This window comes from Mesorhizobium sp. M0410 (genome assembly GCF_040321435.1).
In the GTDB taxonomy this organism is placed as follows: Bacteria; Pseudomonadota; Alphaproteobacteria; order Rhizobiales; family Rhizobiaceae; genus Mesorhizobium.
This window is the reverse complement of sequence record NZ_JAMYRN010000023.1, coordinates 1-54332: the sequence shown is the minus strand read 5'-3', so window position 1 is coordinate 54332 and position 54332 is coordinate 1. Positions and strand designations below refer to the sequence as shown.

At 63.3% G+C, this 54332-nt stretch carries 60 protein-coding genes and 1 pseudogene (1 of these 61 running past the window's edge); 30 read left to right on the top strand and 31 right to left on the bottom strand.

The window, feature by feature from the left end; genetic code table 11:
* Positions 1-253: the 5' portion of a tRNA epoxyqueuosine(34) reductase QueG gene (gene queG / locus NKI63_RS25550; RefSeq protein WP_352509717.1), read on the bottom strand. 908 nt of this gene lie to the left of the window's left edge; 253 of the gene's 1161 nt are visible here — the first part of the coding sequence; its start codon is at positions 251-253; the stop codon falls past the left edge of the window.
* Positions 234-926 carry a glutathione S-transferase family protein gene (locus NKI63_RS25545; protein ID WP_352509716.1) on the bottom strand — a complete coding sequence of 231 codons (693 nt, stop codon included), beginning with the start codon at positions 924-926 and terminating at the stop codon, positions 234-236. Before NKI63_RS25545 ends, queG begins: the two co-directional genes overlap by 20 nt.
* 161 nt (positions 927-1087) lie before the next feature.
* On the opposite strand from NKI63_RS25545, the gene NKI63_RS25540 reads away from it, so the two are divergent.
* A complete protein-coding gene (locus tag NKI63_RS25540) occupies positions 1088-1894 on the top strand; it encodes an undecaprenyl-diphosphate phosphatase (RefSeq protein ID WP_352509715.1) in 807 nt (268 codons plus the stop codon).
* A 95-nt stretch (positions 1895-1989) separates the two neighbouring features.
* Positions 1990-2595, top strand: a complete 606-nt coding sequence (locus tag NKI63_RS25535; protein WP_352509714.1) for an NAD(P)/FAD-dependent oxidoreductase — start codon at positions 1990-1992, stop codon at positions 2593-2595.
* Positions 2596-2733: 138 nt separating this feature from the next.
* On the opposite strand, the gene NKI63_RS25530 is transcribed toward NKI63_RS25535, so the two are convergent.
* The 4 genes from NKI63_RS25530 to rsmI form a co-directional block, all read right to left on the bottom strand.
* Positions 2734-2970 (bottom strand): metallothionein, encoded by a 237-nt coding sequence (locus NKI63_RS25530; RefSeq protein WP_254817997.1) that lies wholly within the window; start codon positions 2968-2970, stop codon positions 2734-2736.
* Between the two features lie 83 nt (positions 2971-3053).
* The gene (locus NKI63_RS25525) at positions 3054-4025 is read right to left on the bottom strand and encodes a complex I NDUFA9 subunit family protein (RefSeq protein WP_352509713.1); all 972 of its coding nucleotides are present in this window, start codon (positions 4023-4025) and stop codon (positions 3054-3056) included.
* 192 nt (positions 4026-4217) lie between these two features.
* A complete protein-coding gene (locus NKI63_RS25520; protein ID WP_352509712.1) occupies positions 4218-4595 on the bottom strand; it encodes a YraN family protein in 378 nt (125 codons plus the stop codon).
* The gene (rsmI, locus tag NKI63_RS25515) at positions 4588-5514 is read right to left on the bottom strand and encodes a 16S rRNA (cytidine(1402)-2'-O)-methyltransferase (RefSeq protein WP_352823839.1); all 927 of its coding nucleotides are present in this window, start codon (positions 5512-5514) and stop codon (positions 4588-4590) included. Before rsmI ends, NKI63_RS25520 begins: the two co-directional genes overlap by 8 nt.
* 176 nt (positions 5515-5690) lie before the next feature.
* Here rsmI and NKI63_RS25510 point away from each other — a divergent pair, with 176 nt between their 5' ends.
* Both NKI63_RS25510 and NKI63_RS25505 read left to right on the top strand, forming a co-directional pair.
* Entirely contained in the window at positions 5691-5876 is a 186-nt protein-coding gene (locus tag NKI63_RS25510; RefSeq protein WP_352509495.1) for a hypothetical protein, read from the top strand.
* A 7-nt stretch (positions 5877-5883) separates the two neighbouring features.
* Complete coding sequence (locus tag NKI63_RS25505) at positions 5884-6069, top strand: hypothetical protein (protein ID WP_023678976.1); 186 nt, start codon at positions 5884-5886, stop codon at positions 6067-6069.
* Positions 6070-6139: 70 nt separating this feature from the next.
* Here the strand turns inward: NKI63_RS25505 and NKI63_RS25500 are convergent, their stop codons facing one another.
* The 5 genes from NKI63_RS25500 to rph are packed head-to-tail and all read right to left on the bottom strand — an operon-like array spanning position 6140 to position 9464.
* Entirely contained in the window at positions 6140-6463 is a 324-nt protein-coding gene (locus NKI63_RS25500; protein WP_023678977.1) for a low molecular weight protein tyrosine phosphatase family protein, read from the bottom strand.
* A gap of 4 nt (positions 6464-6467) precedes the next feature.
* The gene (gene hemW, locus NKI63_RS25495; RefSeq protein ID WP_352509494.1) at positions 6468-7631 is read right to left on the bottom strand and encodes a radical SAM family heme chaperone HemW; all 1164 of its coding nucleotides are present in this window, start codon (positions 7629-7631) and stop codon (positions 6468-6470) included.
* Positions 7628-8275, bottom strand: a complete 648-nt coding sequence (gene rdgB, locus NKI63_RS25490) for an RdgB/HAM1 family non-canonical purine NTP pyrophosphatase (RefSeq protein WP_352509499.1) — start codon at positions 8273-8275, stop codon at positions 7628-7630. Before rdgB ends, hemW begins: the two co-directional genes overlap by 4 nt.
* Before the next feature lie 29 nt (positions 8276-8304).
* A complete protein-coding gene (locus tag NKI63_RS25485) occupies positions 8305-8715 on the bottom strand; it encodes a VOC family protein (protein WP_254818002.1) in 411 nt (136 codons plus the stop codon).
* Between the two features lie 32 nt (positions 8716-8747).
* Positions 8748-9464 (bottom strand): ribonuclease PH, encoded by a 717-nt coding sequence (gene rph / locus NKI63_RS25480; protein ID WP_352491199.1) that lies wholly within the window; start codon positions 9462-9464, stop codon positions 8748-8750.
* Between the two features lie 145 nt (positions 9465-9609).
* Here rph and hrcA point away from each other — a divergent pair, with 145 nt between their 5' ends.
* The 6 genes from hrcA (at position 9610) to NKI63_RS25450 (ending at position 15040) form a co-directional block, all read left to right on the top strand.
* Positions 9610-10722: a heat-inducible transcriptional repressor HrcA gene (hrcA, locus tag NKI63_RS25475; RefSeq protein ID WP_352648474.1), complete on the top strand. Its 1113-nt coding sequence runs from the start codon at positions 9610-9612 to the stop codon at positions 10720-10722.
* 33 nt (positions 10723-10755) lie between these two features.
* Complete coding sequence (locus NKI63_RS25470; RefSeq protein ID WP_352648472.1) at positions 10756-10953, top strand: hypothetical protein; 198 nt, start codon at positions 10756-10758, stop codon at positions 10951-10953.
* A gap of 100 nt (positions 10954-11053) precedes the next feature.
* Entirely contained in the window at positions 11054-12409 is a 1356-nt protein-coding gene (locus tag NKI63_RS25465) for a PQQ-dependent sugar dehydrogenase (protein ID WP_352689796.1), read from the top strand.
* 87 nt (positions 12410-12496) lie between these two features.
* On the top strand, positions 12497-13114 hold the full coding sequence (locus tag NKI63_RS25460; RefSeq protein ID WP_352689795.1) for a LysE family translocator: 618 nt from the start codon (positions 12497-12499) through the stop codon (positions 13112-13114).
* Between the two features lie 153 nt (positions 13115-13267).
* Positions 13268-14248 (top strand): cysteine synthase A, encoded by a 981-nt coding sequence (gene cysK / locus NKI63_RS25455; RefSeq protein WP_352689794.1) that lies wholly within the window; start codon positions 13268-13270, stop codon positions 14246-14248.
* Between the two features lie 168 nt (positions 14249-14416).
* Positions 14417-15040, top strand: coding sequence for a glutathione S-transferase family protein (locus NKI63_RS25450; RefSeq protein WP_352689793.1), 624 nt, complete (start codon positions 14417-14419; stop codon positions 15038-15040).
* 15 nt (positions 15041-15055) lie between these two features.
* Here the strand turns inward: NKI63_RS25450 and NKI63_RS25445 are convergent, their stop codons facing one another.
* Entirely contained in the window at positions 15056-16312 is a 1257-nt protein-coding gene (locus NKI63_RS25445; RefSeq protein ID WP_352689792.1) for an RNA polymerase sigma factor, read from the bottom strand.
* A 7-nt stretch (positions 16313-16319) separates the two neighbouring features.
* Positions 16320-16688 (bottom strand): YciI family protein, encoded by a 369-nt coding sequence (locus tag NKI63_RS25440; RefSeq protein WP_352689791.1) that lies wholly within the window; start codon positions 16686-16688, stop codon positions 16320-16322.
* A gap of 237 nt (positions 16689-16925) precedes the next feature.
* On the opposite strand from NKI63_RS25440, the gene NKI63_RS25435 reads away from it, so the two are divergent.
* From NKI63_RS25435 to NKI63_RS25425, 3 genes are all read left to right on the top strand, one after another.
* Positions 16926-17885, top strand: a complete 960-nt coding sequence (locus tag NKI63_RS25435; RefSeq protein WP_352823832.1) for a TAXI family TRAP transporter solute-binding subunit — start codon at positions 16926-16928, stop codon at positions 17883-17885.
* Positions 17886-17948: 63 nt separating this feature from the next.
* Entirely contained in the window at positions 17949-20045 is a 2097-nt protein-coding gene (locus tag NKI63_RS25430) for a TRAP transporter permease (protein ID WP_352509487.1), read from the top strand.
* Entirely contained in the window at positions 20042-20425 is a 384-nt protein-coding gene (locus NKI63_RS25425) for a DUF1850 domain-containing protein (protein WP_352689790.1), read from the top strand. Before NKI63_RS25430 ends, NKI63_RS25425 begins: the two co-directional genes overlap by 4 nt.
* Here NKI63_RS25425 and NKI63_RS25420 read toward each other — a convergent pair.
* From NKI63_RS25420 to NKI63_RS25410, 3 genes are all read right to left on the bottom strand, one after another.
* On the bottom strand, positions 20314-22065 hold the full coding sequence (locus NKI63_RS25420) for a saccharopine dehydrogenase family protein (protein ID WP_352689789.1): 1752 nt from the start codon (positions 22063-22065) through the stop codon (positions 20314-20316). The genes NKI63_RS25425 and NKI63_RS25420 overlap by 112 nt on opposite strands.
* A gap of 50 nt (positions 22066-22115) precedes the next feature.
* Positions 22116-22496, bottom strand: a complete 381-nt coding sequence (locus NKI63_RS25415) for a thiol-disulfide oxidoreductase DCC family protein (protein WP_352751389.1) — start codon at positions 22494-22496, stop codon at positions 22116-22118.
* Positions 22497-22753: 257 nt separating this feature from the next.
* Positions 22754-22900, bottom strand: coding sequence for a hypothetical protein (locus NKI63_RS25410; RefSeq protein WP_254818015.1), 147 nt, complete (start codon positions 22898-22900; stop codon positions 22754-22756).
* A 408-nt stretch (positions 22901-23308) separates the two neighbouring features.
* Here NKI63_RS25410 and NKI63_RS25405 point away from each other — a divergent pair, with 408 nt between their 5' ends.
* The 3 genes from NKI63_RS25405 to ligD all read left to right on the top strand — a co-directional run bounded on the left by NKI63_RS25405 (position 23309) and on the right by ligD (position 27322).
* Positions 23309-23815 carry a YciE/YciF ferroxidase family protein gene (locus NKI63_RS25405; protein WP_254818016.1) on the top strand — a complete coding sequence of 169 codons (507 nt, stop codon included), beginning with the start codon at positions 23309-23311 and terminating at the stop codon, positions 23813-23815.
* Positions 23816-23959: 144 nt separating this feature from the next.
* Entirely contained in the window at positions 23960-24811 is an 852-nt protein-coding gene (gene ku, locus NKI63_RS25400; RefSeq protein WP_352751388.1) for a non-homologous end joining protein Ku, read from the top strand.
* A gap of 9 nt (positions 24812-24820) precedes the next feature.
* The gene (gene ligD, locus NKI63_RS25395) at positions 24821-27322 is read left to right on the top strand and encodes a DNA ligase D (RefSeq protein WP_352751387.1); all 2502 of its coding nucleotides are present in this window, start codon (positions 24821-24823) and stop codon (positions 27320-27322) included.
* Between the two features lie 123 nt (positions 27323-27445).
* Here ligD and NKI63_RS25390 read toward each other — a convergent pair whose 3' ends face one another.
* Complete coding sequence (locus NKI63_RS25390; RefSeq protein ID WP_254818019.1) at positions 27446-28120, bottom strand: ArsR/SmtB family transcription factor; 675 nt, start codon at positions 28118-28120, stop codon at positions 27446-27448.
* Positions 28121-28188: 68 nt separating this feature from the next.
* Here NKI63_RS25390 and NKI63_RS25385 point away from each other — a divergent pair, with 68 nt between their 5' ends.
* The 3 genes from NKI63_RS25385 to NKI63_RS25375 all read left to right on the top strand — a co-directional run bounded on the left by NKI63_RS25385 (position 28189) and on the right by NKI63_RS25375 (position 29175).
* A complete protein-coding gene (locus tag NKI63_RS25385) occupies positions 28189-28404 on the top strand; it encodes a DUF1127 domain-containing protein (protein ID WP_254818020.1) in 216 nt (71 codons plus the stop codon).
* A gap of 97 nt (positions 28405-28501) precedes the next feature.
* Positions 28502-28834: an NIPSNAP family protein gene (locus NKI63_RS25380; RefSeq protein WP_352509481.1), complete on the top strand. Its 333-nt coding sequence runs from the start codon at positions 28502-28504 to the stop codon at positions 28832-28834.
* Entirely contained in the window at positions 28831-29175 is a 345-nt protein-coding gene (locus NKI63_RS25375) for an antibiotic biosynthesis monooxygenase family protein (RefSeq protein ID WP_254818022.1), read from the top strand. The genes NKI63_RS25380 and NKI63_RS25375 overlap by 4 nt, the downstream gene beginning before the upstream one ends.
* Positions 29176-29181: 6 nt before the next feature.
* On the opposite strand, the gene mbfA is transcribed toward NKI63_RS25375, so the two are convergent.
* Positions 29182-30165 (bottom strand): iron exporter MbfA, encoded by a 984-nt coding sequence (gene mbfA / locus NKI63_RS25370; RefSeq protein WP_254818023.1) that lies wholly within the window; start codon positions 30163-30165, stop codon positions 29182-29184.
* A gap of 179 nt (positions 30166-30344) precedes the next feature.
* Between mbfA and NKI63_RS25365 the strand changes: the two genes are divergently transcribed.
* From NKI63_RS25365 to NKI63_RS25355, 3 genes are all read left to right on the top strand, one after another.
* Entirely contained in the window at positions 30345-30662 is a 318-nt protein-coding gene (locus tag NKI63_RS25365; protein ID WP_352509480.1) for a hypothetical protein, read from the top strand.
* A 200-nt stretch (positions 30663-30862) separates the two neighbouring features.
* A complete protein-coding gene (locus NKI63_RS25360; protein WP_352509479.1) occupies positions 30863-31840 on the top strand; it encodes a threonine/serine dehydratase family protein in 978 nt (325 codons plus the stop codon).
* Positions 31841-31932: 92 nt separating this feature from the next.
* A complete protein-coding gene (locus NKI63_RS25355) occupies positions 31933-32586 on the top strand; it encodes a glutathione S-transferase family protein (protein ID WP_352509478.1) in 654 nt (217 codons plus the stop codon).
* A gap of 35 nt (positions 32587-32621) precedes the next feature.
* Here NKI63_RS25355 and NKI63_RS25350 read toward each other — a convergent pair whose 3' ends face one another.
* Genes NKI63_RS25350 through NKI63_RS25335 form a run of 4 tightly spaced genes read right to left on the bottom strand, consistent with a single transcriptional unit; the run spans position 32622 to position 36350 of the window.
* Entirely contained in the window at positions 32622-33758 is a 1137-nt protein-coding gene (locus tag NKI63_RS25350; protein ID WP_352823865.1) for an ABC transporter permease, read from the bottom strand.
* A gap of 8 nt (positions 33759-33766) precedes the next feature.
* Complete coding sequence (locus NKI63_RS25345; RefSeq protein WP_352509476.1) at positions 33767-34687, bottom strand: ABC transporter ATP-binding protein; 921 nt, start codon at positions 34685-34687, stop codon at positions 33767-33769.
* Entirely contained in the window at positions 34684-35637 is a 954-nt protein-coding gene (locus tag NKI63_RS25340) for an HlyD family secretion protein (protein WP_254818028.1), read from the bottom strand. The genes NKI63_RS25345 and NKI63_RS25340 overlap by 4 nt, the downstream gene beginning before the upstream one ends.
* The gene (locus tag NKI63_RS25335) at positions 35634-36350 is read right to left on the bottom strand and encodes a CerR family C-terminal domain-containing protein (protein WP_352509412.1); all 717 of its coding nucleotides are present in this window, start codon (positions 36348-36350) and stop codon (positions 35634-35636) included. The genes NKI63_RS25340 and NKI63_RS25335 overlap by 4 nt, the downstream gene beginning before the upstream one ends.
* Before the next feature lie 88 nt (positions 36351-36438).
* On the opposite strand from NKI63_RS25335, the gene NKI63_RS25330 reads away from it, so the two are divergent.
* From NKI63_RS25330 to NKI63_RS25320, 3 genes and pseudogenes are all read left to right on the top strand, one after another.
* Positions 36439-36912 carry a CYTH domain-containing protein gene (locus NKI63_RS25330; protein ID WP_352509406.1) on the top strand — a complete coding sequence of 158 codons (474 nt, stop codon included), beginning with the start codon at positions 36439-36441 and terminating at the stop codon, positions 36910-36912.
* Positions 36909-37853 carry a CHAD domain-containing protein gene (locus NKI63_RS25325; protein WP_352509405.1) on the top strand — a complete coding sequence of 315 codons (945 nt, stop codon included), beginning with the start codon at positions 36909-36911 and terminating at the stop codon, positions 37851-37853. The genes NKI63_RS25330 and NKI63_RS25325 overlap by 4 nt, the downstream gene beginning before the upstream one ends.
* Positions 37854-37986: 133 nt before the next feature.
* Positions 37987-38184 (top strand): annotated as a pseudogene (locus tag NKI63_RS25320) (hypothetical protein); the annotation flags it as partial.
* Here the strand turns inward: NKI63_RS25320 and NKI63_RS25315 are convergent.
* A complete protein-coding gene (locus NKI63_RS25315) occupies positions 38181-38981 on the bottom strand; it encodes a helix-turn-helix domain-containing protein (RefSeq protein WP_352509404.1) in 801 nt (266 codons plus the stop codon). The pseudogene NKI63_RS25320 and the gene NKI63_RS25315 sit on opposite strands and share 4 nt — an antisense overlap.
* 115 nt (positions 38982-39096) lie before the next feature.
* Here NKI63_RS25315 and NKI63_RS25310 point away from each other — a divergent pair, with 115 nt between their 5' ends.
* A complete protein-coding gene (locus tag NKI63_RS25310; RefSeq protein WP_352509402.1) occupies positions 39097-39957 on the top strand; it encodes an SMP-30/gluconolactonase/LRE family protein in 861 nt (286 codons plus the stop codon).
* Positions 39958-39973: 16 nt separating this feature from the next.
* On the opposite strand, the gene NKI63_RS25305 is transcribed toward NKI63_RS25310, so the two are convergent.
* The 4 genes from NKI63_RS25305 to NKI63_RS25290 form a co-directional block, all read right to left on the bottom strand.
* The gene (locus NKI63_RS25305) at positions 39974-41686 is read right to left on the bottom strand and encodes a SulP family inorganic anion transporter (protein ID WP_352509400.1); all 1713 of its coding nucleotides are present in this window, start codon (positions 41684-41686) and stop codon (positions 39974-39976) included.
* 180 nt (positions 41687-41866) lie between these two features.
* A complete protein-coding gene (locus NKI63_RS25300) occupies positions 41867-42136 on the bottom strand; it encodes a helix-turn-helix domain-containing protein (protein ID WP_352509399.1) in 270 nt (89 codons plus the stop codon).
* A gap of 314 nt (positions 42137-42450) precedes the next feature.
* Positions 42451-43152, bottom strand: coding sequence for a phosphatase PAP2 family protein (locus NKI63_RS25295; RefSeq protein ID WP_352509397.1), 702 nt, complete (start codon positions 43150-43152; stop codon positions 42451-42453).
* A gap of 14 nt (positions 43153-43166) precedes the next feature.
* Entirely contained in the window at positions 43167-43505 is a 339-nt protein-coding gene (locus NKI63_RS25290; RefSeq protein WP_023679017.1) for a hypothetical protein, read from the bottom strand.
* Positions 43506-43707: 202 nt separating this feature from the next.
* Between NKI63_RS25290 and NKI63_RS25285 the strand changes: the two genes are divergently transcribed.
* Positions 43708-45714, top strand: a complete 2007-nt coding sequence (locus NKI63_RS25285; protein ID WP_254818037.1) for a PhoX family protein — start codon at positions 43708-43710, stop codon at positions 45712-45714.
* A 104-nt stretch (positions 45715-45818) separates the two neighbouring features.
* On the opposite strand, the gene NKI63_RS25280 is transcribed toward NKI63_RS25285, so the two are convergent.
* From NKI63_RS25280 to NKI63_RS25265, 4 genes are all read right to left on the bottom strand, one after another.
* Positions 45819-46499, bottom strand: coding sequence for a GNAT family N-acetyltransferase (locus NKI63_RS25280; protein ID WP_352509395.1), 681 nt, complete (start codon positions 46497-46499; stop codon positions 45819-45821).
* The gene (locus tag NKI63_RS25275) at positions 46499-46987 is read right to left on the bottom strand and encodes a MarR family winged helix-turn-helix transcriptional regulator (RefSeq protein WP_352509394.1); all 489 of its coding nucleotides are present in this window, start codon (positions 46985-46987) and stop codon (positions 46499-46501) included. Before NKI63_RS25275 ends, NKI63_RS25280 begins: the two co-directional genes overlap by 1 nt.
* 134 nt (positions 46988-47121) lie before the next feature.
* Positions 47122-47883 carry an ABC transporter permease gene (locus NKI63_RS25270; RefSeq protein WP_352509411.1) on the bottom strand — a complete coding sequence of 254 codons (762 nt, stop codon included), beginning with the start codon at positions 47881-47883 and terminating at the stop codon, positions 47122-47124.
* 14 nt (positions 47884-47897) lie between these two features.
* Complete coding sequence (locus tag NKI63_RS25265; protein WP_352509392.1) at positions 47898-48824, bottom strand: ABC transporter ATP-binding protein; 927 nt, start codon at positions 48822-48824, stop codon at positions 47898-47900.
* 263 nt (positions 48825-49087) lie between these two features.
* On the opposite strand from NKI63_RS25265, the gene NKI63_RS25260 reads away from it, so the two are divergent.
* The 3 genes from NKI63_RS25260 (at position 49088) to NKI63_RS25250 (ending at position 54114) form a co-directional block, all read left to right on the top strand.
* Entirely contained in the window at positions 49088-50461 is a 1374-nt protein-coding gene (locus tag NKI63_RS25260) for a cytochrome ubiquinol oxidase subunit I (protein WP_352689784.1), read from the top strand.
* Positions 50458-51462 carry a cytochrome d ubiquinol oxidase subunit II gene (locus NKI63_RS25255; RefSeq protein WP_352689783.1) on the top strand — a complete coding sequence of 335 codons (1005 nt, stop codon included), beginning with the start codon at positions 50458-50460 and terminating at the stop codon, positions 51460-51462. Before NKI63_RS25260 ends, NKI63_RS25255 begins: the two co-directional genes overlap by 4 nt.
* Positions 51463-51564: 102 nt before the next feature.
* Positions 51565-54114, top strand: coding sequence for a mechanosensitive ion channel family protein (locus NKI63_RS25250; protein ID WP_352823814.1), 2550 nt, complete (start codon positions 51565-51567; stop codon positions 54112-54114).
* Positions 54115-54332 lie beyond the last annotated feature (218 nt).

Here is a 54332-nt window from a genome sequence, read left to right as displayed (position 1 = left end):
CGTAATTCATCGCCAGCACGACGATCGAGCGGACCTCTGGCCAAAGCGTCGTCGGTTTGCCTCGCCGCTCGAGCGTTTCGGCAATCCAGCCCATCGAGCCGTGAAAGCCGTCGGCAACGAACTCGGCCAGCCGTTCCGGCGCCTGCGGGATCGCATCGGGCGTGGTGACGGCAACGGCGTCGAAGCCGGCGTTCCGCGCCTCGCGGTCGATGAGCGCGCGCAGCTTTGCCGTATCAGAAATCGAGATCCGCATAATGTGACACCGGCGACAGGCCGCGCACCCGGTCGGACAGAAGCGGCCGGAACGAAGGCCGTGATTTCACCCTTGTATACCATTCGCGCGCGGCGCTGTGTTCGCGCCAGTCGATCTCGCCGAGATAGTCGAGCACCGACAGTGCCGCCGCCGCCGCAAGATCGGCATAGGTGACCTTGTTGCCGGCCAGCCAATGACGGGTGCCGGCCAGCCAGTTGGTGTATTTCATGTGCTGGCGGATATTGGCGCGGGCGGCGCGGATCGCCGCCGAATCGGGCGACCCGCCGCCTGCCGTTTCCGGCATGACCGGCTTCAGGACGCGCTCGCGCACCAGATGCCGGGTAACCTCGCTTTCCGCCTTGTTGAGGTACCAGTCGGTCAGCCGGCGGATTTCGGCGCGCTCCATCGGATCCTCGGCGAACAGCCGCTTGTCGCGCTTGAGTACGCCGCGCGTCTCGTCGAGATATTCGGCGATGACCATCGCGCCGACGATCGGCACGTCGCCCTCGGCAAGCAGGATCGGCAGCGTGCCGGCCCGGTTCAGTGCCAGGAACTCCTTGCGCCGCGTCCACGGCTTTTCTTCGATCAGCGCCAGTTCCTCGGCATACTCGCCAAAGGCGAGGCGGACGAAGCGGCAGCTGGCGAACATCGGATGGTGGAAAAGCGTCAGCATGGTCCCGCGATAATAGAGCGCACTGGCAAATCGCCGGCTGCGCCGGTAAGTCTTGGCCGCCCGATTCAGGGGCTGTCAGGGTGCTGCGACCTATAGGGGGAGTTCCGCGCCGTGACAAGCAAACCGTTTTCTCAAGCCCGCCCTCCAACGCCGAGGTTGCCATGGAAAGCCAAACCGTAGTCGAAGCGCTGCTGCTCGGCATGCTCGAGGGCCTGACCGAGTTTATTCCGGTGTCTTCGACCGGTCATATCCTGCTCGCCGGCCATTTTCTCGGCTTTCATTCGACCGGCAAAGCCTTCGAGATCCTGATCCAGCTCGGCGCCATATTGGCGATCCTCAGCGTCTATTTCCGCCGTCTCTGGAAGATGCTGCTCGAGCTGCCCTACGATCGGCTGACGCGGCATTTCGTCCTTGGCATTCTCATCGCATTCCTGCCGGCGGCCATTATCGGCGCACTGGCGCATGACTTCATCAAGACGGTGCTGTTCGAATCGCCGCGGCTGATCTGCATCATGCTGATCATCGGCGGTGTCATCCTGCTGCTGGTCGATCGCGTGACGCCGAAGCCGTATTACCACGATGTCGAGCGGTTTCCGACCAGGCTTTATCTGCAGATCGGGCTGTTCCAGTGCTTGTCGCTAATCCCCGGCACGTCGCGCTCGGGCTCGACCATCGTCGGCGCGCTGCTGCTCGGCGTCGACAAGCGGGCGGCGGCGGAATTCTCTTTCTTCCTTGCCATCCCGACGATGGTCGGCGCCTTCGCCTTCGACCTGTTCAAGAACCGCAATGTACTAAGCAGCGCCGACTTGCCCATCATCGCGGTCGGCTTCGTTGCCGCCTTCGTCACCGCGCTAATCGTCGTGCGCTTCCTGCTCGACTACGTCTCGCGCCATGGCTACGCGCTGTTCGGCTGGTGGCGGCTGGTCATCGGCATCGTCGGGCTGACGGGGCTGGCAATCTGGGGGTGAGCCGGCGCGGATAGCGCAAATCCCAGCCGGAACTCTATTCTTGCCTGAAGCCGAGCCATACGATCTTGTGGACGTATGGTTGGCAGGGGGAATGCGTGAGCGAAGTTCTTGACGCCCTCGTTATTGGCGCCGGTCCGGCGGGACTCGGCGTCAGCTACTTCTTGAAACGGCGGGCCCGCGACCACCGTGTACTCGATCGAGGCCGGATTGGCGAAACGTGGCGAACGCAGCGATGGAACTCGTTTCGACTGAACTCGCCGACCATTCGCTCCATCTTACCCGGTGATTCCTACGACGGCCCCGAGCCCTGGGGCGCGAAGCGCCTGGTTGACGAGTACATCGAGCGCGCCGGCCTCGATGCGCAACTGGCCGAGGATGATCCGGCCGAGACGATTGAACCGCGCTTGCCCGATCCTCCGATCCGCTCCCTCGACTGGACGGCGAGCGGCATCAGATCAGTGATCTGGTGCACGGGCTTCACCGGCGATTTCTCATGGGTTCGGCTTCCCGGCGCGCTCGATGCAGCCGGCCAGCCCGTCCACGAGGATGGCGTCGGCGCTGTTCCAGGTCTGTTTTTCGCCGGCCTCGATTTCGGATCGACGCGGAAGTCGGGCACCATACCGGCCATTCCAGAGGAGGCGGCCGCCGTCGTGGAGCGACTTGTCCAAGCGCGAGCCGACTTGCCACGGAACGGCGTCTAAACGAGCCGTCGAACGCGGTTCTTGAACGTGCAAGAACATGACAGCTCTGGCGCGATCAAGACGACGTACGCTGCCTAGCGGACCGAGCCGGCACAGCCGTTCGGAATGGTCGACCTGGAGACGCCAAAAGGAGGTGCGTCAAGGCGCACGATCGGTCAGCGCGCTCGCGCCTTCTTCCGCGGCGCAATGTGCGCAGCAGTAGATGATGTCATCCTGTTCGACGCCATGTCCGATGATCCGGCATCCGCAATGCGGACACGTCGGAGCAAGTTTCTGGACCGCGCATTCGAAGCTGTCGAATGTGTAGGTCTCGTCGGCCATCGTCACGTTGAAAGCCTTATCGTAGTCATTCCCGCATTGATCGCATCTGGCCATAGTTCTTTTCCTTCTTTCACTGGCTTCAAGCTCGACCAACCTGTCGCGCGGCGATAGGTTCCCGCCAGGATCAGGGGGTCGTCCTAAGGCGGAGACGACCGCGAGCCTGTGCCACGACGCTGTTCGATCGCACGGATCACCTCGTCGATACCCCGCGGCTCGATGTCGAGTTCCTTCAGGCCAGGCACGTCGATTGCTGCCACATTGTCCTGACGCATGAGATCGACCTGGTTGCGCGTTATGGGGGCAGCCGGGAGGAGTTCCGCGACGCCAGCCAAGGCGTTCCATACCGCAAACGGCACCGGCATCAGCTGGACGTGCGTACCGAGCTGTCGGGCGATCTCCCGAAGCAGTTCCTTATAGGTGTAGATGCGCGGGCCACCGAATTCGAATATGGATGAACCCTTGTGGGTTCGCCCGTCGATCAGCCGGCTCACTGCTTCTGCGACGTCTGCCACATGGACCGGCTGAAGCCGTGTGCCTCCATCGCCGAACAGCGGATAGACCGGCAGGAGGCGTATCAGCCTCACAATGGTTGTCAGGAAAGCGTCGTCAGGTCCTGTCATGACGGCGGGACGCACAATGAAAGCGCCGGGAAATGCGCTTTCCACGGCACCTTCTCCGCGCCCACGCGCCCTTATGTAATTCGAATCCGATTGAGGATCGGAGCCGATCCCCGAAATCTGGACGAACTGGTCGATCGCGCGGTCGCGCGACGCGGCAGCGAGATCGACCGCGGCCTTTACATGCACGCGTTCAAAGGTCTGGACGCCCTGCTCGACGTAAAGACTGACGGCATTCACGACCGCCCGCGATCCGGTAATGGCCGACCCGATCGAGGACGCATCCGTTATATCCGCCTCGACTGCTTCGGGCATCCTCGTAATCGAGGAGAAGACCAGGGCCACGCGAGCCGGATGGCGAGATGCGGCGCGCACCGTGAAACCTCTTTCGAGGAGTCGCTTCACGATCCTGCGCCCGAGAAAGCCAGTTCCGCCGAACACGGTGACGATCCGTTCCGGGTTGAGATCGTCGGGATCCATTTGCCTCGCCATCCCTTTGTCCTCGCCTAGCTGTCACGAGGACTGCCCTGGCCGGCATTTGAACCAGCCCGTCGAACATCAGGACGATTGAGGAACAACGCAGGAACGCTTTTGTTCCGGTCAGCGCTGGGCGGATGCTTGACAGATCGGCAAACCATGATCTGAACCGCAGGCGCAGCAAAACGGCCCCACTTCGAGAATGGCCTAGTTTCGCCCGTAAAACACATTCTCGACATGCACCGGCCAACGCCACGGCAGCACCGCCACCATGTCGAAGCGCACCGATAATTTTCCGTAGTCGGATTGGCGCGACAGCCAGAAATCGGCGGCGCCTTCGATGCGGTGCTCCGATTCGCGACCGACGGCTTCCATTGCCTCCATCAGCGTGCGGCGCGCCTTGACCTCGACGATCAGCACCAGATCGCCACGCCGCGCGATCAGGTCGATCTCGCCGAACCTGGTGCGGTGGCGGCGGGCAAGAATTCGGTAGCCTTTCAGCATCAGCGCCGCCGCCGCCAGCCATTCGCCGTGATAGCCGCGCCGGTAGGCCTTTTGCCGGCTGGCGCTTGGCCGTTCAGCCATCGCCGTCTCCGCCGGCCCCGTCTCTTCCAGCATTCTTGAGGTCGAGCAGCCGACGATAGAGCGTCTGCTTCTGGCCACCCGTCATCTTGGCGGCTTCCGCCGCTGCCTTGGAGGCCGGCATTTCGGCGGCGAGCGAAAGCAGCAGCCGGTCGATGTCTTCTGGCTCATCAGCGACCGCATCGGCCGGGCCGACGCAGATGACGATTTCACCCTTGGGCGTATCGGCTCCCGCATAATGGCCGGCGAGCGATTGCAGGGTGCCGGTCCGCATCTCCTCGAAAGTCTTGGTCAGCTCGCGGCCGATCGCCGCCTTGCGGGCACCGCCCAGCACCTCGACCATGGCACTGAGCGTCTCGGCCAGCCGGCGCGGCGATTCGAAGAAGATCAACGTTGCCGGCACCGCCTTCAGCGCTTCCAGCCGCGTCAGCCGCTGCCCGGTCTTCACCGGCAGGAAGCCGGCAAACAGAAACGCGTCCGAGGGCAGGCCGGATGCCGTCAAAGCGGCAAGTGCTGCTGACGGGCCGGGGATCGGCACGACACGAATGCCGCGTTCCAGCGCCTCACCGACCAGCCGGTAGCCGGGGTCGGAGATGAGCGGCGTGCCGGCATCCGCGATCAGCGCTACGCTTTGGCCGGCCAGCAGCGCCGCGATCAGCTTCGGTCCGGCCTCGCCGGCATTGTGCTCGTGGTAGGCGGTGGTGCGGCGGCGGATGCCGTAGCGGTCGAGCAGCACGCGGCTGACACGTGTGTCCTCGCAAGCGACGATATCGGCGGCGGCGAGCGTTTCCAGCGCGCGCAGCGTGATGTCGGCGAGATTGCCGATAGGCGTCGCCACCAGGTAGAGCGCCGGCTCGAGCGGCCGGGCGGCGATTTCGGTCTGCCCGACCACATAACTGCGTTTGGCCGATTCGCCGGTCACCTGCACAACTCCGTTCGACCCTGTTTGGCACGGCTCACGCTTGGTTGCAAAAGCCTGGGTTGCAAAGGCCCGGGTTCCAAAAGGGATGCCGACGTGAACCAGCCGCCATGCCTTCGCCATAGTAGGGAACGAAACCGTTGCCGGCGAATTTTACACCTGATCTCGGGAGGAGCAGGATGAACAGCCTGACCATACAGGACGTTTTCGAACCCTACTATGCCGGCCGCAAACGCTTCGCCGCGCCATGCGACAAGAGCCTGCCTGCCGAAGCCGCAGATGGCAGAGCCAAGAAGCCGCTTGCGCGTCAGAGATCGGCAGAGAGCAAGCCCGCAACCGAAACCGACAGCACGACGGAGCACTGACCGGACGATGCCCAATCGCTTCGACATTTTCATCACCCGCCTCGAAACAAAAAGCGCCCGCGATGGCGCAGCGTCACATTCCACAGACGACCAGCACCATGCCTCACGCGACAAAAGCGAGATCAAGCCGGCCCGTTCCGGAGAGACCAGCGAAAAAGATCGCGCCAAACACCGCCACAAGCACGAGGCTTGACCCCGCAAACCTTAGCGATCGGTCGAGACAGTTCTCGAAGCGCGGTTGCGAATGCTCCGCGATCTATCATTCAACCCAGATACTTCGAGACACGCGCCTCCAGCAGGCCCACCAGAGCCGGGTCCATGAATGCATAGTCGTCGGGAATATCGAGGCAGATTACTCGAGCCTTTTTCAGGCTTGTCTTGAATTTCTGCTGCAGTTTGGCGCGGTGCGTTTTTTCCATCACGAAGATGATGTCGGCCCAGGCGACGAGTTCATGCGTCAACGGAATGTCGGCATCGTGATTAGTGCCGGCCGAAGCGACCTCGATGTCCCGCCGCTTGGAAAACACCTGCTCCGCCGTCGGGCTGCGCAAGCGATTCTGGCTGCAGATGAAGAGAACGTTCTTCAACGTGCTATCTGGCCAAATCCGCCACGACCGCATCGAGCACGATCATGCCGGCCGGCGTGGCGCGCAGGCGGGCATTGCCGATCGGTGCCACCAGGCCTTCGTCCTGCAGCACCGACAGCCGTGCCGTCGACAGGCCGCGCCCTGAAAATGCCTCGTAGCGGGAAAGGTCGATGCCTTCCGCCAGCCTCAGCCCCATCAGCAGGAACTCGTCGGCCTCTTCCGAGCGCGTCAGGATTTCGCCGCCGGTAACGCCATGGCCCTTGGCCTCGACCAGATTGGCCCAGGTCTCCGGCATTTTCTCGGCGATCGTCACCACGCGGCGGCCATTTTCGACGAACCGGCCATGCGCGCCGGGACCGACGCCGACATATTCGCCATAACGCCAGTAGGTGAGATTGTGCCGGCTTTCGGCGCCGGGCCTGGCGTGGTTGGAAATCTCGTAGGCCGGCAGTCCGTGCGCGGCGGTGATCTCCTGTGTCAACGCGTAGAGATCGGCGGCAAGCTCATTGTCTGGAATGATGAATTTCCTTGCCGCATGCAGTGCATGGAACGGCGTGCCTTCCTCGATGGTCAGCTGATAGAGCGACAGATGGTCTGCGGCGTGGCCGATCGCCTGCTCGAGCTCCGCCTGCCACGCTTCCGGCGTCTGACCAGGTCGCGCGTAGATCAGGTCGAACGACAGCCGTGGGAATATCTCGCGCGCCAGGCTGATCGCATGCAGAGCCTCATCGACATTGTGCAAACGGCCGAGGAAGCGCAGATCCTTGTCGTTCAGCGCCTGCACGCCAAGCGACACCCGGTTGACGCCGGCCGCGCGATAGCCGCGAAAGCGCTCGGCCTCGACCGAGGAGGGATTGGCCTCCAGCGTCACCTCGATGCCACCGGGCACCGTCCAGTTCTTCGCCACTGCATCCAGCACCGCCGCCACGGTCTGCGGCTTCATCAGCGATGGCGTGCCGCCGCCAAGAAAGATACTGGTCACCTCGCGCGGCCCGGTGCGGCCGCGCATCGTCGCCAGCTCGGTCTCGAAGGCGCGGGCAAAACGCTCCTGGTCGACTGGCTGGTGGCGGACATGGCTGTTGAAGTCGCAATAGGGGCATTTGGCCGCGCAGAATGGCCAGTGGACGTAGACGCCGAAACCGGGGCTGCGGTCGAGCAGCATGGTCATGCGCCGGCCAATCGGGCTTGGGCGAATTTCTGGAAGGCACGGGCACGGTGCGACAATGCGGTTGGCTGGCCGGGCTTCCAGCCATGCTTTTCCTCCGCGCTCATCTCGCCGAAGGTCTTTTCGAACCCATCGGGCAAGAACACCGGATCGTAGCCGAAGCCGAGCTCGCCGCGCGGCGGCCATACCAGCGTGCCCTCGACCTCACCGCGAAAATATTCCGCCTGGCCATCAGGGAAGGCAAGGCAGATGACCGCGACAAAGCGGCCCTTGCGCTGGGCAGGCGTGATCGCGCCAACTTCTTGCAAGGCCACTTCCGTGCGCTGCATGGCCATGCCGAAGTCGCGGGAGCCGTCCGGCGTCTCGGCCCAGTTGGCGGTGTAGACGCCGGGTGCGCCGTCGAGCGCATCGACACACAGGCCGGAATCGTCCGACAGCGCCGGCAATCCAGTTGCCTTGGCGGCGGCCAAGGCCTTTATGAAGGCGTTCTGCTCGAAAGTGGTGCCAGTCTCGTCCGGCTCCGGCAAGCCGTATTCCTTTGCGGACTTCGCTTCTATGCCGAATGGCGCCATCAGATCGGTGAATTCGCGCAATTTGCCGGCATTGTGGCTTGCGACGACGATCTTATGCCCATCAAGCGAATGAATAGTTGGTGAATGAACAGGCGGCGAATGCATCAGATGCCCCAAATTCTTGGCTCGGCGAATTCGATCGAATTGCCCGAGGGGTCGCGAATATAGATCGAGCGACCGCCCTGAGGCCATTCGAACTCACTTTCGATGGCGATTTTCTTCGCCTCAAGATGCGCTTTCCAGCGTGGGATTTCATCCGCGCTTGCGGCGAAGCAAAGATGGCCCTCGCCGACCGTGCCATGCGGCGGCACGGGCAGCTTGGCGTCGGCCCGCGGCGGCACTTTGGTCGCCTCGGCATTGAAGATAAGCAGCACGCCGTCGCCGCAGCGGAAGAAGAGATGCCTGCCATCGACCTTACCGAGCAGATCGAGCCCGAGGACGCCCGAATAGAACCGTTCCGCGGCAGCAAGGTCCGTCACGTAGAGTGCTGATTCCAGGATTGCGGAAGGAGTCACAGGATCGCCAATCTCTCCAATATTGACCGCAGCTAAGCCACCGCCATCTGCTGCAAGCTGACCAGGCGCTGAATGCCTTTCTTGGCGAGCTCCATCAGCGCCGCGAACTGCTCTTCCGAGAACGGCTCGCCCTCGGCTGTGCCCTGGATCTCGACGATGCCGCCCTTGCCGGTCATGACGAAATTGGCGTCGGTGCCGGCCGAGGAATCCTCGATATAGTCGAGATCGATGACCGGCTGGCCATCATGGATGCCGCAGGAGATCGCCGCGACGTGATCCTTAAGCACCTTGCCCAGGCTCGCCATCTGGCGGGCTTCCATCCAGCGCAGGCAGTCGTAGAGCGCCACCCAGCCGCCGGTGATCGAAGCGGTGCGCGTGCCGCCGTCGGCCTGGATCACGTCGCAGTCGACGGTGATCTGCTGCTCACCGAGCGCCTGCAGATCGACCACGGCGCGCAGGGAGCGGCCGATCAGCCGCTGGATCTCCAGCGTGCGGCCGCCTTGTTTGCCGGCCGAAGCCTCGCGGCGCATGCGCTCGCCGGTCGAACGCGGCAGCATGCCGTATTCCGCCGTCACCCAGCCCTTGCCGGAGTTGCGCATCCAGCCCGGCACCTTTTCCTCCAGGCTGGCCGTACACAGCACATGCGTGTCGCCGAACTTCACCAGGCACGAGCCTTCCGCATGCTTGGAGACGCCGCGCTCGAAGGAGATGGGGCGCATTTCGTCGAATTGGCGTTTGGAAGGGCGCATTCAGGCTTCTTTCTTTCTTCGGAATCTTGGCCGGGGAATCTTGGCCGGCTTGTAGCCGCACGGGGCGTGAGGCGCAAAGGAAAATGGACCGGTTGCGCCGACGCCGCGGAAGTCTATATCTTCGGACCGGAGGTTTCTGGCTCGAATGACCAAGGTAGTCGATCCCGGTTCGCAGTCGCCATTGCTCTCGTCGCCGGCACTTCAACCGCCCGCGCTTCAATCGCTCGATATGCGTTCGCGCGACATCTTCCGGCGCATCGTCGATTCCTATTTGAAGGATGGCGAGCCGGTCGGTTCGCGCAGCCTGTCGCGCATCCTGCCGTCATCGCTGTCGCCGGCCACCATCCGCAACGTGATGAGCGACCTCGAGCATCTCGGCCTGATCTACGCGCCGCACATCTCGGCTGGCCGGCTGCCGACCCAGGCCGGCTTGCGCTTCTTCGTCGATGCATTCATGGAACTCGGCGACCTCTCCGACGAGGAGCGCCGCACCATCGAGGCGCAGGTGCGCGCCTCCGGCTCGGGCGCGACGCTGGAGCATATGCTGACCGAGGCCAGCCAGATGCTGTCCGGCATGTCGCGCGGCGCCGGCCTCGTGCTCGCCGCCAAAAATGAGGCGGCGCTGAAGCACATCGAATTCATCCAGCTCGAGCCGACCAAGGCGCTGGCCGTGCTGGTCTCGCAGAACGGCGACGTCGAAAATCGCGTCATCGATCTGCCCGCCGGCATCACCGTCTCGCAATTGCACGAAGCCTCCAACTTCCTCAACGCCCATATCCGCGGCCGCACCCTGGCCGAGGCCCGGGTCGAGATCGCCCGCATCAAGGAAGAGACCAGGGCAGCCCTCGACACGCTGTCGCAGGATCTGGTCGAGAAGGGCCTGGCGGTCTGGGCAGGCGCCGAAAGCGGGGTGCCTGGGCGGCTTATCGTGCGCGGCCGCGCCAATCTCCTGGAAAACGTCACCGCCCAGGCCGACATAGAATTGCTGCGGCATCTGTTCGAGGATCTGGAGACGCAGGATGGACTGATCCAGCTCCTCGACCTCGCCGAGGAAGGCCCGGGGGTGCGCATATTCATCGGTTCGGAAAACAAGCTGTTTTCGCTGTCGGGCTCCTCGCTGGTGGTGGCACCCTATCGCGACAAGGACGCGCGCGTCGTCGGTGCGCTCGGCGTCATCGGGCCGACGCGGCTGAATTATGCGCGCATAGTACCGATGGTCGACTATACCGCGCAGCTGATTTCGCGCATGCTGCGCTAGGAGCCGCCGCGGCCTGCCGCAAGGAGAAAAAGAATGGCGCTGGAATCGTTCAAGGCCCAGATCAGCCTGCTGCTCGAGGAAATGGTCAATCAGCCTGAGGATCACCACGAGGTGCAAGAGCAGTTGCGTGAGAAGCTGCAAGAGATGCGGGCCATGGGCCTGCCGCTGCCGGCCGATCTGGTCGCGCTGGAAAAGCGACTCGACGACGACTTCTACGCCTCTGGCAACTGAACGGGGTTCGGCTTCAAATCCTCGTGTGCTGGACCACCGCTTGGAACGACCAATGCCTGATCCCGTTTGCCCTCTTCGAGGCAAACCTCGGAGGACGTTAATGATCCGATCTGGCGGCTTTGCGGCCGTTGCCGCTGCCCTCCTTGTCGCGACACCGGCAGCCGCCCAGCAGGCGGATCAAAAGGTGCTCAAAGGCGAAGCCGCTTTTGGCGATTGGCACGCCGACAGGCCTGGCGTCCGCCGCCTGATCGGGCCGCAAGACATGCCGGCAGCCGACCCCGCTCAATCCGCTTCGAACGGCGGCGGCGTGGCGGAACGGCCCGAAAGCGCCGAGCCAGAATTGCCGCCGGGCTTTTCGGCCGAAATGATCGCCTCCGGACTCTATAATCCGCGCGTCGTTCGCATCGCTCCGAACGGCGACCTGTTCATCGCAAACGGCCATGCCGACCAAATACGCGTCTACCGTCTGGCCGAGGGCCGCGCCAAACCCATCGAGAAAGCGATTTTCGCCCAAGGCCTCAACTATCCATACGGCATCGCCTTCTATCCGCCAGGCGGCAAGCCGCAATGGGTCTATGTCGCAAACAGCGACAGCATCGTCCGCTTCCCCTATCGCGACGGTGACCTGAAGGCGTCCGGTAAACCAGAAACCATTGTCGCCAAAATCCCGTCGGGCGGTCACTCGACCCGCGACATCGCCTTCTCGCTTGACGGCAAGACGCTTTTTTTATCGGTTGGCTCGGACTCGAATGTCGCCGAGGACATGGACAAGCAGCCGGATGGCGGCCTCGACGCCTGGGCGAAATCAAAGCCGCTCGGGGCGGCCTGGGGCCCCGAGGACGGCCGTGCCGATGTGCTCGCCTTTGACCCGGACGGGAAAAATCCCCGAACTGTCGCCACCGGCCTGCGCAACTGTACGGGCATGACGGTGCAGCCCGCCAGCGGCGCGTTGTGGTGCGTCGTCAACGAGCGCGACGAGCTCGGCGACAATGTGCCGTTCGAGTTTGCAACTGAAGTCAAGGACGGTGCGTTCTATGGTTGGCCTTGGTACTACATCGGCAACCACGAGGATCCGCGCCATCAGGGCGAGCGGCCAGACCTCGCCGGCAAGGCCACTGTCCCCGATGTATTGATGCAGGCGCATTCGGCGCCGATGAACATAGCCTTCTACGACGGCAAGAACTTTCCGGCGGATTACCGGGGGGATGCTTTCGTCACCATGCATGGTTCGTGGAACCGTGGCGCCAGGACCGGCTACAAGGTGGTGAGGCTCAAATTCAGGGATGGCAAGCCGACCGGCGAGTATGAGGACTTCATGACCGGCTTCGTCATCTCGAACGACGCCGTCTGGGGCCGCCCGGTCGGTGTCGCCATGGCCAAGGACGGTTCCCTGATCGTCACCGAGGACGGTAACGGCACCATCTGGCGCGTTACCTACGAAGACGGCCGCTCCTGAACGGCGGCGTCGCCTGCTGCGCTGGCGCAATCGAATTCGGCCCGAGGGAATTCACCCAACTTCAACATTGTGCGACAAGCGCGAACCATGACGCTCACCGGGTTCCTCGCCTATAGCGCCGCCCTCGGCATCGCCGCAGCCATCCCCGGCCCAGGCGTCACCGCGCTTGTTGCGCGTGCGCTGGGTTCCGGCTTCCGCTCGTCGCTGGCCATGTCGTTCGGGCTGATGCTCGGCGACCTGACCTATTTGACTGCCGTGGTGCTCGGCCTGGCTTTCGTCGCACAGACGTTCGGCATGGTCTTCCTGGCCATCAAATGGCTGGGCGTCGCCTACCTCGCTTTTCTTGGCTGGCGTTTCTGGACGAGCGGCATCACGCCCGAAACGGTAGAGGCGAAGAAAGGCAAAGGCGGCTTGGCATCCAGCTTTGTAGCCGGTCTCGCCGTCACACTCGGCAATCCGAAGACGATGATCTTCTATCTCGCCATCACCCCGACCATCGTCGATCTGAAGACGATCACACTGGCCGATTACGGCATCCTGGTCGCGCTCACTATCATCGTTCTGCTCGTGGTGCTGGTGCCCTATCTGGCGCTGGCGGCCAAGGCGCGCTGGTTCCTGAAGTCGCCGCGGGCGCTGAGGGCACTCAACCGCACCGCCGCCGGCTTCATGGTCGGTGCGGCGGCGGCAATTGCCGCCCGCCAGTAGATCTCTTCGCCAATCCGCCCAACGCCCTGCAAGGCGCCGGTATTCAGCACGACCGTCACCCGGATATTTTTCGAACGTGCCTATCTTGCGCGGTGGATGGCTCTATCCTATGCCCGCCCGGCTCTTGCCGCTTGACCTCTGGGAGGAAAACCAATGAACAAGCCCGCCACCCACACACACGTGCCCGGCCGCGGCCGCATCTACAATTCGATCACCGAGACGATCGGCGACACGCCGCTGGTGCGACTGGATAAATTCGCCAGGGAGAAGGGTGTCGTCGCCAATCTGCTGGCCAAGCTCGAATTCTTCAACCCGATCGCCTCCGTCAAGGACCGCATCGGCGTGTCGATGATCGAGGCATTGGAGGCTTCGGGCAGGATTACGCCCGGCAAGACCACGCTGATCGAGCCGACCTCGGGCAATACCGGCATCGCGCTCGCCTTTGCCGCCGCCGCCAAGGGCTATAAGCTGATTCTGACCATGCCGGAAACCATGTCCGTCGAACGCCGCAAGATGCTGGCGCTGCTCGGTGCCGAGCTGGTGCTGACCGAAGGGCCGAAAGGCATGAAGGGGGCCATCGCCAAGGCCGACGAGCTGGCGGCAACACTGCCCGACGCCGTCATTCCGCAGCAATTCGAAAACCCCGCCAATCCGGAAATCCATCGCCGCACCACGGCCGAGGAAATCTGGAACGACACCCATGGCGAAGTCGATATCTTCGTTGCCGGCATCGGGACCGGCGGCACCATCACCGGCGTCGGCCAGGTGCTGAAGAAGCGCAAGCCCTCGGTGCATGTCGTCGCCGTCGAACCGGAAGCCTCGCCGGTGCTGTCGGGCGGCCAGCCAGGCCCGCACAAGATCCAGGGCATTGGCGCCGGCTTCGCGCCAAAAATCCTCGACACGACGATCTACGACGAGATCGTCAAGGTCTCGAACGAGGATTCGGTTGCCAATGCACGGCTCGTCGCTCGGCTCGAAGGTGTGCCGGTCGGCATTTCGTCGGGTGCCGCCCTGCAAGCGGCGATCGTCGTCGGCTCGCGGCCGGAGAACAAGGGCAAGAACCTGGTGGTCGTCATTCCATCCTTCGCCGAACGCTATCTGTCGACGATCCTGTTCGAAGGGCTGGGTGCGTAAGTCCTCGACACTTCATCTCGCGACAGGTTCCAATAACAACGCCCAGGGTCTAGATCGCAGCTCGCTGGACCGCTGAAAAAACACCTGTGGCGGCCGTCGCTCGCTTGAGCAGGGTGGTGCTTCCGGTTCAAATCGCCACCGGCCCTATGCCGGCTGGCGGAGGATTTCATGTACAAGCTCTATACGCGTGCCAATACCGGCGGCTTTGTTGTCGAGGCGGCGCTCGCTTTGGCAGGCGTGCCTTTCCACCAGATCGACGTTCCGAAGGGCCGCCTCGATCAGGCCTTTCTTGATATCAGCCCCTTGAACCAGGTGCCGGTCCTGATCTTGCCGGACGGACGCTCGATGACCGAATCCGCGGCGATCTGCATCCTGCTGGCCGAGCGCCACCCGGAAGCAGGACTGGCGCCCGCGGCAAGTTCGCCTGACCGTGCGGATTTCCTGCGCTGGATGTTTTTCATGTCCTCCGTCATCTATCCAGCCAACCTGCGGTTCTTCTACGCGCATCGCTACACGGCCGACGCCGGTGGCGTGGACGCCCTCAAACAGGCGGCGGTCTCGGAAATGGATCGCAGCTTCGCCATTCTCGATGCCGCCCTCGACGGCCGCGACTGGCTGGCCGGCGACCAACTCTCGCTGGCCGACATCTATCTCGTCATGTTGGTGGCCTGGCATCCGGAGGTCGCGAAGGTTCCAACCGCTTGGCCGAACATCGAACGCCTGTGGGCCAATTTGCGGGAACATCGGGTGATGAAGAGGCTGAATGCTTCCCACGACATGTGGCCGGCCTGAGCACTCCGCCTTGTCTCAGTCTTTTTCCGCGCGGCCGAGCTCTGCCCGTCGTTCCTGCAGGAACCGGCGCACGGCTGGATCGCGTTCGAGGCCGATGGCCCGGTCATAGGCCTCGCTCGCCTGCGGAACTTTGCCGAGCCTGGCCAGCAGGCCCGCGCGGGCGGCCCAGTAAGGTTGATAGTCATACAGCCGCTTATCGCCGCTGAGTTGATCAAGGGCGCCCAATCCTGCCGAAGCACCTTCGGCCTCGGCAATGGCCACCGCACGGTTGATCGAAACCACCGGCGAGCCGGCAATCACTGACAGCGCGTCATAGAGCTCCTTGATCGCGACCCAGTCGGTGCCGCCGGTCAGCCGTCTTGTCGCATGGGCGGACTGCACGGCGGCCTCAAGCTGGTAGCGGCCGACAACGCCCTTGGCCGCGGCGCGCCCGAGCAGCGTCTCTGCTTCATCGATCAGTGTATCGTCCCACAGTGCAAGATCCTGCTCGGCCAGCGGCACATAATCGCCCGCCGCATTGCGCCGCGCCGCGCGCCGCGCTTCGGCGAACAGCATCAGCGCCAAAAGGCCGAGCGCCTCCGGCTCGTCCGGCATCAGCGTGGCCATCAGACGGCCGAGCCAGATGGCTTCTGTCGCGAGATTGCGGCGCCGCGTTTCGGTGCCGGCCGGGTCGGACCAGCCTTCGGCAAACGCCGCGTAGATTGCTTCCAGAACGGTGCCCAGCCGCTCGCCGAGTTCGGCCCGCTCCGGCACGCGGAACGGAATGCCTGTCTCGCGAATTCGCGTCTTGGCGCGCACCAGGCGCTGGCTCATCGTGGCTGGCGAGACAAGGAAAGCCGAGGCGATCGTCGCTGCGTCGAAGCCCAGGACCGTCTGCAGGATCAGCGGCGCGCGGACGCCGGCCTCGATCGCCGGATGGGCGCAGGCGAACATCAGCCGGAGCCGCTCGTCCGGCAGGTCTTCGTCGACCATGCGTGCCTCCATCTCCTCGGCGATCAGCCTAAGGTGGTCGCGGGCCGCCTCGCTTGTCAGTCGTCGTCTGACCGCGTCGACGCGGCGCTTGCGTGCCACCGCCAGCAGCCAGGCTTCCGGCTTGTCGGGCACGCCCGCCTGTGGCCAACGCTCGAGCGCCGCTGCAAAGGCATCTGCCAAGGCGTCCTCGGCAGCGGCCACGTCGCGTGTGCGCGCGGCGAGATACGCGACCAGCTTGCCGTAGCTTTGCCGGGCGGCCGCTTCCGCCGCCGCCCGCGCGATCTCCGGACGACTGTTCATCACACGGTCACTTCTGGGATGGGTACTCGGTCATTTCCCAGATCGGCCGCACCTCGATCGTGCCGGTGCTGGCACCGGGGCAGCGAGCCGCCCAGGCAATTGCTGCGTCGGCGTCCTCAGCCTCGATCATGTAGAAGCCGGCGAGCTGCTCCTTGGTGTCGGCATAGGGACCGTCGAGCACATTGGTCTTGCCGTTGGCCATCCGCACCGTGGTGGCGGTCTGGGTCGGCTTCAACCGGTCGCCGGCCAGCCACGCTCCGGATTTCTTCAACGCCTCGGTATAGGCTCCATAGGCTGCGCTGATTTCGTAGGTCTTCTCCGTCGGCGCGACCGCCATCGCGGCTTCGTTCGCATAGATCAAAAGCATGTATCGCATGGTCTTCTCCCGTTTTTCTCGAAGGCCGCTCCGTTGCGGGCCGAACGTATGTCGCGTGGCCTCGCCCGATTTCGACACGCGCTGCAAAAATCTTTCGGCTCCCATGGCATTTCACGCAAGCTCAACCGTTCGTCTAATGGCGACAATTGCGGGTTGGCATTTCCCGTCCGCTCTCTAAACTCGTCCCGGATCGCGCTGACGAGGAGAGTGCGGCAGATACTTCAGGGAGGAAACCGAATGCTCAATTTCAGGACGAAGTTCGTTGCCGCCGGCGCGATAGCGCTGTCGCTTGGCCTTGGCGCGGTATCGGTCAAGGCACAGGAATTCATCAACGTGCTGACCGGCGGCACGTCGGGCGTCTACTATCCGCTCGGCGTGGCGCTGTCGGAAATCTACTGCAAGGGCATCGAAGGCGCGCGCACCCAGGTGCAGGCGACGAAAGCGTCGGTCGAAAACCTCAACTTGCTGCAGCAGGGCAAGGGCGAGATCGCCTTTGCACTCGGCGATTCCGTCAAGCTGGCCGCCGAAGGCAATACCGAAGCAGGCTTCCCAGGCAAGCTCGACAAGCTGCGCGGCATTGCGGCCATCTATCCCAATTATATCCAGATCGTCGCCAGCAAGGAATCCGGCATCAAGACGCTCGCCGATCTCAAGGGCAAGAGCCTTTCGGTCGGCGCGCCGGCCTCAGGCACCGAGCTCAACGCCCGCACCATTTTCGCCGCTGCCGGGCTGAAATACGAAGACCTCGGGCGGATCGAATATCTGCCCTTTGCCGAATCCGTAGAGTTGATCAAGAACCGCCAGCTCGACGCCACGCTGCAGTCGGCGGGCCTTGGGGTCGCATCGATCCGTGACCTCGCCACCTCGGTGCCGGTAAACATCGTTGCCGTGCCGGCGGAGGACGTCGCCAAGATCGGCTCGCCCTATCTTTCCGTGGTCATCCCCAAGGGCACCTATGAGGGCCAGACCGAGGATGTCGCGACCGCCGCCGTCGGCAATTTCCTGATCACCAGCGCCGATGTCCCTGACGAGACCGCCTACCAGATGACCAAATTGCTGTTCGAGCATCTCGACCAGCTCACCGCTGCCCACGCCGCCGCCAAGGCGATCGACCCCGCCAAGGCGCTCGACGGCATGCCGGTGCCGCTGCATCCAGGCGCCGAGAGGTATTACAAGGAAAAGGGATTGGTGAAGTAAGGAGCCTCGCCTCGCTCCGCACCCTCCCTCGGGGAGGGGAGCGCCCCGCCAGGAACCCCGCCAATGACCGCAACCCCGACCGTTCTTTCCCCCACAGCGGAAGCTCCTGTCGAAGGATTGCCGCCGGGGTTCGGCGAAGGCATCGCCGGCAAGGCGGCTTTTTTTATCGCCATCGCCTTCTCCATCTTCCAGATCTACATCGCCGCCTATGGCAGCCTGCCGAGCCAGGTCGTACGCGCCATGCATGTCGGCTTCCTGCTGCTGCTCGGCTTTGCCCTAATCGCCAATCTGCGCGCCAAAAGCGTCCCGGCGAAAGCAGTGTTCTGGACGCTCGGCGTGCTCGGCTTCGCCATCGGTCTGTACAATTGGGTGTTCTATGCCGACCTCATCCGCCGCTCCGGCTTTCTCACCACGCCTGACCTGATCGTCGGCGCGGTGCTGGTCGTGCTGGTCTTCGAGGCGGCGCGGCGATTGATGGGGCTGCCGCTCGCCGTCATTGCCTTCATCTTTCTCGCCTACGCATTTGCCGGCAATCATCTGCCGCCGCCTTTCATCCATCGCGGCTATGATTTCGCCCAGCTCGTCGACACCTTCGCCTATGGCACCGAAGGCATCTACGGCACGCCGGTCTATGTCTCGGCCGCCTACATCTTCATCTTCGTCGTCTTCGCCGCCTTTCTTGAACGCGCCGGCATGATCGCGCTGTTCAACGATTTTGCGCTTGGCCTGGTCGGCTCATGGCGCGGCGGCCCGGCGCAGGTCTGTGTGCTGTCCTCGGCGCTGATGGGCACCATTTCCGGCTCCGGCGTCGCCAATGTGGTGGCCAGCGGCCAGTTCACCATCCCGCTGATGAAGCGCTTCGGTTTCCGCTCGGCTTTCGCCGGCGCCGTCGAGGCGACCTCGTCGATGGGCGGCCAGATCATGCCGCCGGTGATGGGAGCGGTTGCCTTTATCATGGCCGAGACCCTGAACATCCCCTATGCCGCGGTGGTCAAGGCGGCGATCATTCCGGCGCTGCTCTATTTCGGCGCCTGTTTCTGGCAGGTGCACCTGGAGGCAGGCAAGGCCGGACTGCACGGCATGGCCAGGACCGACCTGCCCAATCCGTGGGATGCGGTGAGACAGCATTGGCCGCTGGTACTGCCGCTCGCAGCACTGATCTACCTGCTGTTTGCCGGCTACACACCGGTGTTCGCCGGCACCATGGGCCTGGCGTTGACCATTGTGCTTATTCTCGGCACGCCGCTGGCAGCATCGATCGGGCCGCTCGCCTTCCGCATCGTCTTCTGGCTGGCGCTCGGGCTTGCCGCGGCTTCCTTCATGAAATTCGGCGTCGACATCCTCAGCCTGGTCATCGCCGTGCTGGTCGTCGCCTGCCTCACGTTCAAGGGCGGGCGCGAGACGCTGCGCATATGCATCGATTCCCTTGCGGAGGGAGCAAAGAACGCGCTGCCGGTCGGCATTGCCTGCGCCATTGTCGGCATCGTCATCGGCACGTTGACGCTTACCGGCATCGCCTCGACCTTCATCGGCTGGATCATCTCGATCGGCGAGAACAATCTGTTCCTGTCGCTGCTTTTGACCATGCTCACCTGCCTGGTGCTCGGCATGGGCATACCGACCATTCCCAATTACATCATCACTTCGTCGCTGGCCGGGCCGGCGCTGCTGTCGCTCGGCGTGCCGTTGGTGGTCAGCCATATGTTCGTCTTCTATTTCGGCATCATGGCCGATCTCACTCCGCCTGTGGCGCTGGCCGCCTTCGCCGCCGCACCCATGGCCAAGGAAAGCGGCCTCAAGATCGGCATCCAGGCCACCAAGCTTGCCATTGCCGGCTTCGTTGTGCCGTTCATGGCGGTCTATACCCCGGCGCTGATGCTGCAGGACCCCGGCCCGATCGCCGCCCAGTTCGGCTATCCCGTCGAGGTCGCCTATATCGTCATCAAAGCCTGCATGGGCATAGTCCTGTGGGGCGCCGCTGCCGTCGGATTTCTGGCCCGGCGCATGGCCTGGTGGGAACGCCTCGTCGCCTTCGCCGCCGGCGTGCTGCTGGTTGCGGCGCTGCCGCTTACCGACGAGGCCGGCTGGGCGCTGTCCCTTGCCTGGATCGGCTGGCACTGCTGGCGCGCGCGGCAGGCTTCGCTGGCCAACTCGGGATGAGCCTCTGCATCGTCGCGGCCGGCAAGACGGTGGCGCTCGCGGTCGCTGCCTTCACGCTCTCCTGGGTGCATTCGGTGGAGAAGACTCAGTGGCAGGAAGACTGGAAGGTGCTGCCGTCCGGCCTGCAGCTGGTCGAGGCCCGCATCAAGGGATCGGGCGCCGGGATGGAGCCGCCGCAAGGCTCGGTGCTGAGAAACGGCTGGTGGGTCTATGCGCCCAAGGTCGGGCCACAGCGGCGCCTCGTGCTAGCCGCGTCGGGCGCTACGGGTCAGGGTTGGACGCTGTGCACGGCGCAGGACTGCCGCGAACTGGCTAAGCTGGCAGGCGACACGATCTCGCTGGAGCCGTGCGGGCCGGAGGGCTCCAGCCAGCCGCGGTAGCAGGCGATCATGCCGGCAAGTGGATGCGAGATCTCGACGTGGAAGCGGAAGCGGCCATCCTCCACCGTTTCGTAGGAAGCCGAGCGTGGACCGAGCCACATCGGCAGCGGCAGGCCAAAAAAGCTCCAGCAGCGCAAGACCAGCGCCAGCCGGCCGTCCTCGGCAACCAGCGCCATCGCGAAGGTCAGCGGGCCGAAGCGTTCGCACAGCAGGCGCTGCGATCGACCCCGGCCTGCAAACTGCAGGCTAGAAAAACTGTGCTTGCCGAATGTCCGCGTCCAGGTCTCACTCTCCTTGTCGGTGTCGAAGCGGACGTGAACCGGGATGTCCTCGCTTGCCCCGGGGAAGCCGACCATCCGGGCCATTAGCCGGCCAAGAACATTGCGCCCGCGTTCGACGCGCGCGCGGCCTGCCGCCATTGTTGTGCAATCGTGCATGGCGCGGATTTCCCGGGGCAGGCCATGCCAGGCGTCGCCGAGCAAGACGGCATAAAGCGACTTGTCCCTGTCAGCGGGCTCATTCCTGAACCCGGTGTAGATTGTCTTGCCGGCGAACAGCGCTTCATAATCCCGGAGCTCCAAATCGCGCACCGCCGCCCGTGCGCCCGGCGCGGGCTGATGTCCGGCCAGCGCTTTGCGGACCAGCGCTTCGACCGCCATCGACGGGATCAGCGGCCCATCATTGCCCTCGGCCAAGAGATGCCACGAGCGCTTGACGATGGCGCCCGCCCGGTCAGATCCCTCCACCTCGACGAACATGCCGCCGCGATGCTCGCCCCAGCGCAGCCGGTTCGTTGCCTGATGCATCAGCGGCGCCAGCGGCAAAAGCGAACCGATCAATCCGGCGCGCACCAGCCAGGCGAGGCAGATCAGGGCGCGGTGCAGCAACTCGGGTACCGGCCCGGCTCCCATCCAGATGGTCCTCGCCTCCGGCCAAAGCTCGGCCAAGGCGCGCAGGTCGGGAACGTCGACAAGCGAAAACAGCGTGTATCGAAGCGGCAGCCGGCCCGGCGGCGCGATGGTGTAGCGCAGTTGTTCGGTGAACGGACGGCCTTGTTCCGGACGGCCATTGCGAACAAGCCGCACCGGCTGACCGGCATAACCGGCGATAGCGTGAATGACGTTTCCGCCGACACCGGCCAAGGGCGACGGCGCGATGCCGCCGCGAATGCCGTCGACCCGCGTCAGGTCCGACGACAGGCGGCGCACAACCGCGGCCGTCAGCACCGGAAAGCTCGAGACGCCGGACAGCACGAAAACCCCTGCATTTCGCGCCGCCTCGTCGAACGCAGAGACGCCGGCGACGAAATCCGAGCCGTCGGCTAGATCGAGATAGTTGATGCGCCGGGCGATGCAGGCCTCGATCAGGCGATAGCGTCCCTCGCCATAGGCCTGGAACGGGCCGCTCGCGTCGACTACAATATCAGGCTCAAATGCAGCGAGTTGCGCGGCGAGATCGCCGTCACGGTCGAACAGGGCCGGCTGCAGCCGGGCTGCTGTCGGCGCACGCCTGTTGCAATAAGCGTCAGCCTTGGCAAGCGAGCGCCCGGCGACGAAGAGGATCAGACGCGGTTCGCCCTCCAAAAGCTCGACGGTGCGACCGCCAAAGGTGCCATAGCCGCCGACGACAAGAACCTTCATCCGCAGTTCCCCCAAAATGCCCCGCGCCGCTCCCGGCCACGGCAATGAGCCTAGCCGATCAACCTTGCCCTCACCTCGGCGGAAGGGATTTCACAATTGTCCTTCTTGCCGAACAGGGCGTAGCGGTTCTTTGCGATGCGGTCGTAGAGCCAGTCGCGAAGCGGGCGCGGCAACAGCAGCAGGATCCGCGCCGCCCGCCACGGCCAGCCGAGTTCGGCCATGACGGCAACGAAACTATCCAGGCGGGTGAAAGCAGCGCCATTGACGATGACGAGATTGGTCTCGTAGCGATCCGTTCGCAGCCCGGATTTCTTGAACAGCATCTCGCCGAAGGGCGACTGCGCCGTTGCGAAATGGAAGCGGCCCTTGCGGTCGAGCTTCACCACCATGCGCACAAAGCCCGAGCACAACACGCAAATACCGTCGAACACGATCAACGGGCGACGTGATTCGAATTCTGGCGGCTCAGGAGAATGGTTCGGCTTGACGATCACGTGACGCCCGGCAGCTGGTGTCAGGCGACACTAGACCTGCCGGCGGCTCGATCAAAGCCCGGACTGCTGAAGGCTTGGCGTTGTCGCACGCCGTCTGTCGGTCAGCGCAGGGCGCTCGGCGCGATAGGTCGTTGACCGATTGTCGGCGTCGGGCCGGCATATCCGGCTGTCGTGACGGCTCTCCATGCTCATCATCAGTGCACGCTGATCCCAAGCGTGTTGCCACGGCGCGCGCAGGCGGGGCCTGGGCCGCGCATGTAATAGCGCTCGGGCCGATAGGTCGGTGCGACGAATTCGCGGATGGCGGCAGCATAGCCGGCGATGTGATTCCAGAAGCTCATTTTACTCGGTCCCTGTCCCGTTTCGGATGTCCCTTCCGAATTGCGGGGATCATAGCGTCCAGGCGTGAATAGTCGGTGAACGCGATGTTAATCTCTGGTCGAAAATGCCTTCGTTCATGGCTGGAATGCGGCTGATTCGCGGTGTTTCCATGCAGTCCGTCGGCATTTCGCCCAGTGTGACTTTTGCACCACATATGTTTCGCCTGAATGTCGCTGAGGCGCGGTTTTGTTTCAGCTTTTTGCTGGACCGCGAAATTTCCGTGCACGCGGCCGGAAAACCAGGAACCCGCCCGTCAGCCGCACGTTGATTTCCCAGTGCCGGGACGAACCGGTTCCGCAGGCTGTGGTGCTCGGGTTGGGCCGCAGCCAAAAATCCGAAACTGCAAGAGCAATGGAAAGGCAAAGGCCATGGGCTTCTTTTCGAAGGATATCAAAACACTCGATGACCTGTTCGTGCACACGCTGCGCGACATCTATTACGCTGAAAAACAGATCGAGAAATCGCTGCCGAAGATGATCGACAAGGCGAGTGATCCGCAGCTGAAAGCCGGCTTTGAGAAACATCTCGCCCAGACCAAGGGTCATATCCAGCGTGTCGAGCAGGTGTTCGAACTGCACGGCGTGAAGGCCAAGCAGGTCGACTGCCCGGCCATCGACGGCATTCTCGAAGAGGCCGACGACATCAGCGGCGACATCGCCGACAAGGAGGTCCTCGACGCTGCGCTGATCGCCTCGGCCCAGGCGGTCGAGCATTATGAGATGACCCGTTACGGCACCTTGATTGCCTGGGCCAAGCAACTGGGCCGCAGCGACTGCGCCAATGTGCTGGCCAACAATCTCAAGGAGGAGCAGGCGACCGACCGCAAGCTTACCGAGATAGCGGAAAGCAAGATCAACCTGCAAGCCGCCGAGTAGGGCAGCGATAGAGAATTGAGTTCAGGGCAAGGCCGGGCCGAAAGCCCGGACTTGCCTTTTTGCGCCGCCGGAACCGGAACGGGCTTTGGCCGTTCTCGGTTGAACGCCGTTCTCGGTTGAACCTTGTCGCGCAGGGAGTTTGTCATGGCGCCGCGCCCCGCCTGGAGAGGATATCTCAAGCTTTCGCTGGTTACTTGCGCCGTCGAACTGACCAATGTCGTGACCCAGGCGGAGAAAGTCTCGTTCCGCGTGCTCAACCGCAAGACCGGCAATACCGTCAAGCGCGTCTATGTCGATCCGGCCAGCGGCAAGCCGCTCGATGAAGGGGACGAGATCAAGGGCTACGAGATCGGCGACGGCGACTTCGTCCAAATCGAGGAGGAGGAGATCGAAGCCGTGCAGATCGAATCCTCGCACACGATGAGCCTCGATGGTTTCATCGAAAAATCCTCGATCCAGCAGATCTATCTCGATACGCCCTATTATGTGACGCCTGCGGACGAGGTCTCGGAAGAGGCCTTCGCCGTCATCCGCGACGCCATGGCCGCCAAGAAGACGGCGGGGCTGGCCCGTATCGTGCTCTATCGCCGCGAACGTCCGGTGGTCATCGAGCCGTTGGGCAAGGGTCTGCTGCTGACGACCCTGCGCTATGGCGATACGGTTCGCAGGCCCGAGATGGTGTTCGGCGACATCAAGCCGGTGAAGACCGACGCCGAAATGATCAGGCTGGCCGAACACATCGTCGATGAGAAACAGGCGAAGTTCGATCCTTCCGAATTCGAGGACAAATACGAAAACGCCCTGATCGAGCTGGTCCGCGCCAAGAAGGCCGGCAGGAAGGCACCGAAGACAAAGGCGGAACCACGGCCCTCCAACGTCGTCAATCTCTTCGATGCACTGAAGAAGAGCCTTTCGTCGGAAGCCGGTGCGCCGGCAAAGACCGGACGCCCGGCAAAGGGCGCCAAGTCCAAAGCCGCTCGGCGCAAATCTGCTTAGGATCAGACCATGGTCAGCCTCGAGCAGTATCACGCCAAGCGCAATTTCAAGAAGACCACCGAACCGGCCGGCAAGGTTTCGCGCGGCAAGAAAGCCGAGCCAGGTGGCATCTTCGTCATCCACAAGCATGCCGCCACCAGGCTCCACTACGACCTTCGTCTCGAGCATGGCGGCGTGCTGTGGAGCTGGGCAGTGACGCGGGGCCCGAGCCTCGACCCGCACGAAAAGCGGCTCGCCGTGCATGTCGAGGACCACCCGATCGACTATGCGCCGTTTGAAGGCACTATCCCGAAGGACCAATATGGCGGCGGCTCGGTCATTGTCTGGGACGAGGGAACTTGGGTCCCCGATGGCGACCCGGCAAAAGCGATGAAGAAAGGCCATATCAGTTTCGAACTGCATGGCCACAAATTGCATGGCGCCTGGCATCTGGTGCGGCTGAAGCCGCGTCCGGGCGAAAAGCGTGACAACTGGTTGCTGATCAAATCCGACGATGCCGCCGCGCGTCCGGGCGAGGACATTTTGCAGGAGGCGCCGCAATCGGTGAAATCCGGCCTGACCATCGAGGAGGTTGGCGAAGGCAAGACCGCCGATGGCAAGAAGCCAAGCGTCTGGCAGTCCGACAGGCCGGCCGCCAGCAAAGCGAAGGCCGTCGCCGCAAGGCGGCTCGAATTCATCGAACCGGCGCTCGCAACGCTGGAGCGGGACGCCCCGCCCGGCAAGGACTGGCTGCATGAGGTGAAGTTCGACGGCTATCGCATGCAGGCGCAGCTTGCCGGCACCGAGGTTCGGCTTTTGACACGCGCCGGCCTCGACTGGACCGACAAGTTCGGTGGCGCAATTGTCGCGGCACTTGGCGGCCTGAAATGCACCGATGCTATCATCGACGGCGAAATCGTCGTGCTGGCGGATAATGGCGTGTCGTCATTCTCGCTGCTGCAGCAAGATCTGTCGGCAGGCCGCACGGATCGTTTCATCTACTACGTTTTCGACCTGCTGCGTCTTAACGGTGAGGATATCCGTTCCGAGCCGCTGGTCGAGCGCAAGGAAAGGCTGCGCACGTTGCTCGCCGGACAGGCCGAGGATCAGGCCGTGCGCTTCAGCGACCACTTTGCCGAGCCCGGCAAGATCATGCTGGAGCATGCTTGCCGGCTGGGGCTCGAAGGCGTCGTCTCCAAGCGCGCCGATGCGCCCTACCGCAGCGGCCGGGTCCCGTCCTGGGTGAAGTCGAAATGTACGGCGCGCCAGGAATTCGTCATCGGCGGCTACATGCCGTCGGACAAGACCGGGCGGGGCCTGCGCTCGCTGCTGGTCGGCTATCACGAGGGCGGCAAGCTGCGCTATGCCGGCCGCGTCGGCACCGGCTTCACGGCCAAAAGCACCAACGAGCTGAAGAAGAGGCTTGATGCGCTGAAGACGACAACCTCGCCCTTCGACAGGGCGGTGCCAAGGGGTAAGGGGCTGGTCTGGGTCAAGCCCGAACTTGTCGGCGAAGTGGAGTTTCGCAGTTGGACGTCGGACAGTATAATACGCCACGCGTCGTTCCAGGGATTGCGCGAGGACAAGCCGGCGGAGGAAGTCGTGCAGGAGAAACCGAAAGCACGCTCAGCCCCGGCAGAGTCGAAGCCAAAGCCCGCCAGACCCGTGGCCACGGCGAAAACCTCGGTTACGCTGTCCCGCCCCGACAAGCTTCTGTGGCCCGAGGAGAACGTATCGAAGCAGGATCTGGTCGATCACTACGCGCTGGTCTGGCCGCGCATGAAGCAATTCGTCATCAACCGGCCGCTCAGCCTCGTGCGGGCGCCGGACGGTGTTGGCGGCCAACGGTTCTTCCAGAAGCATGCCTCGGCCGGCATGCACGACAAGATCGCCGTGATGAAGGATCCCACCGACGGCGAGGAGATATTGTTCATCCGCGATTTCGACGGTGTCGTGGCCCTCGTTCAACTTGGCGTCGTCGAGATCCACATCTGGGGCTCGACCACGGACGAGCTGGAAAAACCAGACCAGATCATCTTCGATCTCGATCCCGACGAGGGTGTCGACGTGAAGGCGGTGCTTGCCGCGGCGCTCGACATCCGCAGCCGGCTCGACGAACTGTCCCTGCCTAATTTCATCAAGACCTCGGGCGGCAAGGGCTATCATGTCCTCGTCCCGCTGAAGCCGTCGGCGGACTGGGATGAGGTCAAAGGCTTCGCCCATGAGTTCGCTCGAGCGCTCGAGCAAGCCGCACCCGACCGCTACACGGCGACGCTGTCGAAGAAGGCGCGCACCGGCAGGATATTCGTCGATTATCTGCGCAATGGCCGTGGCGCGACCACGGTCGCGCCCTATTCGTCGCGCGCCAAGAAAGGTGCCACTGTATCAATGCCGGTGACCTGGGCGGAAATCGAGGCCGGATTGCCCCCGAACGCCTTTCCGATAGGCGACAAGACGACGCTGAAGCGGCTTGGGCAAGCCGATCCCTGGGAGGATTTTTTCAAGCAGGCCAAGCCGCTCAAGCGCGGCTAGAGCAATTCCAGGAAAAGTGTGTGGAACGATTTTCTGTCCGGAATTGCGTCAAAACAAAAAAGATAGAGCGGTTCGGCGTTTCCGTGGAGACGGCGAGCCGTTCTGGTGCGTCGAAGCGAGCCGTCAGGCGAGAAACGTCTTCTCGAATGCCTGCTTGCCTGTCGGCGAGAAGATCACTGCACGGCTGTCCTTCTCGCGCCGCGCCCATTTTTCGGCGAGGATCTTATCGAGAATGGCGGCGCCCAGCGTGCCGGCGAGGTGCGAACGCCGCACGCTCCAATCGAGGCAGGCCCGGCACACCGGTCGCCGCGCCTTGCCCTCGACATCGATGCCGATCGCGGCGAAATGCGAGGCGGCCGACGGCCCAAGCCGGATCTCCTCATCATTGCGCAGGAGCACTTGTCGAGCGACGAGACGGTCCAGCATCGCCACCGCCTGCTCGCCGGCGAGGTGGTCGTAGCAGACCCGCGCCACGCGCATGGCAGCGTCGCGTGGGCCAGGCCGCACTCGTTGCGGCCCGACCGCGGCGGCAACACCGGTGATCGCCTCAATCATGCCTGCTACCTGCGGGCCGGCGAGGCCGTAGTAGCGGTGCCGTCCCTGGCTTGCCAGCGTCAGCAGCCCGCCTTCCATCAGCTTCGACAGATGGGAGCTCGCTGTCGGAAGCGACACGCCGGCCTCGAGTGCCAGTTCACTCGCCGTCAGTGCCGTGCCGCCCATCAGTGCGGACAGCATGTTTGCCCGCGCCGGATCGCCCACCAGGCTGGCAATGCGGGCTATGTCAGGTCCTTCGCGCATGGTTCGTTCATCATCGAAGCATCCTCGTCAGACAAGCATTAATCTCGATGCAAATCAAGGAGACGACAATGCCTGCAAGGACTATTCTCGGCGCCGCGCCTGCTCGCCGGCCGTTCCCGTTCATTGTCTTGCGCCGCCTGCGGCTGCGGCTCCTGAAGCGGTGGTACGACCGTCATTTGCAGCGTCTCGACCTCGCCGAGATCGACGATCATCTGCTGCGTGACCTTGGCCTGACACCCGAAGACGTCCGCCGCGAATGCGCGAAATCCTTCTGGCAAACCTGACCGGCCAGCGAATTTGCCTAGCATATCGATCTTCGGAACGTTTCGACCCGGCTCGAACTGTGACCGCCAGAAAACATCCACCGCCAAGGAGGCGAAAATGACCATCACCTGCTTCATCCGCTACGAGATCGATCCGTTCGGCAAGGCGGCGTTCGAGGAATATGCACGCAATTGGGGGCAGGCGATCCCGCGCTGCGGCGCCGATCTGATCGGCTATTTCGCGCCGCACGAAGGCTCGGCCACTACGGCTTATGCCGCCTACAACATCGACAGTCTTGCGGCCTACGAAGCCTACCGCGCCCGGCTCGCCGCCGATCCCGCCGGCAAGGCGAATTACGAGTTCGCCCGGCGGGAAAAATTTATCCTGAAGGAGGACCGCATCTTCCTCAAACTGGCCTCCGGGCCACATGCTTCTTTGGTGAAGCCATGATCGCCGTCATCTTCGAGGTCGAGCCGGCGGCGGGCATGCGCGATGCCTATCTCGGCATCGCCGCCGATCTGCGCCCACTGCTCGACGGCATCGACGGTTTCCTGTCGATCGAGCGCTTCCAGAGCCTTGCCGATCCGAACCGCATCCTGTCGCTGTCCTTCTGGCGCGACGAGGATGCGGTGAAGGCCTGGCGCAACACGCAGGAACATCGGCAGGCGCAGAGGGCTGGGCGCGGCGGCATCTTTGCCGGCTACCGTTTGCGGATCGCCCATGTCATGCGCGACTACGGCCTGACCGAACGCGCCGAGGCGCCAGCAGACAGCCGGGCGGTGAATGGGTAGCGACTGCTATGCATTCCCGATCAGCACCCCTGCCGCAAACACCAGCGCGCCGCCCAGCACCACCTGGAAGGCGGCGCGCCAGAATGGCGTCTGCATGTAGCGGTTCTGTACGAAGGCGATCGTCCAAAGTTCGAAGAACACCACGACCGCGGCGACGATCGTCGCCGTCCAGAAAAGCGGGATGAGATAGGGCAGCGCGTGCCCGAGCCCGCCCAGCGTCGTCATGACGCCGACGGTCAGCCCGCGTTTTACCGGCGAGCCGCGGCCGGATAGCTTGCCGTCGTCGGAGGCCACTTCGGTGAATCCCATCGAGATACCGGCGCCGATCGAGGCGGCAAGCCCGACCAGAAAGGTCTGGAACGTGTCGTGCGTGGCAAAGGCCGCGGCAAAGATCGGCGCCAGCGTCGACACCGAGCCATCCATCAGCCCGGCCAGCCCGGGCTGCACGTAGGTCAGGATGAACTGACGTTGCTCGGCCGCCGCCTCTTCGTCCTTGACCGCGCCCGATATATGCTTTTGCTCCAGCCGCTGCGCCAGTGTCTCGTGGCCCTGTTCGGCCACCGCCAGATCGTCGAGCAACTTTCTCGTCGAGGCATCGCCTGTGCGTTTGGCCGCCTCGATATAGAACAGGTAGGCCTGCCGCTCCATGGCCTCGGCTTGGCTGCGCACATGATCGATACCGAGCGGCCTCACCAGCCAGTCCGGCTTGCGCTCGTAATAACCCTTCACATGCTCGCGCCGGATCAGCGGTATGCGCTCGCCGAAACGCTTGCGGTAAAGCTCGATCAGCGCGTCGCGATGGCCGTCCTCTTCCTCCGCCATCTCCTCGAACACTTTGGCCGATTGCGGAAAGCTTTCCGCCAGCCCGTCGGCATAGGCGCGATAGATGCGCCCGTCATCCTCCTCGGAGGAGATTGCGAGCGCCAGGATCTCCTGCTCCGAGAGAGATTCAAACGGACGGCGGCCGAAGCCAAAAACGCGGGAAAGCATGAGAAATTCACCCCAGTTTAGAATAGTTCTAAACTAGAGCTTCGCACATCCTCGGTCAATCGCGCCCCTCCACTCATCTGCTCAAAAGTATCGACGTCGAAACCGAACGAGGCATCGTTTGCTATCGGCAAACGTTCACCTATATGATCGAATCTGAACCAAGAGAAAGGAACCCGCAGATGCCGGAACAACAGCAGCCATTTGACCCCAAGCCGGTTCTCGACCTGATCGCTAACATCGAGGCGGACTTGCAGCGCCTGAAAGGGCTGGTCGAGCAGCAGGTCGAAAAATTCGATCCCGCCAATCCACACAACAAGGCTCCCGACGGCAAGTTGACCGAGGAGGGCGTCGAGTGCTGCTATCGCCTGTTCGACGAGGGTAAGTCGCGCTATTCGGTTGCTCAGCAGATGAAGATCTCCTTCGCTGCTGCCACCCATCGCTTCAACACCTGGCGCAAGATGGGCGGCCCCAAACGGAAAAAGACGCTGTTGGGATGAGGAGCGGCCGGCAATGCCGGTCAGGCAACGATTTGTCGATTGAAGTGACGAATGCATAGCGGAGGGCGGAGGCGGCGGGGGGTGACAGTCACGCCCCACTCCTGCCTCCAAGTCGATTTGTAACGGTCACATTTTTTATTGGTGCGCGGCCTCCCTTTCCGTGCACCATAGGCGGTCTCATTTCTTGCAGGACCCCAGCCATGACCATCCCTCCCGGCATCGCCGATATTCACAGCGCAGCAGCGCGATTGTCCGGACTGATCGTCGAAACGCCGCTGATCGAATCGCCGGAGTTGAACAAGCGCTTCGGCGCCAGGATCCTGTTCAAGCCGGAGACGTTGCAGCGCACCGGCTCGTTCAAGTTCCGCGGTGCCTATAACAGGCTCTCCTCGCTCTCGGCGGAAGAACGCGCCCGCGGCGTCGTCGCCTTCTCGTCGGGCAATCACGCGCAAGGCGTTGCCGCCGCAGCGGCGATGTTCGGCGTCAAGGCCATCATCGCCATGCCTGCCGATGCGCCGGCGATGAAGGTCGGCAATGTCAGGAAGATGGGCGCCGAAGTGATCACCTTCGACCGGGTCCGCGACGATCGCACTGCCGTTGTCCGTTCTTACGTGGAAAAGGGCATGGTCCTGGTGCCGCCCTACGACGATCCGGCCATCATCGCCGGCCAGGGCACGATCGGCCTCGAATTGATGCGCCAAGCAAAAGCGCTTGGCGTCAGCCTCGATGCGGTGGTGGTTCCCTGCGGCGGCGGCGGGTTGAGCAGCGGCATTTCGATCGCGATCAAGGACGCCTCGCCGGACACCGCCGTCTGGGCTGTGGAACCCGAGCATTTCGACGACACACGCCGCTCGCTGATCCAAGGCGCCAGGGTGTCGAACGCGCCCGGCCACACCTCGATCTGCGATGCCCTTCTCGTCGCCGAGCCGGGTGCGATCACTTTCGAGATCAACCGCAAGAATCTCGCGGGCGCCATCGCCGTTTCCGACAAGGCGGTGGCTCAGGCGACGCGCGACGCGATGGCTTGCCTGAAGCTGGTGGTCGAACCTGGCGGCTGCGTCGGCTTGGCCGCGCTGTCGTCAGGCGAGATCGACCTTACCGGGAAATGCGTGGCCGTGGTGCTGTCCGGCGGCAATGTCGATTTCAGCACCTATGCCGAGATCATTGCTGCCAGCTAAGATAGCAATCAGTTGCAGGTCATGCGCCGGTTCGAGGCGCTCGAGCCTCCGTTGCGTCCGGTCGAACCGGTCCCATTCAAGGACTGAGATCAATGAAACTGTTCTTCAGCCGCAATCCCAATCCTCGCCTCGCGGTCGCCGTGGCACGTTATCTCAATGCCAAGGTCGAGTTTGAATTCGCCTCCCCCTTCGCTCCGGGGCAGGCCGAGCGCTTTCGGCCGCTCAATCCAAATCTTTCATTGCCCATCCTTGTGGACTTGGGAAAAAGCCTCTGGGAGGCCGATGCCATAGCCTGCCGGCTTTCACGCGACACGCATTCGCATTTTTGGCGCACCGGCGACGATGAGCCGGAGATGATCCGGTGGCTGAGTTGGGGCAAAGAGAACCTCGCAAGAGCCTGCGATGTCGTGCATTTCGAACGCGGGACCAAACAGCGCTATGGGCTCGGCCCGATCGATCAGGCACGGGTTGAGGAGGGCCTGAGGGACTTCAGTACCGCCGCTGCAATACTTGATGCCGAGCTTTCCCAGCGAGAATGGCTGGTCGGAAATTCGGTTTCCTACGCCGACTTTCGAATGGCGACGTTTCTGCCCTTCAACGACGTCGCCCGATTGCCTCTCGATGATTATCCCTCTGTCGGCCGCTGGTATCGGCAGCTTGAAGAAATCGATGCCTGGCGTGATCCCTTCGAAGGGCTCAATGCACCTGAATTGACACCGGTCCCGGGCCAGGCCAAGGCCGTGTGATTCTCGATCATTTGCGCAAGCTGATTGCGTCGACCCTAATCCAGCGTCCGGCGGAACCGCACCAGCGCAATGCCGGCGAATAGCGCCACGAACACCACCAGCCAGCCGATCTCCGTTGTCACTGCCGGCAGCTCGGCGCCCTTCAGCATCACCGCGCGGATAATGCGCAGGAAATGCGTCAGCGGCAGCACTTCGCCGAAATCTTGCGCCCAGTCCGGCATGCCGCGATAGGGGAACATGAAGCCGGACAGCATGATCGACGGCAGGAAGAAAAAGAAGGTGAGCTGCAGGGCCTGCATCTGCGTGCGGGCGATCGTCGAAATCGTGTAGCCGAGCAGTACCAGCGCCAAGACGAAGATCAGGACCGCCGTCAGCAGCAGCGACATAGATCCGGTGAAGGGTATGGCAAACAGAAGCTTCGAGGCCGCCAGCACCACCAACACCTGCACGGCGCCGACCGCCAGATAGGGCAGCACCTTGCCCAGCATGATCTCGAGCGGGCTGGACGGCATCGCCAGAAGGTTCTCCATCGTGCCGCGCTCGGTCTCGCGCGTCAGCGCGATCGAGGTCATCATCACCATCGTCATCTGCAGGATGACGCCGAGCAGACCGGGCACGATGTTGTACTGCGAGACGGCTTCCGGATTGTAGCGCCGGTGTACTACCACCTGGAGCTGGCCCCGGGCAGCTTCAGCCGCCGTCTCCTGCATGCCGCGTGCCCTGAGCAGCGCCTGGTTGGCGACGGTGCCGAGCGTCGAGATGGCGCCGCTGGCGACGGCCGGGTCGGTTGCATCCGCCTCGATCAGGATCTGCGGGCTGTCGCCGCGCTCGACCCGTCGGGCAAAATCGGCGGGAATGGTGACGACGAAGGCGACATCGCCGCGCGCCATCAGGAATTCGGCTTCGGCGGCACTTTGCGCAACATGGTCGAAGCGGTAATATCCGGTGGTCTGCAGCGCCGAAACCATGGCCCGCGTGTAAGGATCGCTGCTCATCGCCACCAGTGCTGCCGGCAGGCTCTTCGGATCGTTGTTGATGGCATAGCCGAACAGCACCAGCTGCATCAGCGGCACGCCGAGCATCATGGCGAAGGTGATGCGGTCGCGCCGCATCTGGATGAACTCCTTGATCAGCAGAGCGCCTAGCCTGGCGAAGGAAAAGATGCTGTTTATCCCGTTCTTCATCCCATGTTGTCCTTCGAACCGGACATGAACTGGATGAACACATCCTCCAGGCTGGTCTCGCCGGGCGATACCGTGACGCCCTTGTGCTCTTTCTCGACATCGGCGAGCGCTGCCTGAAGCGCCTTCCTGTCGGAACCGACGACATGCAGCGTCGCCCCGAACGGCGCCACCTGGTCGACGCCGTGGCGGCCATGAAGTGCGGCCGCGACCTTATCGAGCCGTGGCCCTTGCAGGACGAAGGTGGTCAGCCCGGCATTCCTCACCACGTCCTCGACCGTGCCAGTGGCCAGCATCTTGCCGTAGGAGATGTAGCTGATGCGGTGGCAGCGCTCGGCTTCGTCCATGTAATGGGTGGAGACCAGCACGGTCAGGCCGCCGCTCGCCAGCCGGTGGATCTCGTCCCAGAATTCGCGTCTGGCCTTCGGATCGACGCCCGCCGTCGGCTCGTCGAGCAGCAGCAGTTTCGGCTTGTGCATGATGCAGGCGGCCAGCGCCAGCCGCTGCTTCCAGCCGCCGGACAGCGTACCGGCCAGCTGGTTCTTGCGCGATGTCAGGCCGAGCTCCTCAAGCGTCTTAGCCACATGCCCGTCGAGCGGCTTCAGCCGGTAAAGCCGTGCCACGAATTCGAGATTCTCGCCGATCGTGAGGTCTTCGTAGAACGAGAATCTCTGCGTCATGTAGCCGACTTCGCGCTTGATCCGCAGGCTGTCGGTGCGGATGTCGAAGCCCAGAACCGTGCCTTCGCCCTCATCCGGCGTCAGCAAGCCGCACATGATGCGGATGGTCGTCGTCTTGCCTGAGCCGTTCGGCCCGAGGAAGCCGACGATCTCGCCCTCGGCCACCGTCATCGTCACATGGTCGACGACGGTCTTGTCGCCGAAGCGCTTGACCAGGCCGTGCAGGTCGATGACGTTCATTTTCCGATGTCCGCCAGATCGACGTCGACGATCTGCCCGGGCTGCAATGCGCTGGCGTCGCCCTCCGGCCGCGCTTCGACCAGATAGACCAGCTTTTGCCGGGTCTCGAGCGAGTAGATCACCGGCGGCGTGAATTCCGGATCCGGCGACACGTAGCTGACGCGAGCCTTCACGCCCGCTCCGCAACCGTCGCAATGGACATTGAGCAGCGTGCCGACATCGACCGAGGAGAACGCGCTTTCCGGCACATAGACGCTGAGCTTCACCGCGCCATCCGGCAGTATGGAGATGACCGGCGCGGTCGGCCCGGCCGTGTCGCCTGGATAGCGGATGACATCGTTGACCCGGCCGGGCGAGGGCGCCGTCAGCACGCGCTTCGACAGTCGCCATTGCGCTTGCTCCAGCGCCGACTGCGCCTGCCTGACCTGATTGTCGGCGGCCTTGATCGTCTCGGGCCGTGCGGGCAGCCCGCCGACGGCGAGATTGGCCTCCGCCTGGCCGACCTGCGCGTTGGCCGTCTCCAGCGTCGCGGAAGCCGTGTCGTAGTCGGCCTGCGTGCCGGTGCCGCGTTTGAACAGATCGCTGGCGCGGATGTAACGGCGTTTGGCGTCGGCGGCTTGCGCCTTGGCCATGTCGACCTGCGCCTTGAGCACCGCAATCTCTTCCGGCCGCTTGCCGACCTGCAGGTCGGCAAGTTGCGCCTGGGCCTGCGCAAGGGCCGCCTCGGCTTGTGCGATGGCGATCTTGGCGTCGGCGTTTTCCAACGTCACCACCGGCGTGCCGGGCGCGACGCGGTCGCCGCGCTTGACCGCAATCGTCTCGACCTGCGCCACCTCGATCGGCGCGAGCAGGACGTAGTCGCCCTCGACGTAGCCGACGGCGAGCGGTGCTGCCGGCGCGCAGGCGCTGAAAAGCTGGGCGGCAAGCGGCAAAGAACAGAGCAGGCTCATGATCCACGATCCTTCCGGACAGCCAAATCGCGCCGAGCTAAAATCGCGCTGAGATTGTCGGTTATTGTTGCCGCGATCTTGCCGGCCTCATCATCGCCGATCTTGCGCCAGCCCATCCGGCGCATAACCGCCTCGCGGCCGATGCGGAAATAGACGACCTGCCCGATCAGCGTGAATACGGTGAGTTTTGTGCGCTCGCTCTCGGCCGGCTCGCCTGTCGCCTGTTCCCAGATCAGGCAGAGGCGGTGATGCGCCGGTTCGAACACGCCGTCATAGATACGGTCGAGCGCCGCGGTAGGATGCGACAGCTCGCGCAGGACGAACTGTACAATCTCGCCGGCTTCCGGCCTTGCCGCGATGAAGGCGACCATCCGCTCCAGTGCGACGGCTAAATGTGCCCGCGCGGCCTCGGTGTCCGCCAATGCTGCGACCGGCGCCTGCAGATTGCCGATCGCCTGGCCGGCAACGGTCTGGATGGTGTCGACGATGTAGTCGGCTGCCGCGTTGCGGAGCCCTTCCTTGCCGCCGAAATGATAGGCGATCGAGCCGATATTGGCCTTGGCCTCAGCCGCGATCTGGCGCGTCGACGTTCCGTCGAAACCCTGGCGTCCGAACAGCTTCAGCGCCGCGCGCACGAGTGCCGTCCGCGTCATGTCTGCGGCGGTCTTGGGCCCCTCATGAGGAAGGCTGCTGGCGCTGGGCGATTTGATCATCATCGACAATTTAATCAATCGAATGATTAAAGTCAACTGCGATCAAGCGGCTTGCCAACTCTGGCCGTGCGCGCTCTAGTGCGTGGCCATGGGCAAGGAAATCGAGCGTAAATTCCTGGTCTCAGGTGAGGAATGGCGGGCAATGGTCGAGGCGGACACTCATATCCGTCAATTCTACCTTCTCGCCGAACCCAGCCGTACGGTGCGTGTGCGCATCAGCAATGATGCCGCCGCCAAGCTGACGCTCAAGTTCGGCAGCCAGGCACGCCAACGCGATGAATTCGAATATCCGATGCCTTTGGCGGAGGCGCAGGAGATGCAGGCCTTTGCCATCGGACATGTCATCGAGAAGACACGCCATCATGTTAGACACCGCGGCTATCTCTACGAAGTCGATGTCTTCGGCGGGACGCTTGCGGGGTTGGTGATCGCCGAGCTCGAGACGCCGGAGGATGTACCGGACGAAATGCTGCCAGATTGGCTCGGCCGTGAAGTCACCGGCGAGCCGAGATTTTACAACGCGTCGCTCGCCCTTGGGGGGATTGCGGAGATCGTCGCATGAGCTTTCGTATCGATCCGCACATCTCGCTGACCGGCGAGATCAGACGCATTCTCGCCGAGGAGATCGGCAAGGCGCTTGTCCATCTGGACGCCGCGCGTGACAGGCCCGAACAGGGGCTGCACAACTGTCGCAAACGGCTGAAGAATGTCCGCGCCTTGCTGCGCCTTGTCCGTTCCGGAGACGAAACATTCTGCGTGACTGAGAATCAATGCTACCGCCAGGTGGCGGCCCTGCTTGCCGGCCCGCGCGAGGCGACCGCACTGGTGGAAACAATCGACCGGCTAGCGGCAAGCTTTCCCGAGCAAAGTGCCGGCGGTGGCCTCGATGCCGTTCGCGACCGGCTCGTCGCGCGCCTTCATGAACTGCATGGCGGAGCAGGCCTCGATGCTGCGATAGGCGCGGCGATCGCCGCTTGCGAGGAAGGTGTCGGCCGGATCGACAAGCTCGCTCTGCCCGACCAGCCGGAGCAGGCTGCCGACGTGCTCGCCGAAGGCGCGCGCGCCACTTTGCGCCGCGCCAGGAAAGCGCTGGACAAGGCGGCTTCGCGCGGCGAAGCCGATGACTTTCACGACCTGCGCAAGGCGGCCAAGACGCATGGCATGCACCTGTCGCTGCTCGGCCGGCTGTGGCCGACGCCGATCAAGGCCCGGCGCAAGGCCGTCGATGAATTGGGCGAGCGGCTCGGCGAACTGCACGACGTGTTCGTCATGCGCGCGCTTCTCGATGCCGAGGACCAGCCGCTCGGTCCCCCTGAGGACACGCGGTTGCTTGCCAAGCTGCTGAAGCGCTCGGAAAAGAGCCTGAAAAAAACCTGCCTCGCCGAGGCGGCCGAGCTTTTCGGCGACCGTCCGAAGCGCTCGACAAGGAAGCTTGCCCGCAAGGTGCGCGACGATCTCACAGCGGTATCGCACGAAGACGCCGGCGCGCCTGGCGTGGGCTGATCATGGTGTAATTTGCCGCCCTGTGATAATCGCCGTCTGGCATGACCGAGCCCGGCGACACGCTTCTGGACCGACTTGGCCGCTGGCTTGCCGGCCGGCTGCAGGAGGAATCGTCCGGCTACGAGCCTTACACGCCGTCGGACGCTATTCGCGCAGGGAAATTCTGCACATCCGCCATCACTCGCTCGACACGCCGCGCGACTTCGACCTGTCGCCCTATTTCCGCATCAGCAAGCCGACCGTCGAATATGGTTTCGACTACCGGCAGATGATTTGGGACGACAAGCCCTGGATTACCAACGCCGAAACAAGGGTTCAGAGTGGCGGCTAGGCCGGCAGCGGCCGTCGTGTCTTTGCGGCGGCCCGGCCGGGTGTCCGCGCGCCGGCGTCGCGCGGATGCGGTCCGATCGGCATGATCGCCGGGAATGGCGTCGCGCCGAAAGCGAAGGTCCATTTGTAGCCGACCAACCCGTCTTCCGGCGTCGTGTGCTGATCGTGATGCGCAAGCAATTTGGCGCGCTCGGCCAGTTCCTCCGCCTCCCGCCTGACCATTTCCGCCGTCTCGGGCCGCATCCGCCTGGAGAAGCTGACGAATGTCGCCTCGCGCTCCAGATGCGTGATGGCCCAGCCGATGAAGTTCTTGTTGGTCACCTCGAACAGTGGCCGCAATGGCCCGTCGAAATTCCACTGGATTGGCGTCTCGACCAGCAGCCTGGCCGACAGGCCGCGACCGAGCGCGACCAGCCCCAACTCCTCGAGGTCTCGCAGATAGAGGAACATCGAAGCCTCGCTCAACCCCTGTGAGCGCATGATGCCTTCGGGCGTAAATTTTTCCGAAAGCATGACGAAGATGAACAGCAGTGCCGGCCGGCCGGCGAGCTTGCGCTCGATCTCCGGCGCGACGTGGTTGGCAGGTCCTGGTCCTCTGTTCATAGAGCCGAGCACGTTCTCCAACTCCACGCCGGCGGCAGCGCAGATCTCCATCAGCCGGTCGAGCTTGCAGTTGCGCTCGTGGAAGATGCGCTTCACCGTCGGCTCGGAAACGCCCATTCGCTCGGCAAGGACGCGGTAGGTCACGCCCTTGGCCTTCAGCGTCCGCTTCAGCGCGTCGAAGATCAGGCCGTTCACGGGATGCACCTCTTTTGCACGATTTGGTATCAACCTTCGGTACTAGTCCCGATAGATCTTCCCGGAAAGTATCGAAAGGCCTAGCTCTCCGCCAGTCCATTACAGGAGACTAGCCATGAAAAGCCTCTTCACACCGATACTTCTCGCCATCTTCGGCATCGCGACTGCGCCGGCAGTTCAGGCCGCTGAACTCTGGCGCGCCAGCGGCCTCGAGCAACCTGAATCGGCGCTGTTCGACGCCGCCGGCCAGCGCGTTATCGTCTCGAACATCGTCGGCAATCCCGGCGAAGCCGACGGCAACGGCTATCTGTCGGTTCTGTCGATGGACGGCAAGCTGGTCACACAACACTGGACCGACGGCATGGACGCGCCCAAGGGCATGGCGATTGCCGGCGGCAAACTCTACGTCGCCGACATCACCCATGTGCGCGTCGTCGATCTCCAAAGCGGCAAGCTAGCGTCGACGATCGACGTGCCGAACGCTGTCTTTCTCAACGACATGACCGCTGATGCATCCGGCAAGGTCTACGTCACGGATATGCTTGCCGATACGATCTATCGCATCGACGGCGACCGGCTCGAACTGTTCATCAAGGATGCGGCGCTCGCTTCGCCGAATGGCATCTTCGCCGATGGCGGCCGGCTGATCGTCGCTTCGTGGGGCAAGGGCATCAAGCCCGACTTCAGCACCGCGGAGCCGGGCGGCCTGCTCTCGGTCGATCTCGCCACCAAGGCCGTTTCGCCTCTGGCTGGCGCGGAAAACTTTGCCAACCTCGATGGCGTCGTTGCCATCGGCGGCAGCATCTACGCCACTGCCTATATGACCGGCACGCTCTACCGCTACAAAGCCGGCGGTACGCCGCAAGTGGTTGCGACGTTCAAGCCGGGCAGCGCCGATATCGGCACAGATGGCAAGTCGACAATCTTCGTGCCGCTGATGAACGAGGGCGAGGTCTCAGCGTTGGGCCTCGACTAAGCCGGCAGTTGCCAGCTCAGGCGGCGGGCGCGGCTTTCTTCAGCTGCGCCCGCGCATCCGTGATCGATGCGGCATAAGTCACCAGCGGCCGCTTGACACCGTGGTTGATCAGCATGCGGCGTGTCTGCGGTGAAGCGCCTGAGATAATAAAGCGAACGCCGGCGCGCTTGGCCTTGTGGGCCGCGCCCTCGATGACATTGGCCGCCGTCGAATCGAAGAACGGCACCGCCGAACAGTCGAGGATGAAGTTCTTGCGCTGGTCGGCGATGCGGTCCAGCACCGTGCCGACGGTCGAGGCGGCGCCGAAGAAAAAGGCGCCCGATATCCGGTAGACCACGGTGTCGGCATCGCTCGCCTCGCTGGAATCATAAGCGCTGGCTCGGTCGGCGACGTCTTCCTGCACCAAGGATTGATGGTCCGCCTCCACCGCGATGCTCTTGGCCATGCGGTCGATGAACAGGATCGAGCCTAGCGCGAAGCCGACGACGATGCCTTCGGTCAGGTCGCGGAAGATGACGATCAGGAACGTCGCCATCAGTACCAGCGCATCGCCGCGCGAGGCGCGCAGCAAGGTGGCGAAGGCCTGTTTCTCGAACATGTTCCAGCACACCACCGCCAGCACGCCGGCAAGTGCTGCAAGCGGGATATAGCTGGCCAGCGGTGCCGCCGCCAGCATCAGAGCAAGCAGAATGGCCGAGTGCATCATGCCTGAGACCGGTCCATGCGCGCCGGCCCGTACATTGGTCGCGGTGCGGGCAATGGTGCCAGTGGTGCATATGCCGCCGAACAAGGCGGAGGCGATATTGGCGAAGCCTTGCGCCACCAACTCGCAATTGGAGCGATGCCGCCTTCCGGTCATGCCGTCGGCGACGACGGCCGACAGCAGCGATTCGATCGCCCCGAGCAGCGCAAAGGCGATGGCGTCCGGCAGCACGTCGATTATCCTGTCGAGGCTGAGCGGCGGGAAGGCCGGCCATTGCAGGCTGCGCGGGATGCCGCCGAAGCGCGTGCCGATCGTCTCGGCCGGCATGGCGAGCAATGCGACGACGAGGGATGCCAGTCCGATGGCAATCAGCATAGCCGGCCACTTCGGCCGAAACCGCTTCAACATCGCAATGGTGATGATGGTCAGTGCCGCCACCGCAGTTGCGGCGAGGTTGATTGTTCCGGCCGCTTCGCCGATGGCCATCAGCTTCGGCACCAGCGGCCCTGGCTCCTTGCCGGCGAGCTTCAGCCCGAACAGTTCGACGATCTGGCCGGAGAAGATGATGACAGCGATGCCGGCGGTGAAGCCGACGGTCACCGGGTAGGGGATGAATTTGATGTAGGTGCCAAGTCTGAGATAGCCGATGGCAAGCAGGAACACGCCGGCCATCATCGTCGCCAGCAGCAAGCCGTCGACGCCAACCCGCGCCACCGTCGCCGCCACAAGCACAACGAAGGCGCCGGCCGGGCCGCCGATCTGGAAACGGCTGCCGCCAAGCGCCGAGACCAGGAATCCGCCAATGATCGAGGTGTAGAGCCCGCGCTCCGGCGTCACGCCTGAAGCAATGGCAATTGCCATCGACAACGGCAGCGCAACGATGGCGACAGTCAGCCCGGCGATGGCATCCGCCTTGAAATGCGTGAGCGTGTAGCCCTCGCGCAGCACCGTCACCAGCTTCGGGGTGAACAGTTCGGAAAATGTCGGCCGCGCCGGTTGATGCACTGCCCGCTGCGTCTGATCCATCGAGTGCCTTCCGCATGAAACCAAGGAGCGGCGGGATCGTCGGCAGGACTGTCGGCGGTCGCCGTCGCGACTTGGAGCGGCGTGCGTCCAAATAGGCGCACAGATACGCCCCAACACTTTTGACCCGCGCATCGGACTATCCGAAAATCGAATTTGATTTTCGGCGATGCGGCAGTAGCGTCAGCCTTGCGGGTTCTGCGGCGTGACAGGCTTGAGGCGAACGCCCCTGCCGCCACGCTCGCTCGCCTGGTTCTCGCCGATCAGCTCGACCCCGGCCTCTTCAAGGGCCTGGATGACCCTCATCAGCGTATCGACCACGCCCCGGACCACGCCGTCGCTCGCTTCCATGCGCTGAATGGTTGGAAGCGAAACCCCGGCGCGCTCGGCGAGGGTCTTCTGATCGATGCCGGCCAGCGCCCTCGCGGCACGCATCTGCGCGGCAGTGATCATCGGTCAAAACCCCGTCTGAGTTCTGCAGTATCACGTATAATACCTTCATAATGATGGGTCAAACATCATCTTGCATATGTGAAACATGCAACAGTCTTTGCCAGCCGGTGCGCTGGCATGCTACAAACCTCGACATCGTTAGGCGGGACATCCATTGCGGTACCGATTTCACAGGTACGACCTTAAAAGGGATGAGCAGGTGAAGACATTCAAAGCGTTGGCGACCTCGACAGTCTTGCTGTCGATGGTTTTCCTGCTGGCAGGCTGCGGACATGGCCTGATCAACAGGCTGATTTGAAGTAGTCCGGCCGACGTCAGGTGCCGTCGGCCCGCCCTAGCCATCGCTGCAGCAATCGTGCCGCCAGCCAGCACAGCATCGCCCAGGCAAAGCCGGCGCACCAGCCGGCCAGCACGTCGGACGGCCAGTGGACGCCGAGATAGATGCGGCTGATGCCGACCAGCACCGTCGTCAGCACCGCCAGCACGAGCACATAGATCTTCGTTGTGCGCCCGGGCAAAAACCGTGCCGCCATGCTGCCCAGCGTCAAATACGTCACCGCCGACAGCATGGCGTGGCCGCTCGGAAACGAAAGCGATGCCACATCGGCGAGATGCGAGACCAGATCGGGGCGCGGCCGGTCGATATCGAATTTCAGCACGCTTGACAGGAGCTGGCCGCCCGCCACTGCGACGAACATGAGAAGCGCCGCGCCTGGCCTGCGGATAAGGAGCAGATAGACGATCATTGCTGCCGTGATCAGCACCAGTACGCTGGCGCTGCCGAGGCTGGTGACGTCGCGCATCGCTCCTTCCAGCCACGCCGGTCCGATCGGATTGTCGGGCTGGCCGGCCTTGCGGAAGGCAAGCAGGATTTCGGTGTCGAAGGCATGCGGCGTGGTCGCCCGCGCCAGCTCCATCAGTTCTTCGAACCCCCACAGCCCGCCGGCAATGACCAGCCCGGCCAGCAGAACCGGGAACTCCAGCCAGTTGCGCAGTCTGCTTGCAATCTTCTTCATCGGCCCGATCGCAGCTACAGCCTTTGCAGATAGGGCCCGAGCGTGATCAGCGCCACAGCTGCGATGGCAAGCACAATGCCGGTTGCCTGCAAGGCATTGACGCGCTCGCCGAAGAAGACCAGCGCCACCACATTCACCGACACCAGCTGGATCACCGCCGACAGGCTGAACGACACCGACATGCCGAATTCACGGATCAGCCTCAGCATGATCAGATTGCCCAGCGAATAGAGCGCCAACGTCAACACGATCTTGCCGAGGCTCGGCGCCAGCCCCCACTGTTTTGCGGCCATGGCCGCCAGCAGAAAGATCACCGTCGAAACGCAGAGCTGCCCAAGTCCCCAGAAACTCACTTTTGTTCCTCCCGATGCGGTCCCTACGCGCCTGCCGCAGCTCTTGTTTCCGAAGCGCCGGTCGCGGTCAAGCGGGGCTGATGTTGGATACGAAATCGCAGGTGGCAATTAGCCGGCATGTCATCAAACTGTGACCTGCCGGTAATACCGGATTGGCCAGGCAACACGCTCCAGCAATCCATCCAGCCAGAGGCAGGCCCCCATGACTGAACAGCGCTCGACCGAACATCGCACCCCTGACGCCCATTTCCGCACCAGCCTGCTCGAGGAAAACGATGGGCCAGGAGCCAATCCCACCGACAACCGCACCATGGGTGAGATCATCGCCGCGCGGTTCTCGCGCCGCGGCTTCCTCAAGGGCTCGCTTGCCGTCTCGGCCATAGCCGCTACCGTTAGCCCGCTGGCGCTGATCGCCGCCGACAACGCCCGCGCCGCCGAAGGCTCCGCTTTCGCTTTCGACGAGCTCGAGGCCGGCATCGACGACAAGCATCACGTCGCACCTGGCTATGACGCCGACGTGCTGCTGCGCTGGGGCGATCCCCTGTTCGCCGATTCGCCGGAATTCGATCCGACAAAACAGTCGGCGGAAGCCCAGGCCAGACAATTCGGCTACAACAACGACTATGTCGGTTATATCCCGATCGGCGGCTCGGCCGAGCATGGCCTGCTGGTCGTCAACCACGAATACACCAATCCGCATCTGATGTTCCCGGGCCTCGTCACCATCGTCGATGGCAAAGCCAAGCAGGCGCCCCTCAGCAAGGAGCAAGTCGATGTCGAGATGGCCGCGCATGGCGGCACCATTGTCGAGATCCGCAAAGAAGCCGGCAAATGGCAGGTCGTGCGCGACGGCAAGCTCAACCGCCGCATCACCTCCAACACCGAGATGGCACTGTCGGGTCCCGTCGCCGGCCACGACCGCGTCAAGACCAGCGCCGACCCGAGCGGCACGAAGGTCATCGGCACCCTCAACAACTGCGCCGGCGGCGTCACGCCGTGGGGCACCTATGTCATGGCCGAGGAGAACATCCACGGCTATTTCTCGGGCGAGCTGCCGCAGAGCCATAACGAGGCGGCCAATTACAAGCGCCTCGGCATTCCCGAAGGCGCCTATGAATGGGCGGCGCATCACGACCGTTTCGATATCGGCAAGGAGCCGAACGAGCCGAACCGCTTCGGCTGGATCGTCGAGGTCGACGTCCAGGATCCGACGTCGGTGCCGAGGAAGCGCACCGCCATGGGCCGCTTCAAGCATGAGGGCGCAGAATCGATCGTCGCCAAGGATGGCCGTGTCGTCTTCTACCTCGGCGACGACGAGCGCTTCGACTATGTCTATAAGTTCGTCACCACAGGCAAGTTCAATCCGGACGATCGCGCCGCCAACATGAATTTGCTCGACGACGGCACCTTGCATGTCGCCAAGTTCGCCGAGGACGGTTCAATCGAATGGCTGCCGATCGTCTTCGGCCAGGGACCGCTGACAGCGGCAAACGGCTTTGCCAGCCAGGCCGACGTGCTGATCGAGACGCGCCGTGCCGCCGACCTGCTTGGCGCCACCAAGATGGACCGCCCGGAAGACATCCAGCCCAATGCCGCCAATGGCAAGGTCTATGTCATGCTGACCAACAATTCGAAGCGCAAGGCCGACCAGGTCGACGCCGCCAATCCGCGCGCCGAAAACGCCTTTGGCCATATCATTGAGATCGTCGAGGATGGCGGTGATTTCGCTGCGACCAAGGGCAAGTGGGAAATCCTGCTGAAATGCGGCGATCCCGCCGTGGCCGAAATCGGCGCCACCTTCTCCACCGCAACCACTGCCAATGGCTGGTTCGGCATGCCGGACAATTGCGCGGTCGATTCGGCCGGCCGCCTCTGGGTTGCTACCGACGGCCAGGGCCCGAAGGCCACAGGCCGCACCGACGGCCTGTGGGCGGTCGACACGGAAGGCCCGGCGCGGGCGACCTCAAAGCTGTTCTTCCGTGTGCCGATCGGCGCCGAAATGTGTGGTCCCCTGTTTGCGCCGGACGACCAGACTGCTTTCGTTGCCGTCCAGCATCCAGGCGACGGTGGCGAGGACTGGGAGGCTTTTGGGCGTCCCTCCTATTATGAGGATTTGTCGACCCGCTGGCCTGACTTCAAGCCGGACATGCCGGTGCGCCCGGCGGTCGTTGCCATCACCAGGCAAGGCGGCGGCAAGATCGCGGTCTGAGACGCAGGAAGGCCTTGCAGTCTCGAGGAAGGATTTCGGTGGATGCGAAATCCTTCCTTTCCTGATATGGGATGCATCCATGCTGCGCATCATGCGCCGACTAATCATTCGGTGCGCTGAACCACGGCCACATTCATTGTGCTTCGCAACCTGAAGCCAATGGACTCGTATAGTCTGATGGCCGTGGCGTTGCTGGCATAGGCGTGGAGATAGGGAACTTCGCCGCGCGCCACTATCCGGTTTGCCACGAACAGGGACAGCAGCTTGCCTAGGCCACCGCCGCGAAATTCCGGATGTGAGCACACCCCGCTGAGTTCGGTATAGCCAGGTTGCTTCATGCGCTCGCCGGCCATTGCCACAAGTCTGCCCTCGATTTTCACGCCCCAAAAATCGCCCAGGCTCAAGGCTTCGAGCGTGAATGGGCCAGGCTTGGTGAGCAATGCCAGGGCGAGCATCTCAGCCGCATCGTCTCGGGTCAGATGTTGCACACGTTGGTCAGACACGGTTTGCAACGGCCGCTCGGCAATCATTTGAACCCCGGCTGCGGTCGAAGTCGCAAAAAGCCCCGCGGGCAGAGCAATGGCGTCCGACTGAAGCAGAATGACACTCTCGCCCGCGGAGACAAGCTGTTCGAGCGTCCGCAGGCTTTCCGCGTCGTCGGCGCCAGTGGCGGCGAATGGAACGATCGACGGCCGATACTGCCTGGCGAGGTCATTACCTTGCGCGAACGCCCGATGTCGCGTCTGAAGTGCGCTCCAGATAGGGCGGTCGAGCAGGTGTCTCATTACGCCGCGCCCTCCGGATTTTTCACTCGACGGTCGAGAGGAGCCGCGGCGAGGCCGTCCTCGATGGCGGTCAGCTGCTCAAGAAGCGGCCCCGAAAGATCCGCGCACAAATCCGCAACGGCGTTTTCGATGCGCGGCCAGACCTCGCGCTTTGCGACATCGACCAGCCGCCGGCCGTCCCGAGTGAGAGAGACAATCCTGCGCCGCTGGTCATCGGTCGACTGACTGACCTCGAGCAATCCCAGTCCGGCCAGAAGCGAGACGCTTCGCGTTATACCTGGCTGCGCGATGCCGAGCGATTGCGCCAGTTCCCCGACAGGCAGCGGGCCCAGCCTGTCGAGCGCGGCCAGCAGTGGGTACTGGCTCGCCTGAACCGGAACATCCAGCCGGTCGAGCAGGCGCTGCGCCTCCGCTTGCAGTTGCTCGCCTATACGCTTCATCCTGCTGCCCAGGCACAAGAAGCCAAGCGATCGTATGATGTCTTCCATAAACCAATCCGTCTCGCGAAAAACAATAACATGATATATAACAAAACATGAAGATCAAGGGCATCGTCGCAAGGGCTGCACTCAGCGCTGTTTCCGTTGACTGATAAGGCTGCTTTGCCTGGCAGGCCAGTCGATCAGTTGCGCAGCCGGTAGCCGGTCCTGAAGATCCAGGCGACGATTGCTATGCAGACGAGCAGGAAAACAACCGTCATGCCGAGGCTGACGCCGACCGAAACGTCGGACTTGCCGTAAAAACTCCAGCGGAAGCCACTGACCAGGTAGACGACCGGGTTGAACAGCGTCACCGTGCGCCAGATGCCCGGCAGCATGTTGATCGAATAGAAGCTGCCGCCGAGGAAGGTCAGCGGCGTGATGATCAGCAGCGGCACCAGCTGCAGCTGCTCGAAGCTCTTCGCCCAGATGCCGATGATGAAGCCGAACAGGCTGAAGGTCACCGCCGTCAGCACCAGGAAGGCGAGCATCCAGAACGGATGCTCGATGTGAAGCGGCACGAACAGCGAGGCCGTCGCCAGGATGATCAGGCCAAGCACGATCGACTTTGTCGCCGCACCCCCGACATAGGCGATGACGATCTCCAGATAGGACACAGGTGCCGACAGCAATTCGTAGATCGAGCCGACGAATTTCGGAAAATAGATGGCGAAAGAAGCGTTGGAGATCGACTGCGTCAGCAGCGACAGCATGATCAGCCCCGGCACGATGAAGGCGCCGTAGCTGATGCCGTCGATCTCGGTGATGCGTGAGCCGATGGCCGAGCCGAAGACGACGAAATAGAGCGACGTCGAAATGACCGGCGAAACAATGCTCTGCAGCACCGTGCGAAGGGCGCGCGCCATCTCCACCCGATAGATCGCCCATACCGCATGAAGGTTCATGACCGCGCGCGGGTTCATGCCGGTTTCCTCACCAGATTGACGAAGATCTCCTCGAGCGAGCTGTTTTCCGTGTCGATGTCGCGGAACTGGATGCCGGCCGCCTCGAGCTCGCGGATCAACGAGGCGACGCCCGGCCGTTCGCTCTGGTTGTCATAAGTATAGGTCAGCTGCCCGCCATCCGGCGAAAGCTCCAGCGCGTAGCGCGAAAAGGCGTCGGGAACGGTGGCCAGGGGACTGCGCAGTTCCAGCACAAGCCGCTTGCGGCCGAGCTTGCGCATCAGCTCGGCCTTGTCCTCGACCAGCACGATCTCGCCGCGGTTGATGACGCCGACGCGGTCGGCCATCGCCTCCGCTTCTTCGATGTAGTGCGTGGTCAGGATGATGGTGACGCCGTCTTCGCGCAGCCGGCGCACCATAGCCCACATGTCCTGGCGCAGCTCGACATCGACGCCTGCCGTCGGTTCGTCGAGGAACAGGATGCGCGGCTCGTGCGACAACGCCTTGGCAATCATCAGCCGGCGCTTCATGCCGCCGGACAGCGTGATCGCCTTGGCGTCCTTCTTGTCCCAGAGCGACAGGTCGCGCAGCACTTTTTCGACGAACGCCTTGTCCGCCGGTTTGCCGAACAGGCCGCGGCTATAATTGACCGTCGCCCACACGCTCTCGAAGGCGTCGATGGTCAGTTCCTGCGGAACCAGCCCGATCAAGCTGCGCGCCGCGCGGTAGTCGCGGTTGATGTCATGGCCGTCGACGGTGACGGAACCCGACGAACGGTTGACGATGCCGCAGACGATCGAGATCAGCGTCGTCTTGCCGGCGCCGTTCGGACCGAGCAGCGCAAAGATCTCGCCGCGCACTATATCGAGATTGATCTCCTTCAGCGCCTTGAAGCCGGTGGCGTAGGTCTTGGTGACCCCGGAAATCGAGATGATCGGCTGCATGGCTGAAAACGGCTGCTTGAAACAGAGTTGTTGATTTAATCCGCTGAATGTCGGTTCGCAAATCCGGATGTCAATGCCGCTCCTGACAGTTCTGGACATCGAGGTTTGCCGGAATAGGCGACACCTGCCAGGTCGTCCAGCCAAATTCCATGCAAAAACAGATTCACCGACACTGCGGCGTTCCGCCTCGCGGCGGGACGCCGCTTTGACCGTCCCGCGCATGAAGCCTATCCTTGTACAAACAAGCAGCAGCCGGAGCCGCCATGGACCCGCTCATTCTGTCGCGCATTCAGTTCGGCGCGAACATTTCGTTCCACATCCTGTTCCCGGCGATCACCATCGCGCTCGGCTGGGTGCTGCTGTTCTTCAAGCTCCGCTACAACGCGACAGGCGATTCGGCCTGGATGCGCGCTTATTTCACCTGGGTTAAGGTATTCGCGCTGTCCTTCGCCATGGGTGTGGTTTCCGGCGTCACCATGAGTTTTCAGTTCGGCACCAACTGGCCGGGCTATATGGAGACGGTCGGCAACATTGCCGGCCCGCTGCTGGCCTACGAGATCCTGACCGCCTTTTTCCTCGAGGCGGCGTTCCTCGGCATCATGCTGTTCGGCTTCCGCCGCGTCTCGAACCGCGTCCATACGCTGGCGACGGTGCTGGTGGCCGGCGGCACCACCTTGTCCGCCTTCTGGATCATCGCACTCAATTCGTGGATGCAGACGCCGGCCGGCTTCGAGATGCGCGATGGTGTAGCGCACGCCACCGACTGGTGGGCCGTTGTCTTCAATCCGTCCATGCCCTACCGGCTCGTCCATATGCTGCTTGCTTCGGGGCTGACCGTCTCGTTCCTGATCGCCGGCCTGTCGGCGCTGCGCTATCTCTACGGCGATCGTTCGGAATCGATGTGGAAGGCGCTGCGCACCGGCGTCTTCACCGCCGCGATCCTGATCCCGATCCAGATCTTCGCAGGCGACCAGCACGGCCTCAACACGCTCGTACACCAGCCGCAGAAGATCGCCGCCATGGAGGCCAACTGGAACACCGGCCCCAACGTGCCGCTGGTGCTGTTTGCGCTTCCCGATGAAGCGGCGAGCGAGAACAGGTTCGAACTCACCATTCCCGACGGCGCCAGCCTCATCCTCAGGCACAGCGCCGGCGGCGTCGTGCCGGGGCTGAACGATTATGCCGGCAACCATCCGCCGGTATTTCCGGTGTTCTGGGGCTTTCGCATCATGGTCGGCACAGGCCTCCTTATGCTCGCCGTCTCCTGGTCGGCGGCCTTTTTCCTCAAGCGCCGCCATAGCCTCCCCAAGCCGCTGGCGCTCGTCATGGTGCCGATGGCGCTGTCCGGCTGGCTGGCGACGCTGGCCGGCTGGTACACCACCGAGATCGGCCGCCAGCCCTGGCTGGTCACCGGCGTGCTGCGTACCGCCGATGCTGTCGGGCCGGTCGCCGGCAGCCATGTCGCGCTGTCGCTCGCGGTCTATCTCAGCCTCTACGTGCTGCTACTGATCGCCTATCTCGGCGTGTTGGTGCATCTGGCATTGAAGGCGGCGAAGGATGGTGACACCTCGCCGCTGCCGGGTGTCATGAACATGCCGCTGTCGCAGCCGGTTGCGCAACCGGGAGAAACATCATGAGCGTCGACTGGCCGACCCTGCTGCCTCTGATCTTCGCCGGCCTGATGGGCCTCGCCATCCTGATCTACGTCATCCTCGACGGCTTCGATCTCGGCATTGGCATCCTGTTCGCCGCAGCCGAAGGCACCGAACAGGATACGATGATCGCCGCCATCGGCCCGTTCTGGGACGCCAACGAGACCTGGCTGGTGCTGGCGGTCGGCCTGCTGCTGGTCGCCTTCCCGCTGGCGCACGGCACCATTCTGACCGCGCTCTACACTCCGGTTTTCGTGCTGCTGGTCGGCTTGATCCTGCGCGGCGTCGCCTTCGATTTCCGCGCCAAGGTGCCGGCCGGCAGGAAGCACCGCTGGAACCGCATCTTCTTCCTGGGCTCGGTCGTCGCTTCGCTGGCGCAAGGTTATATGCTCGGCGTCTATGTGCTCGGCCTCGACGTCGGCCCTGGCGGCATGGCGTTCGGCGCGCTGGTGGCGCTCTGCCTTGCCGCGGCCTACGCGGCAATGGGCGCGGCCTGGGTCATCTATAAGACCGAAGGCGATCTGCAGAAGAAGGCGGTGCTGTGGCTGCGCACGGCGCTGGTGCTGACCGCGCTCGGCATGGTCGCGGTATCGCTGGCCACGCCCTTTGCCAGCGCGCGCATCTTCGACAAATGGTTCGTCTGGCCGGCCATGCTCTATTTGTCACCGCTGCCGATCCTGTCGGCAGTGCTGTTCCTGTGGCTGTGGCGCCAGACCTTCCATCTGCCGAAACCCGGCGACCGCCACGCGCTGCTCCCGTTCCTGACATTGGCCGCGATCTTCACGCTCGGCTTTGCCGGCCTCGCCTGGTCGTTCTACCCCTTCGTGGTGCCCGACCGGCTGACCATCTGGCAGGCTGCTTCGGCACCCGAAAGCCTGGCCGTCATCCTGGTCGGCACGGCCGTCGTGCTGCCGATCATCATCTTCTATTCGTTCTTTGCCTACCGGGTGTTCGCCGGCAAGGCGACGGATCTGACCTATGACTGACCGGCATCGCCGTCGCAGCCTGAAACAGAATATTCATCTTCAAGCGGAATAACCTTCTCTGGCCGGCCCAGCAGAATCGCCGGCAAGAAGAAGGGCAACAGAATGAACCCCTTTTCTGCGGCAGGACAGGATCGGCTGCTGCTTTTGCTGATCCGGACGGTCGCGCTGATCGGCGCACTCGCGCTTGCCGGCCTGCTGCCGGCCATGCCGCAGGCGCATGCCCAGGACGCGGCCAACTGGACCGGCGTGTGGGACACGAAGTGGCGCGGCGGCGGCGCCCAGATCAAGTTCGAGCAGACCGGCGCCGACGTAAAGGGCGTGTACCCGCTTTATAACGGCCGTATCGAGGCCAAGGCCGAAGGCGACAAGCTTGTCGGCCACTGGTTCGAAGGCGACCGCCAGGGCGCCTTCACCTTCGTCCAGTCGCCTGACGGCGGCAGCTTCATGGGCCGCTTCGATGCCGCCACCGCCGAATGGTGGACAGGTGTGCGCGTCAGCGCCGTCGAGGACGTGCGTGTCGACCAGTCGAGCCCGATGAGCACCATGCGCTCGTTCCTGCAGACGATGAACGAGAGCGGCGCCGACAATGTCCCGCGCGCCACCGGCGGCGGCATGGGTCTTGCCGGCCTGGCGGCCGGTCTCGTCGACGTCACCGAGGCCGACCGCGGCGGCCTCAACATGCCCGATTACACCAAGCTGCTGTTCACCGTCATCGACAACGCGACGTTCCGTCTGTGGAGCCTGCCGCATGACATTATTTCCAGCGACGAGGTGACGGCGACGCTGCCGCAATACGGCACCAGGGTCTCCTTCGACGTCACATTTCGCCGCAGGAATGGCGACTGGTTCATCGTGGGGCCGCCACTTGGCGAGCTCCAGGCAAAGCTCGCCGAATTCCAGGAAGCGCGTGGCGAAGCCGTCGACATGATCGACGATCCGAGCAGGCTCGCCTCGCCGCGCGACACGTTCAAGGTACTGTTGAGCGGCCTCACCGAAGCCGGCGACCCGGCCCAGGCGGCGCTCGACCTGCGCAACTACAGTCAGGCCGTGCGCGGCGACGAGGCGTTCCTGCTCGAGCGCTATCTCAAAAAGGTCATCGACCGCATCGGCTACGTCTATTGGCAGGAGATCCCCGACGATCCGAAGAGCAACACCCCCTTCGTCTATTTCGAGCATCCCGCCGGCAACATCGTCATCGGCCCGGTCGAGACCGACCCCGACGGCACCGGCAAGCGCAAGATCTGGCAGTTCACGCCCGAGACGCTCGCCCACATCCGCGCGCTCTACGCCGACGTCGAAGACGTGCCGGTGGCGCCGGAATTCGCCGCCTTCGCCAGCACCGACCCGTTCTTTATCGCCCGTGGCCTCGCCCGCGAGATCAGCCCCGGCCTGCTCACCCGCGCCGGCCCGATGGAGCACTGGCAATGGTGGATGCTCGGCCTTGCCGCACTGGCCGGCATCGTCTTCGGCTTCATCGCCAATGCGCTGATTTCCTTGTTTGTGCGAAGGACGGACAGCCCGGCCTTCTTCCGCATCGTCGAATGGGCGGTGCGCTCGATCGTGCTTGGCTTCTTCCTGCTGTTGACGCTGCGCCCGCTCGGTCTGCCACAAGTGGTCGCCGCCCCGGTCAAGGCAATCGCCTGGAGCCTGATCGTGATCGGCGCCGTGCCGGTGGTCTGGCATCTGATTGGCAAGGTCGCCGAACACTATCGCGGACTGTGGCAAGTGCCCGGCTATCACGACACGCTGATTTCGCTGTCCACCGGCGTCGCGCGCGTCGCCGTGCTCGTCGTCGCCTTCCTGCTGTTGGCCGAAGTGCTCGCCATCCCATACGAAGGCGTCATCGCCGGTCTCGGCATCGGCGGTCTGGCGGTGGCGCTGGCCGCGCAGCCGACGCTGCAGAACTTCCTCTCCGGCCTGACGCTCTATGCCGACCGGCCGGTAAGCGTAGGCGACTTCTGCAAGTTCGGCGACCAGTCCGGCACAATCGAGCATATCGGCATGCGCTCGACGCGCATCAGGTCGCTCGACCGCACCATCATCTCGGTGCCGAACTCGGATTTCGCCGGCATGCAGATCGAGAACTACGCCCATCGCGACCGCACCCGGTTCGCGACGACGCTGCAGCTGCGCTACGAAACGACGCCCGATCAGCTGCGTTACGTCCTGGCCGAGCTGCGCAAGCTGCTGATTGCCCATCCGCGCGTTATCGATGAGCCGTGCCGCGTGCGCTTTGCCGGCTACGGCGCCTATTCGCTCGATATCGACGTGTTCACTTATATCAAAACCGCCGACGTGGCCGATTTTCAAGCCATCCGCGAGGACATCCTGTTATCCATGATCAACGTCATGGATGATGCCGGCGCACAGTTCGCCTTCCCTTCGTCACTGGAATACAGAGCCACCGACCTTCCGGTCGACGACGAAAAACGCATCGCCGCGGAGAAAAGGGTCGGCGATTGGCGCGAGGCGCAAAATCTGCCTTTCCCCGACTTCAGCCAGATCGACAAATTCGCCCTCAACAACACGCTTGACTACCCGCCTGAGGGCTCGGCGCATTATCGCGAGACAGAGCCCGACCCGGACTCGGCCGAGGCAAAGGCGACGCTGGAGAAAGTGCGCTGGAGCCTGCCCTGGAAAAAGGGGGAGTAGTTTCGAGACGTTGGCGGGACAGCACCCCCCTCTGGCCTGCCGGCCATCTCCCCCGCAAGGGGGGAGATTAGCAGTTTCAGCGCTCCGCTCGTCCTGAACGTTGGAGATTTGGCGAAGGTCGAGGTGATAGCCGATCTCCCCCCTGTTTGGACCGGGGACATCGCGAACAGCTGTGCGAGGACATCGCGAACAGTTTGCCATCCTATCGTTGGCTTGCA

Bases quoted from the DNA above. Each gene is read 5' to 3' on its own strand.
- NKI63_RS25545 (WP_352509716.1), bottom strand. From the start codon at position 926: ATGCTGACGCTTTTCCACCATCCGATGTTCGCCAGCTGCCGCTTCGTC.
- NKI63_RS25540 (WP_352509715.1), top strand. From the start codon at position 1,088: ATGGAAAGCCAAACCGTAGTCGAAGCGCTGCTGCTCGGCATGCTCGAG.
- NKI63_RS25530 (WP_254817997.1), bottom strand. From the start codon at position 2,970: ATGGCCAGATGCGATCAATGCGGGAATGACTACGATAAGGCTTTCAAC.
- NKI63_RS25525 (WP_352509713.1), bottom strand. From the start codon at position 4,025: ATGGCGAGGCAAATGGATCCCGACGATCTCAACCCGGAACGGATCGTC.
- NKI63_RS25520 (WP_352509712.1), bottom strand. From the start codon at position 4,595: ATGGCTGAACGGCCAAGCGCCAGCCGGCAAAAGGCCTACCGGCGCGGC.
- NKI63_RS25510 (WP_352509495.1), top strand. From the start codon at position 5,691: ATGAACAGCCTGACCATACAGGACGTTTTCGAACCCTACTATGCCGGC.
- NKI63_RS25505 (WP_023678976.1), top strand. From the start codon at position 5,884: ATGCCCAATCGCTTCGACATTTTCATCACCCGCCTCGAAACAAAAAGC.
- hemW (WP_352509494.1), bottom strand. From the start codon at position 7,631: ATGACCATGCTGCTCGACCGCAGCCCCGGTTTCGGCGTCTACGTCCAC.
- rph (WP_352491199.1), bottom strand. From the start codon at position 9,464: ATGCGCCCTTCCAAACGCCAATTCGACGAAATGCGCCCCATCTCCTTC.
- hrcA (WP_352648474.1), top strand. From the start codon at position 9,610: ATGACCAAGGTAGTCGATCCCGGTTCGCAGTCGCCATTGCTCTCGTCG.
- NKI63_RS25470 (WP_352648472.1), top strand. From the start codon at position 10,756: ATGGCGCTGGAATCGTTCAAGGCCCAGATCAGCCTGCTGCTCGAGGAA.
- NKI63_RS25465 (WP_352689796.1), top strand. From the start codon at position 11,054: ATGATCCGATCTGGCGGCTTTGCGGCCGTTGCCGCTGCCCTCCTTGTC.
- NKI63_RS25460 (WP_352689795.1), top strand. From the start codon at position 12,497: ATGACGCTCACCGGGTTCCTCGCCTATAGCGCCGCCCTCGGCATCGCC.
- cysK (WP_352689794.1), top strand. From the start codon at position 13,268: ATGAACAAGCCCGCCACCCACACACACGTGCCCGGCCGCGGCCGCATC.
- NKI63_RS25450 (WP_352689793.1), top strand. From the start codon at position 14,417: ATGTACAAGCTCTATACGCGTGCCAATACCGGCGGCTTTGTTGTCGAG.
- NKI63_RS25445 (WP_352689792.1), bottom strand. From the start codon at position 16,312: ATGAACAGTCGTCCGGAGATCGCGCGGGCGGCGGCGGAAGCGGCCGCC.
- NKI63_RS25440 (WP_352689791.1), bottom strand. From the start codon at position 16,688: ATGCGATACATGCTTTTGATCTATGCGAACGAAGCCGCGATGGCGGTC.
- NKI63_RS25435 (WP_352823832.1), top strand. From the start codon at position 16,926: ATGCTCAATTTCAGGACGAAGTTCGTTGCCGCCGGCGCGATAGCGCTG.
- NKI63_RS25430 (WP_352509487.1), top strand. From the start codon at position 17,949: ATGACCGCAACCCCGACCGTTCTTTCCCCCACAGCGGAAGCTCCTGTC.
- NKI63_RS25425 (WP_352689790.1), top strand. From the start codon at position 20,042: ATGAGCCTCTGCATCGTCGCGGCCGGCAAGACGGTGGCGCTCGCGGTC.
- NKI63_RS25420 (WP_352689789.1), bottom strand. From the start codon at position 22,065: ATGAAGGTTCTTGTCGTCGGCGGCTATGGCACCTTTGGCGGTCGCACC.
- NKI63_RS25410 (WP_254818015.1), bottom strand. From the start codon at position 22,900: ATGAGCTTCTGGAATCACATCGCCGGCTATGCTGCCGCCATCCGCGAA.
- NKI63_RS25405 (WP_254818016.1), top strand. From the start codon at position 23,309: ATGGGCTTCTTTTCGAAGGATATCAAAACACTCGATGACCTGTTCGTG.
- ku (WP_352751388.1), top strand. From the start codon at position 23,960: ATGGCGCCGCGCCCCGCCTGGAGAGGATATCTCAAGCTTTCGCTGGTT.
- ligD (WP_352751387.1), top strand. From the start codon at position 24,821: ATGGTCAGCCTCGAGCAGTATCACGCCAAGCGCAATTTCAAGAAGACC.
- NKI63_RS25390 (WP_254818019.1), bottom strand. From the start codon at position 28,120: ATGCGCGAAGGACCTGACATAGCCCGCATTGCCAGCCTGGTGGGCGAT.
- NKI63_RS25385 (WP_254818020.1), top strand. From the start codon at position 28,189: ATGCCTGCAAGGACTATTCTCGGCGCCGCGCCTGCTCGCCGGCCGTTC.
- NKI63_RS25380 (WP_352509481.1), top strand. From the start codon at position 28,502: ATGACCATCACCTGCTTCATCCGCTACGAGATCGATCCGTTCGGCAAG.
- NKI63_RS25375 (WP_254818022.1), top strand. From the start codon at position 28,831: ATGATCGCCGTCATCTTCGAGGTCGAGCCGGCGGCGGGCATGCGCGAT.
- mbfA (WP_254818023.1), bottom strand. From the start codon at position 30,165: ATGCTTTCCCGCGTTTTTGGCTTCGGCCGCCGTCCGTTTGAATCTCTC.
- NKI63_RS25365 (WP_352509480.1), top strand. From the start codon at position 30,345: ATGCCGGAACAACAGCAGCCATTTGACCCCAAGCCGGTTCTCGACCTG.
- NKI63_RS25360 (WP_352509479.1), top strand. From the start codon at position 30,863: ATGACCATCCCTCCCGGCATCGCCGATATTCACAGCGCAGCAGCGCGA.
- NKI63_RS25355 (WP_352509478.1), top strand. From the start codon at position 31,933: ATGAAACTGTTCTTCAGCCGCAATCCCAATCCTCGCCTCGCGGTCGCC.
- NKI63_RS25345 (WP_352509476.1), bottom strand. From the start codon at position 34,687: ATGAACGTCATCGACCTGCACGGCCTGGTCAAGCGCTTCGGCGACAAG.
- NKI63_RS25340 (WP_254818028.1), bottom strand. From the start codon at position 35,637: ATGAGCCTGCTCTGTTCTTTGCCGCTTGCCGCCCAGCTTTTCAGCGCC.
- NKI63_RS25335 (WP_352509412.1), bottom strand. From the start codon at position 36,350: ATGATCAAATCGCCCAGCGCCAGCAGCCTTCCTCATGAGGGGCCCAAG.
- NKI63_RS25330 (WP_352509406.1), top strand. From the start codon at position 36,439: ATGGGCAAGGAAATCGAGCGTAAATTCCTGGTCTCAGGTGAGGAATGG.
- NKI63_RS25325 (WP_352509405.1), top strand. From the start codon at position 36,909: ATGAGCTTTCGTATCGATCCGCACATCTCGCTGACCGGCGAGATCAGA.
- NKI63_RS25310 (WP_352509402.1), top strand. From the start codon at position 39,097: ATGAAAAGCCTCTTCACACCGATACTTCTCGCCATCTTCGGCATCGCG.
- NKI63_RS25305 (WP_352509400.1), bottom strand. From the start codon at position 41,686: ATGGATCAGACGCAGCGGGCAGTGCATCAACCGGCGCGGCCGACATTT.
- NKI63_RS25300 (WP_352509399.1), bottom strand. From the start codon at position 42,136: ATGATCACTGCCGCGCAGATGCGTGCCGCGAGGGCGCTGGCCGGCATC.
- NKI63_RS25295 (WP_352509397.1), bottom strand. From the start codon at position 43,152: ATGAAGAAGATTGCAAGCAGACTGCGCAACTGGCTGGAGTTCCCGGTT.
- NKI63_RS25285 (WP_254818037.1), top strand. From the start codon at position 43,708: ATGACTGAACAGCGCTCGACCGAACATCGCACCCCTGACGCCCATTTC.
- NKI63_RS25280 (WP_352509395.1), bottom strand. From the start codon at position 46,499: ATGAGACACCTGCTCGACCGCCCTATCTGGAGCGCACTTCAGACGCGA.
- NKI63_RS25275 (WP_352509394.1), bottom strand. From the start codon at position 46,987: ATGGAAGACATCATACGATCGCTTGGCTTCTTGTGCCTGGGCAGCAGG.
- NKI63_RS25270 (WP_352509411.1), bottom strand. From the start codon at position 47,883: ATGAACCTTCATGCGGTATGGGCGATCTATCGGGTGGAGATGGCGCGC.
- NKI63_RS25265 (WP_352509392.1), bottom strand. From the start codon at position 48,824: ATGCAGCCGATCATCTCGATTTCCGGGGTCACCAAGACCTACGCCACC.
- NKI63_RS25260 (WP_352689784.1), top strand. From the start codon at position 49,088: ATGGACCCGCTCATTCTGTCGCGCATTCAGTTCGGCGCGAACATTTCG.
- NKI63_RS25255 (WP_352689783.1), top strand. From the start codon at position 50,458: ATGAGCGTCGACTGGCCGACCCTGCTGCCTCTGATCTTCGCCGGCCTG.
- NKI63_RS25250 (WP_352823814.1), top strand. From the start codon at position 51,565: ATGAACCCCTTTTCTGCGGCAGGACAGGATCGGCTGCTGCTTTTGCTG.